Here is a 49,990-nt window from a genome sequence, read left to right on the forward strand (position 1 = left end):
AGATTCATACATCCCATCTGTTTACAAGAGCGACATCGACCTCAGAGCCCTCGACAATTCGACACCCTTAAAAAAGGAAAGAGCTCAGACCAGGCAATGGATTGAGATTAATATCCTCGATCGAATCAGCAGCAAATAAAGATCAGCCGTATGAAACACTTGGCGTTACAAAAATGACCAAAAGAAGATCGACAGTTCTATGTCAATATCAAAAGCTCGGTTTTGACTAGCGACGAAGCAATACCAACAACAAGCCAGAAATTTAATTTCCACAAACATATGTAAATGACCACCCGACCCTACCCAATCAGCAAAGCGACCTGATTCAGCATTGATTCAGCAGCTGAGAAGGGTGTTAATGATTAAGGAAGTCACCATATGAGACGGCCAAAGAGCCATAAATCTGCTAAGGATGAATAATGATCACCAACCGTTCAATGCTCCAGGGTCGATACGAGCACAAAGGCATGGCCTATGTCATCAAGGAAATGACTGGTGGTCCTGGATATCTTGTGCTTGGCTCACCTAAGGGTCACCTCAAACAATTGGGCAGAGAATACCCATCACTAAAAGCTGCCGATGCTGCTGCACGACGTGCCATTGACCAGATGCTTGCAGAAGACCAATAAAAAGCCCTCTCATAAGGAGGGCTTTCGATGCAGGTGGGCTTACATATAGTAGAAATACTTAGACCTGATCTGTGGCTGTCCTGGCGAATGAAGGATTAACAGATTGAACTTCTGATCACACCCAGGCACGGAGAAGCTGAGGGAATCGATCGCGGTAGAGCTTGGACAGACTCAGTGAACCTGAGCCGGCAATCGCGAGGACCAGAAAAATGAACAGATAAAGCGCTGAAGTCTCGTACTCGTAATTGTGAGCTTCTACAACTGCAAAGGGAGCGCCTTGAAGACCCGTATCCTGAAAGTGAAAGGCCATAGCAAACAGCATGGTTGACAATAAACCAATCACTGCAGGGCGGGTCGCGATCCCAAAGATGAGAACAATCGATCCTATGATTTGGGTATAAGCAGCTAGATAGGTCCAGAGGACATGGTCAAAGGGGAGAAAAGAAAAATACTGATCAATAATAAATGAGGTGAATCCGGCAGGATCTTGCAATTTCTCAAAACCATGATGGATGATGAGAACACCAGCTGAAACACGCAGAATCAGTAAGCACAAGTCAGAAGAAAATTGATTCGACGTTTCTTCACTCATGACTTTTGGCAAACAAAAACTAGATGACTCTACACCTGATCAAAGCTTGCCTGTCGTGCATGAAAGCGATAAGGCAAGCACTCTAAATCAGTTGCGCTGGTGAAACCATCCCTAGTCCTCACCAGCCCAACCTGGCTGATTCGAGTTGAATGAAGGAGTCTCCATCAATCAAATCAAACCAATTGCGGATCAGCAATCGGCAAGACAATGCTCGGACAAGCTCATCAATCAGCCTGAAATGAATGAGACCACATCAGGTGTCGCCCGTTGCTGAACCCATGTAGCAAAACGCTTGCAGGGAAGAGACGATCAAAGAACTAGAGAATCCACGCCAAAACCGACTACTGATAGCATCAATCAACACACCGCCACATGCCTGAACGAACGCCAATTCCAGTCGCTGATCAATACAAGCCGCAGCGGCTAGCCAAAGAAGGTGTTCCAACCCTCCATACAACTTCTTCTCAAGGAATTATTCATAACACCCACCACATCAACATTCAACGTGTCAATGGAATTCGACAGTTTGTGGCTGCATCAGCTCTCTTAGATGACTTCCTGCTGGAAAAGGCAAGTCCTGCAGCTTGTCCTAGCTGACTTTTGATACAATAAACAGATTGTGTGAGTAATGACTGTGGAAAGACTCTATGGCGAAGACAAAAAAAAGGCCCTTTCAATCTTCTATGACAATTTCTGCGAGGAAATTGACCAACTTTTTTTTAATAAATTCCAGGAGCTATCAGACTTAAATGTAGGCGAAGGTGAAACAACCAGGATTGTTGGACGTCTTCTGAATGCGAAAACTAATGTGATGGATCAGATCAAAGGTTGATTGCTCAGAACGTTGGAAGTTTGTAGAAGCCAAGAGATCAACGCCTTAATCTAAGAATCAACAAACCGTTCTGATCGTTATGGAGAGTCGAAGCGATACAAACGGCACAGAGAAAAACGCTAAATTGTGTGAGATTCTCATCTGAAAGCATGGAGACTCAAAAGCAAGATCATCCATCATCTATTTGGGCTTGGTTGCTCCAACCACTCGACAAACTGAAAAGGCGAGTTGCAGTGGTTCCCTCCGTCAATGACACCGTGAGTGCAATGAAGGAGATTGGTGTGGACTTAACCAACGATGAAAAGTAAGGCTTGAACACTGAGCACACTGCTCATTCATTGAAATGTGGAGATTGGCATGCCATCGAGACCCCGCGATCGTGTTGGCGAGATCTATGGGAGGTTGACTGTTGTTCGCGCTTCTGAACGCCGTACCAAAAGTGGTAATGCTTATTGGTGGTGCCAGTGCAGCTGTGGCAGGGAAAGGGAAGTACCAGGAGACAAGCTTTCGACCAACACAGCTCGCAAAAAGCCGGTGGTTACAGCTTGTCTGGTCTGTTCCAGGGAACTGCAAGTCGAGGGGGTCTGCACCAAGAACGATCGTGAAGAGCGACAAAGACGAGACAATGCAGAGCGTCAACGCAAAGCGTTAATGGGTCAAGTACCGGACAGTTGGCTACGACTTCCACTGACCGATGCCCATGCTCGAGAACTAGGGCAGGTCCTGTTTTTCCGTGGAACGTATTGCCTGAGGGGTCATCTGGCCCCTTATCGCATCAATGGTGGTTGTCTGGCTTGTTCCGGCCAGAAACACTCTGCCCACGAATCCCTAATGCCATAGGTGCGCGGCTTGTCAGAGGATCAAGACTTGGCCTGATTGAAGACCTGACTCGCTCACTCCCTCTGGCTACCAAACCATCAAGGCATTCAACGACGATGACGAGATTTGTGCTGAGAAACGGTGACGTATTCGATTCACACAGAGATCCCTCTAATTTCGACACCTTTTGCTATGGACAAAATGGAGCTGAACAGACTTGTCATCTGCTCTCGTTCCAATCAGAAATCGCTTTCTTAATGGTGTTGGGTGATGACCTCAACCTCCGTTATGAGCCTATTCAAAGCCAAGGCTGAAGGGGTCATCGACCCTTCATTGATGACAACTCTGTGTCGTCGTAAGACGCGAGTTGTGCATCAAGAAGGAAGACTCGCTAGAAAGCAGCGATGAAAGACATCAGCAAAAGGCGAGCACTTGAAGCTCTGATCGAGAAAGCAGCCGAAAACCTCAACCTCAGCGAAGAGGAATCAAAGGCATTAATCGCCCCAATTTCTGAGCAGTTCAGGCGACTCGAAGCCGATAACTGATTCAGTGAAAGCGCTTTTGCTCGAGCTCACGCAAAGATTCATACGCAGCCCAGAGCCCTTCTGTAACGGTGCAACTGCGGCCCTGATCGCAGACTCTGTACTGACCACCTCCGAGAGCATCAATTGTGGATCCCTTTGATGTCAGGCAGATGCGACTTGAATGAGCCATTGAGATTCTGCTTCGCTCCTATAGGTCTACAACTGCAAAATTCCGCCTTTCAATCAAATGTTAATGATCTAAATTATTTTCTCTAATGAATATCAAGGTTAAGACTCTAAGCGAATTGGCCATTGAGTGCCGTGAATCTAGAGAACGGCCATGGTTGACTTCTAAAAAAACGTCTTACCGGCAATCCAAGCATCAAAGGGCGCAGTAGCAGCCTCAGATAAGGCCAGATAGCAAGTCGTGACGATACCAGTCAACGCGATACCAACCCCAGTCACAATCAGCGAATCGTAAAGTTTCTGGGCGGCCCTTGTCTCAGGACTTGGGAAGACGCGACGACGAGCCATACCTACTCCTGCATATGATTAGTCTGGCCTCTCAACACAGGAAAGAGCAACAACAAGAAGCAAAGATTTGCAAGTCACTACCATGTAACTTTCGCTTCACGTTGTAAAGATCACGTTACGAATAAGGATGTACAACGATCACGAACAAGACCAGCATCATCGTCGCAGGAGAATTAACAAAGACCTCAGAATCGAGTGCCTTGACAATCATGTGGTCTGCTTCTCAATAGTGATGCCCTTTGTGACTCAGTGATGACGGATCGAAGACTGACGATTCTTCTGCAAGAAGCGGAAGAGCATCTGCTCAGACAGAGCTGCCGCAGTCGTTACGAGAGATCAGTTGTGAGACTTCCTGACAGCAGGAGAAACATCTGGCTCAAAGATGACAAACGCGCAGCCTGACCAACATTGTTTCTCAAAGCAGCACGGTTGGAGGGTTACCTCGTCAGTTGAGACCAGAGTGCAGGCGCTAGCACAGCCGCTCGTCGCTGTTGTTCAGAGCCTTGCCTTGAAAGTCTTTATGGCAAAGCAGACTTTCCCAATCGAAGAACCGCCCCAGAACAAGGGCAGTTCCTATGTGGAGTGACTCAAGCCGCACTGCAGACTCCAGTGGACTGTTAACAGTCTTGAAACACTTACGAGCAAACCCTGCATCTAGCGCTTCAGCGACCTAACTTTGGAAACCCCATCACCCGGCCTGCCCAAGCGGCAGGCTTTTTTATTGAAAAGCACCAGCGGTGGTGTGCCGCGTGCAGCAACTGTCTGGGAAGCCGTGGGAACAACATCTTCACGATCAACACAAAAAAAGGCCCAAAGGGCCTTCGGTGGGTGTGAGGAGTTGGAATCTCTGTGAGGAGAGCCAACTTCGTGAGTTCTAGCAGCTCCTGTGTGCCATTCAAGAGACCGGCCTGCTAATTAGTGTCACTGTGCCAGTCCAATGGCTAAATTGCTCTTGTGAGGAGAAAAGCTCACGTGGTGGAAACAAGGACACACTCACGTTGATCTTTTGGAACCCCTGCCTTTGGCGGGGGTTTCTTTTTGGCTCATCACTCCAAGGCTGCATTAGCCAGTTCTTCAGCATTTGACGGATAACCCGATGACAGAAAAGGATTGTTTGGTCGAACAGGTCTACGCAAAATATCGGTCCTACTGCAAGAACATCGGCATCACACCGGCGGAGATGATGCAGCAGGCTTATCTCAGACACCTCAAAAGCCTCACAACAGAACAGCTCAAAGCGAAGCTTTGAGGCAGACCACTTGCGCACATGCGACAGACAAGGCTTTCAGGCCTGGGTAAATATGCTTAAAACCAAGGCCACAGAAGCATTTTGAACATCCTTCCGTGATCAAGCCAACGAAGCGTCAAAGGAGAACTTGCCAGAATCTGCTGGCATGAAGTTTTGTAATGGACTCCCAGATTCGAAAAGTCCTTCAACGTGAAATCCTTGAGCGCTGTAACGAGGAGGAACGTGAAGCCGTTGAAAGATGGTTCAAAAGTTTTCAGGCCATTGGGTTGTCCAAGCGGAACGGCATGTCAGTAGCAAGGGGAACCACCATGTCTTGCCCTCTTTATTGATCCCTCTTGACTGAGGAGCATCTAACCCTCTGAAGTGATAGTCCAGGCAATATTGAATGTCTATAATAATAAAAATTTAACTGAAAAATTGAACTTATCATTCGCTGGGAAGAAAGGTCCAAAAACCTATATCCAACTGATAGTCACCAAATCTGAATTTGATTGATTTTCAAATTAACAGGAACTAAACTCGAATTCCTGGCGCCAAGTCATAAGAAAGTTAAATAAATAATTTATCGACAAACAGCACAAACATAATAAAACCGACATTGAGCAATGCGAGAACTCCACAAAATGCCAGGGTCAACATCACACAAACCCATTCAGAATGTCTCTTGATTGGAACAAGCTACCAATTAGGTGTATCAACATCATTCTTCGTCACGCTCAGCTTGTCGCGCACCAATGGCGAGAGCAGCAACAAAAGGCAGAATAGCAATAGCAGTAAGGACTTCCATCCGTTCACAACCCAAAATTAAGAGTTAACAGACAATGCATTACCGTCGATGCCACCGAAGTGAACAACGAGTAATTCTTCTTTGGTGATAAACCCATTTTCATCAAGCAATTCAGGGTGAGTAGTTTTTAATCCTGTTCTGTCGCCATGCCTGGATTGCTTTTTAAAAGTGAGAGCCATACCACGAAAGGCCGATAAAAGTACAAACGCGCAAGCTGCGGTGTACGCCAGAGGGATCAGTGCAGAAGACATCACTCAGTTCCTCGCTTTTTTGGCCGAAGGCAGGTCAGTGGGCTGAGCCAACACATACACCACACCTGCTGTGATGACGGCTGTAAAAGCGATCAGACCATAAATGGCAGCAGAATAATCGGTCATCGCGGTCCTGTGAACTTGTGTGAACAATCTAGGCGCTTTGTAAAGCTGTTTAACCAGGTGTATTTGCTTATCTTGCCGATCGCTCTAGATCCGTTCAAAACCCTGAGGCCATCAGCCTCCTACAGCAGCACGAATGACCCCAACATCAGCCAGGCCAAGGACTCGGATAAAGACAGCACTAATAATGCTGTAAGCCACGGCACCGAGCACGGCACTGCGCAAGCCTTCCTTCAGACGAAAACCATCAATTAATGACGCCGCCAAGCCAAACAGAATCACAGTGATCAACCAGTCGAACAGCCAGTTGACTGGGGCGATCAATCCGCCAAGGCTGGATACAGCCCAGGGAAGCGCCAACACGAATTTCAAAGGAAGAATCAGAAGCGTGCCCAGCAAACCAATGGTGACGGCAGATGAAAAAGCCGCCTGAAAACCAGCCAGCTCGACACCCAGGGGCATCGCTGCAACGAGCAGCAACACCAAGGCTCGAACAGGCCACTGCAACAACCAGCCGATCAGGCCCATGGGAACAGTGCAATGAGAACTGAAGGCTAAGCCTGGCCAGAGAGTTCAGCAGGGTCAGACCAGCTCACACCACTCAAGGATCAAGGACGGCTGACAGCACATGCTCTACTTATTCAGAAGGCGAGGGCAATCACCGTGAAGCCAGTCAACAAAGAAACCGTGATTAACCACATAGGTAATTAGCTTTCCTCACCCAGCGCACTGGTTGCGCGCAAATAAATCGTGAGCCCCACGACCGCGCCAAGAACGGCGAAAGAAATCATCGAAAAGCTTTTAGCTTGAGCATATCTACTTACCATAGGAGGTTCGTTGAATTGCGGGGTGTCGTGGACGACATCAGGCTTCAAAGACCAGGATCTTGGATTGCGTCATCCAGCTCACCAGACTCAAGAGGCAGCTGATCTGCTTCTCCTAAGTCCATGGAAACGGTTTCCAGCACAACAGGATTGCTGTTCAGCTAAGCACCAGCGTTGGAACATGCCGTAAGCAGCAGCCTCAAGCCCAGGCAAAGCAACAAAGCTGAATTGACGATGCGAGTGGAAAGAATCTTCAAAAAGACAGACATGCATCCAACGCGTTGCCATAGCAGGAACTAAGTGAGCGCAACAAAATTACCCGCAAGAACATCACAACAACAAGCACATTGGGTATGACAAAGATGGCGAGACAAATAACTTACACAAAGAGCTACTCGAAACAATAAACTGATTAACAAACAGAAGCCCTTAATGCAGCAGCATTACAAGTCAGGGGCTTTTAAATATTCCTGGAAAGACGATTGATAAGACGGTCATACCAAAAGAGTTGAAAAGTTTATTCGATCAAAAGAGTTGCGCAAGACGATGACAACATCGCTTCAAACCACACCGTTAAACGTGTCTTGGCCATATCTAAATTGTGGTTAATCCTCCTCGCACAGAAATCAGTTTAAAACAAGTGGAAAATGCAAAGATGCTGGTCCAAGCTTGCCAAGAGCGAGAAAGTTGCATCAATTCATTCACAGCAAAGCAAGAATCAGATCTAAATATTAATGCAACCAAATATTGAGCATAAACAATCGAAGCAGCGCTAAGCATATACCCCTAAGCATTATTGCCTCATCAAAGTTTTGTGTGCCAAACACTACCGCGACAAGAAATTACTCCTATAAGGCTAAGGAAGTCGGAGGATTTTCATGAGTTTCACACTCCCTACCGTCCTGATTGGAGTCAGCCTGTATCTGTTAATGCATGTTTTACTGTCGCCTTTAATGAGGTAGATAAAGACAGAAAGAGTTTCCCTAAATCACCAAAGCGCTGCTGCAAAGGAAATCCAGCAGGAAAAACAATGCTGAGGCTCGGCTAAGGACAACACAATCCCTTGCACAGCCGTGCGCACGCTCTATCCCTGACCTTGAAGCCAGCCAAGCGGTTGCAGACATGATCCCGCAGGCAAAGCTGGAAAAAGCTTATTGCACGGTTTTGCTGACCAATTCAGTCGGCTAATCAAATCTGATGGTGATTTCTACTCAGACAAAGCAGCACTTCTTCAGCTTGTTTGCTTATTTATCCGCGTTTGCTGACTTTAAGGTGACAGGAATTCAAACGCTTGTAACGCAGATGAGAGGGCAGTCTCCAGCGCCACTGTCTTGCCTGAAGTGGGGAATCAACGGGGAGTTGTCGGCACACGACACAGCACTACTGGTGAACAGACTCGCATCATCCGAGAAATCAAGACGAGCTTTCAAGGATCATTTCGAGAGGCGTCAACGAAGCAGCGCTTCTGATCAAACTTAGCCTCGATGATGGGGTTAAAATCGAAGCTGCCCTCAGCATTTCGTTGTCCCCAAATCTGCCACCGTTATTGAATACTCAATGCGATCATCGGAACAACAGAGATCGCCATAAAAACGTTCGAGTTCGTCATAGGCCTCGTCATAAGTGCTGTAGTTCCTGCGCGTGAGGTCGTCTTCAACGCCATCGTCGCGGATGACCTTCACCAACTGAATCCGATCACTTTTCACCACAGCTGATCTGAGTAGGAACACCGATTCTCTCGCGAAGGGGGCTCATCAGACTGAAGGCTGAGCGAAGAGGAAGACAAGCATGAAAGATCCGCGGGTGGGTGCCGTTCCTCTAGGACTGAATGACGAACAGGTCTCCCAGAAACGACCTAGCGATCAGGGTCTGCTAACTCAAACGGTGCTGACGGGAACTGAATGCCGTGCCCGAAATGACCGCCAGACCTACTTCAGCATGACCCGCGAACTGGTCGACGCACAATTCGTTCTGGCCGATCAGGAATTGACACGCAGACTCTGGCAAGAGGTTGGTGATCGGAACCTTGAAATGGGGCGCATCATCAACTTGCTCTACCGCTGCAGCAGCCATGAGGACGACAGCGAAATGGTGGAAGTGGATGATGCTTTTCTACAACTGACATTGAGCTGAACGCCAATGTCAGTTGCCGTCAGAACCAGACCTACCGATACTGCATGCACACTCTTCACAGGGATCCATCAAGGAGCGACGAATGGCAGCGAAGCTCTACAACGTCCGCTTTGAGACCGAAGGGGCTGATCTTTTCGTTGAAATGGAGGCGGAGGAGAGGCTCAACCGGCAGCACTTACTAGAAAGGGTGGTGGCGATCCTGGAAGATCGTCACGGCATGGAAACGGTCGACAACGATCAAGGCGAAATGACCAGAGTGGGCCACAGTGACGGGTCAGCACTGCTGGCTTGGCTCTCAATCTCCGGACAATCTTCGCGACAAGCTCTCGATGACGACGGTCTTGATGAAATCCTCACTTGCTTGGTCTTCATGCTGTTCCCACCTGTTGTGGAAACAAGCGTCAAAGATGTGAACAAACCGGCGTCGGTACTGACCTAAAGCGCAATTGGAAACATCCGTCTGGGCTATCAGGGAATCACTGAAAAATTCAGCCGATCCAAACTCCAAGAAGGATCCCGATGATGAGACCAGAAAACCAGACAAGAGCTCCCATCTGGTATTCACCGAGTCCGAACTTCTTCTTGATCCAGAAATAAGCATCGCGATCTGCGCCCACCAATGCCTGGAAAGGATTCTTCGTCATTGTCTTGAGCTGCAATTGCCTCAATAATCGCCCACCGAGCTTCAGTGCGCCATCCCCGATTGTGAGACCAGCGCGTCAAAGAACTGGCCCATCGGCCGCATACAACAACTTTGTGTTGCAACGCTCAGAGACAATTGGAGAGAACAGCGACTGGATGTTCAAGCCGTTCGGACCACTTCAGGCATCGGCTGATTCGCCCTGCGATAACAAAAAGATAACGCAGCCAACTCAAGAGCGTCCCAAACACTGCATACAAGCACTCCCAAAAGAACTGCCTCACCTATCAGGACTTTATTGTTCCCAATCACGACGAGCAACAACAATCTTGCGCTGATTAATACAAACACGACGATTCAACGAACAAACTAGATAAAGAATTTAATTATTTATCGACACGGGAAACTGCAAAACGATGCGTTAAGTATCATGTGAGTCAAAAGTATCAGCCGATTTCAACACATAGAGTGGCGAAGCAAGATTGAAGGCAAAACATGAAATGGTTGCTTTCCATGCTTGGGATGTCAGGCAAAGACAGGGAGCCTGACCAGCGACTTGCTGTCGATGGATCCTTTCTAAGCGTGACCCCTGATTCTGATCAATTGCTCTGCGAGTGGAAAATCAGAGATGAAAGCATATTAATGATCCAGCGCGACTTTGAATCAGCTCTCTTCATCAGAATCAAAGATATCTCTGGGGATCATTCGATGTCTTCCAAAACAATTCAAGTATCGCTCAAGCAAGTACAAGCCAGTATTGAATTACCATCTCGGAGCGGAAAAATTCTTGTTGATCTTGGCTATTATTGCGGTCTTACTTTCATGACGCTTGAGTATCAAGTTCTAGACTTTGGCCCCAAAATAATCTTGCCCGCTCAAGACGCTGATTGGTTTGCAAAAGAGTCCCCAAACATTCACGAAGAAATGTACAAACTCGCCACAAGAGGGCGACTCTTGGGCGGATCAGAGATGATCCAAAAACTGTGACCCCTGCCCAACTGTGCGCAACATCACAGATGGGGCGTTATCAGGTCAACAGGTGAGCCGGGGAAAGAGCAGAGGGTGATTGCAACGGAATCCTCTCCACCGCACGCTGTTCCATGTCTTACCGATCAGGCCTTCTAGGCGCCGCGATTACGCTGATGGGGGCTGTCTCTCTGAATACTCCAGAAGTGATGCAGATCCACGAAGTCGGCGAGCAGAGTGTCTTGCTGGGAGAGGCCAAAAATCACGTCCATGCCGAGCTTTTGCGGATAAGTGTGGAAGATGCACACGACATCTGCCTCAACAACAACCAACAAACAGGGAGCAAGCAAGGCGAAAGTGGGCGTTCAGCGTTGATTCAGGTAGCGTTCAGACATTGAAGCCTGATTGATATGACTGAAGGAAAACCTTCTTTCTTCTCTTTCGAAGGAGAGATGGGTCGCATTGATTTCTGGGGTAGCGCCATCTTCAGGTCGTTGATTGCAGGCTTAATTTTTTTTGTCGTACTTGCCTCGATTTTCAGGGGGTATTTCAGCAGCTCTTTCCAAGAACTATCAATAGCGACCACCCAATGGATCACGGATCACGCCGTCAGAGTGTGGCTGTTTGGTGAAATTTTAAACATCTTGCTATTTCTTCCAATCACCTGGAGACGATGGAGGGATCTAGGTCCGCGCCTTAAGAAATACTGGCTCTACATCGCAGTGCTGAGCAGCCTTATGCCTGGCTTTGAGGTATTTCCCTTTGTTGGCGTGCAGTCGCTAATCCTCACACTTGGGATCCTGTCTGTTTATCCGAACTTCAAACTGCTCTTCTGGCCCGGCAAACAACATGCAAGCCTACGCCAAAGTGAGAGGCCCTGATCGCAGCTGAATAAGCACTGCTTATCCGGACAATCCATCAATCTAGTTATCTAGCTAGTACTGCATTAACACCGTCGTTGTCATGCAAGAAGTTTTGTTGATCGCGCAACTACTGGCATGGAGTGATTTCGACTTCCAAGACTGGGTGGACAGCAGACCACCTGCTGAACTCTGCCAGGGATTCGAGAATGGTTTGATCCCCGAAACCATGCTTCCCGGCGGCAGGGCACAAACCCCATGTAGCAGCTTCCATGGAGACGACCCCATGGATTACGTCCTTGACTGATGCACAAGGTGCATTTGTCAGACGATGCGGTGCAAGTGATGCAACAACAGGGCCAACCGTCTCGCCATGATCACCTCGCGACCGTTCAGAGGTGGGCGTTCGCGCGTGACAAACCCGACGGCGTATTGCGGAATGCAGCGTCGGGTGAGTCCACGTTGACGCAAATCCACCAAGTTGTTCGGAACATCTGAATGACTTAATGAATCAGCGAGCTGATTTCAATCGATGGACGTGAACCGGTAAAGCAATCACCGGTCGAACACACTCGTCGCCAACAGCATCTAGCCCAACCACGCAAATAACCAATAAGCCAAAAGCAGAAGATTGGGGCCAATGGCCGCAATCAACAGGCAGACAATGATCCGCTGGTAAAAAAACCAACTAGCGAGTATTAGCTCTGTTCATGCATCGGCTTCAAGGCTTATGGGTGATCACCAGTCCAGAGACAGGGTCGGTCACACCAAGCTCTAGTGACAGCTCCTCGATGAAATCGTGCTCTGTAACCCATGCAATGCACCTGAATGAGACCAGCAAATTTCAGTAGTAACGGCCTGGATATTCACCGGGGTGATCAACGCGTATGACGCGTACCCCCGCCGTGCTGCGGCCGGACAACATCAAAAGATCGCTGCCTGCAACGGGATAGCCGAGATCCTGGGCAAGCTGTGCCACCTCATCCGCCGTGGCCGCTGCCTGGACCCGTACCTGCAGAACCGGATCACGGCCCAGATGCTCAAGAAAGTGTTGTACCGGTGATGGGGTCATCACTGCTAGGGAACTGGTGCAATTGAACACGATCCTCGGCGGATGCGTGAAAGCGGGCCATTGTGTTGAGAGATCGCGATTCTCGAGGCAGGCCCCATGCTGAGTTCCCTGCTCAACATCCTTTGGGTGATCGCCTCTACGAATCATCTAGACAGGGACTAAGGTTTAGCGGGGCATAGGTCACACACCTGCCCGTAATTCCAATGCCCAAACCACGCAGAGAAGGTCCTTTCAAGATGAAGGGGCTCTATTACGTCGAGGTCTATGACGGCCCTAGACGGAGGTCACTGAGCCTGAAGACTGACTCCTATGAGCTGGCCTGCCAGCGATACAAGGAGGGGCTGAGGGAGCTACTGAACAAGATCAGAAGAGAGCATCAAGCCACCAGGAAGACTCCGGCATGGCTACCTGAGCAGCTCGATGATCTAAGGCAGGAGTATCAGCAGAACCATGAGCTAGATGCACAGGAGCTAGCGGCTTCCTTCACTGGCAAACGTGGATACAAGGAGACCACGGGAGAGCTAAAGGATGCCAAGACAGAGGAGCTGGCGGAGCTGATTGCTGGCGTCAATGCGATCACCTGGGAGGAATTGAGAGTCAGGGCTGAAGCAGTCCGTAAGCACAAGACAGGCAGCGGCTACTCAATCTCCTGGCACAAGAACATTGACCAGATCTTGCAGCGGGTGCCCTTCACACCAGAGCAAGCAACTGTGCGGAGCATCAGGGCATGGATGGATCAGCAAGCAAGCAAAGGAGTCACCTCCGTCACGCTTAAGAACTGGTGCTCAGCTCTGCAGGGATTGATCGAAAGAGCAATCACCTCTGGCCATGCTCCACAGCTTGCGCCGAACGTCTTCAAGCAGATCGACTTCTCCATCTCTAAGGAGCTCGAACTGAAGAACGTCTACTACTGCCCAACAAAGGAGGACTACAGGAAGCTCTTCAATGAGGTTCTGCCAGAGCTGCCTGAGAACTACAGAGTCGGCATTGAGCTGATGGTGTGGACAGGTTGCAGGGTCAGCGGCACCAAGCACCTGGCAACGTCAACAGAGCCAGGGTGGCTGGATGTACCCGATGAAGACGGCACCAAAGGAGGAGGCAGGGTGCCCGTACCGATGGAGCTATGGATCAGAGGCAGAGACCTGAAGGTGATCAGTGGAAGCCGTCTCAGTGCAGCCCTTAAGAAGGTTCATCCAAAGCTCAGCAACCACGGCCTGAGGTCAGGGTTCAAGCGAGCCACGAGAGCAGCAGGGATCGACAGCGTCCTGGGTGAGGCTCTGATGATGCACAAGCTTCAGGAGCTGGAGGCCACCTATGGAGGCGAAGGCTTCCCTGATGAAGCACTGAAGGCAGGATCTGAGAAGACCTGGGAAGCAATAAGGGGATACATCAACTCATGAACCACTCAACAGCCCCTTTTCCTTTACTTCCACAGAAGAGAGGGTATAGTCAGTGTTCCGTTCAAATAGAAATGGGGAGATATGCCATCACCTAACCCCCGAATCCAGGTCTGCACACCACCAGACCTTCATGCCGCAATCAAAACGTTGGCCAGAGGTCGCAACCAGACCATGAGCAATGTCGTGCAGGATCTCTGCCGCTTAGCCCTCCAGACCGAGGAGATAAGGGCGGAGTATGAGGAGGCATGTCGAGTCAGTGGAGAGGTCCCGATCAAAGAGGACAAGAGGAAGCGAATTGCTAGGCCTCACTACAAGACCTACGTCGATCCAGACCGAACAGAGGACCAGGAGATCGCCACTGATCTAAGGAAGGCTCAACAGGCTCGACCCATATTCACTCCAGAGGATCAGGCCAAGCTTTTCGAGATGGTCAAGGCTGGAGTCATCAGCAAAGAGAAGGCACTGGAGATGATGAGCTATCAGCCACCTGCTCCTGATCAATCCAAAGAGGAGAAACAGATGCAGATGAGAGGAGAAATGCTTGAGGCTTTAGGAGAGCAGGATGCAAGGCTCCAGAAGATGGAGGCAATGATGTCCGAGATGTTCCAGAAGATCGCCACTACGTAACCAATTCCACCAAGCCAACTGATGAGAGACCTAGAACCACGGGAGGTTTACCTGCTCACGCACGGGCCAGACTCACTGGCTAGTTCGTGGCGTCTTCGAGCCCTTAGGCAGGAGCTAAAGCAGAGCGAAGAGGGTCGCCTGATCCTTCAAGAGGAAGCAAGACGATGGGAGTTGGCATCTAAAGGATGGAAGAAATGAACAGGTTCAAATCACTAACCACCAATCAGCAGATCGCTGTTGTCTTAGGTGTCATTGCCACCGTGATGATTGCCCCTATCTCCTGGGAGAGCAACGCGAAGAACTGGTGTGTAGATAACAAAATGAGGGACTACAAAAAGACGACCTCATTAAAAAAGCAAGAAAGATTCCACTATGCGGTTCAATTTTGCAACGGTGCAAGCTGATCCTCAGGGGAAATAGGCGGAGTTAAGCAGGGAAAGTTTGGTAGGGGATCTATAGGGGAACCATCTAGGGGATCTAGGAAGGGGAACCAATAGTGGGCCCAACTAGGGAGAGGATCCACCGTCAGGAACACTCTCAGGGAACTCTCAGGAAAGAGTGTTGACAGAGTGGTGAACCTAGGGCTATCTTCTGAATATCGGAATTCACTCAATTGATTCGATACAAATCAAATCCTTAGAGGATCAGCCCGCCGAGGACCCCGAAGCCCCGAACGAAAGAGTTCACCACCGGAGGTCACAGCCAGCACTCGATGAGATGGGAAGAGACGGAGAGGACGAGCTGCCTTTCGGAGAAACCACCGGCTGAGGTCGGAAGGTCACGAGTAGATGCTCAGATCCGTCATGACCATGACCTCTGAACCAGCCCGCTGGTCAGACCGGGAGCGAGTCCCGGCAGAGGAATTTTCCACCACTACCCAGGAGATGCCTATGAAGAACACCACCACAACCTTCGGCCAAAAGCAGAAGACGCTTTGGCCAATGGCTCACGCAGTTACCCCACCCAACTGCCCAGACAAGTGCCACCCCAATTCCATACCTGTTAATCCCACCAAGGTGATCGGGAAGGAGAAGAGAACAGACGCCAAGCGGTGGAAGACACCGAAGACCACAACCAAGACCACCAACATCAGACGCAAGGCTGACAAGTGGATCGCCAGACACGGCCACAAGGTCCGGTGATCACCTCCCTTTGAATTCAAGTACACTCTCACTCACCCCTTACCTACAATCCAATGAACAACACCCACACCGACACCAACCCGGTTGATCTGCTGATCCTCGGCCTGCTCCTACTTGTTGAAGCCACCTGCTGGATCATCAATGAACTAGCTGGCTTTCACGCCGAGGAAGTCAATGACTCAACCATCGACACGCCCAACGTCCACGCGACCACCACCAGCAACCAGGACTACATCGACTACGTGCTGACCCTGACCGTGAAGCAGCTCCGGTAGCTCACCGGTATCACCAACAGCCGATACAGGAAGGCAGAGCTCATTCATCTAGCCATCTCCTACTGACCCTGAGAACTCTCACACTCACCCCTTATCAATCAACACCATGCCGACCCAGTTGCCGAGAGTCCAATGCCTGATGCAGCCCGAGCTTCACAGCTCTGTGCTCACGCTGGCCAACAGGACCAACAGAACCAAGAGCAACATGGCCGCCCTACTAATTGAGGAGGCCCTCCAGCAGCCCAAATGGCAAGCACTTCTGGAGACCGCTGACCCGACTGAGGTAGTGGCTCCGTATGAAGACACAAGGGCAAATAGCCGTGCGCCCTACTACCGCCAGCCCAGCGCCAAGGCCGAAACGATCACCCCGGAAAACATCAAGGAGCTGCAGAAGCTTCTCGGGATGCTCGAAGCCTTGAAGGCCTGAGCCCTACCTGCTCTGAGGTTGCAGCAGTTCGCTGCCTAAAGCTTCAACGCTTCCAAAGGGCCAGCCAGGGCTGACCACGAGAACACTCACTTTCCCCACTAAAGAACCAAATGGCAGTACGTCAGAAATCAGCCTCTACGAGCAACATCAAGAAACCAAGAATCCAGGTAGTTCTCCGAGAGGAGATCTGCCAACTGCTGGAGGAACACGCCGACGAAAGAGGGCAGTCCGTTTCGAGCTTTGCGGCTCGGATCATCGAGGACTACTTCGACGAGGGCATGAGCCGACAAACCAGTGGCGGATCATCAGCACAAGATGTGGCCAACCTTCTTCGGATGGTCGCCAGCCTGGTCGATTGACCACAGGAACACTAATCCTCACCCCTTTCAATCAATGACAGAACCCCGCTTAATAGCCCGCGCCAGGGAGCTCAGGGCATGTCTCAGGCACTACCCGTCTGACTCCTGCAACACCCCTGAGGTTGAGGCCATCCACAAGGAACTCGATCAGATCGCCGATCAACTCTTATCTGGAGGCAACACCTAATGAACCTCGATTCATACCGCTGCGAATGCTGCAACGAGGAGACCTTTGTTCTCCACTTCGACTCTGAAGAGGCGGCCTACTGGGAACGCCAGGGCTGTGGCTTCGAGCTCGACAGGTCAGAAATCGAGACCCTGATGGAAGCCTGCCAACGCGCCCTGCTCGGCCTCCTGGAAAACACCACGAGAGAGGTAATCGAATGACCCCTGAACAGTTCGAGGCGATCAACGAAATGGTCGCCCGCCGGATGCAGAACACGGGGGAGAACCGGATTCAGGCATGTCGCCACATCAACAGGTATCTCGAACGCCGCCAACCACAACAACAGGAGAACAACCGATGACCAGCACCACTCCCACCCGCTCACTGTTCGAGCTGAATGGCATCACCAGCGGAATGGCTCTGCAGGAATACTGCATGACCAAGCCCCACCAGGAAGTAGCCGAAAGCGTTTACGGAGAGGGCCTTGATTCCCTCTTCCAGAAGGCGATCAGCTCAATGGCCGCCGACATGATCAATGAGGTTCAAATCGGATCTATGAGCCGTGCAGAAATCATGGATGCCTGCCGGTTCAACCTCTACCTAGTCGGACTGACCAAGGTTGATGGCTGCAAAATCGGCATAGCTGATCTGCTGGTCGCTGCTGACAACGCACCACGTCGAGTGAACGAACTCGGCCTTCAGCTCTACATCGACTCAGGCATAGCTGAGGCGGCTGAAGCCTGTGGGGTTGATGACGACAACGTCAGCCACGAGGAGTACTCCAGGCGGATGCAGGAGTGGGCCAAGAACAACATCGAGAACCAATGAATGAACCGCTCCCCTTCAAGGATCCACCCCAACTAATGGAACAGACACTGAACCTGGCTCCAACCACCACCACCACCTCGTTCGATCAGAACGTGGCCGACTACAAACAAGGTCGAACACAGATGCGTCAGGCTGTGCTCCGTGAATACGAAGCCACCAAGAAAGACCCGAAGCGAAAGATGACTGATTACGCCAAGGCGGTGGGTGATCCCATCGAAACGGTTCGATCAGTCCTTAAAGAGGCTCTGGCAGCCTGTGTCGAAAAAAGTGGTGTGGCCACACCAGTTTTTAGTGAGGAGCTTTCAGAAGCTTTCCCCACTCAGACCGCTATTCGTGAGTTCTCCCGCCTGCCTGCTGAAGATCGACAAGCGATCACTGCTGCCTCCAACATCAGCACCAAGGCTCAGCAACTTCTAGCCGCTGCGCGTGAGCGGAAAGCAGCAGCAGATCAGAAGTGGCAGCTATCAGACCCAGCGAAAGAATCTGACGCTGAGAAGATCGCAGAACGACGAGCTAAGGGCAGGGAAAGCCTGATCCAGAAGGGCTTCAAGGAGATCACTTACAACCTCTCCCTCATCCTGCAATCGATGCCGGAAGCGGAATCACAGGAGCAGGTGAAAGCCGAGCTCAGACGGTTAGCCAATCAGCTAGCCGATGTAGGCATCTACCCAGATAAACCACATGACGAATGACGAACAGCTCTACATGCGGATCAATGATCTGCAGAAAGAACGTGACGAGCTGCTCACTGCCCTTGAGCAAGTAGCTCTCACAAACAGGTCCGATCAGGAACACAGCGAGCAATGCCTGAATGGCCGAATAGCCAGAGCAGGCAACTCACTGATCCTCAACTTGGATGAGCTGAATAGCTCCACGGGAATCTTCTTTAGCAACTTCGAGGAGTTCCCCGACTCAACCAGAAAGGCAGTGCTGCGACTACTGAAGCAACACCACGACCTTCTGGTTTCTCAATTCCAACTTCACAACCTTTCTCTCTGAATCACCATGACTTACTTCCCTACTGCCCAACTGACCACCAAGGACATCGACGCTCAGAACCTGTTCCGAGCTGCTGAAGAGTGCAACCGCCGACTCGTTCTGGGTTCTGGCGAAGATGTGACAGACCTGCTCCGCCTCCACGCAAGTGGACTGACAGCAACAACAGAAACGCTTACCGGTATCTCCAACTCTGGACTGCAGTTCACCTTCAAGCGAATCGGAAGACTGATGGCAGAAGGTGATCTCAAAGAGAACGAGATCGGGCAACTGAAAGGACGCCGCCCTGTGAACCGCGAATGGAACTGGATCCGCATGGGTGAGGTGAAAGCCTTCGGCCTGAAGAGAGCCGTATGGACGCCTGGCTACGAGTCAGACGATGAGATCATCTATCGCCCTGAGGCCCTGTTCAACGCTGAGTGGGAGTTCAATGCTCGCAACCTGTACGGACTGACCGATAGCTGCAGGGATGAAGACTTCGACTTCCACCTGGGACAACTACGGGGAACCTTCCTGGGTTACCGACTGGCCCAGTACCTGAAAGCACAAGAGCAGAACTTCTCTGCCCGCTATCAGCGTCAGTGGATCAGGGAATGGATGGACTGCCCAGAACTGGCTGAAGCCCGTCTGTGCTCAGAACTGGAGAGAGCAGGCGTTTTCGCTTGACCTTCAGAACACCAACACTCACCCCTTATGAGAAACACATGCAACACGATGCCTACATGCAACAGCAAGCCGAGGACGCCAAGTCCCGGCAAGAGGCCCTAAATGTCCTGCGACAGCTCCAATTCATGGAGCAGCGCCGCAAGGCGAGGCAAGCGGCCATCAGAGCTCAGTACATCGATTCCCACGAAATCACAGGATGACTGACGACTCAAACCTCACCGTCGAGGAGTACGGGATCTGGCTGCTTCGATACATCGACAGCCTCCCAGACGGCGATCACAGATACGAAATGCAGGAGGCCCTCGAAGGCTTCCGCGAAGAGATCCTCTATCTCGAATGCTGCCATGACGTTGACAGCACCCCAGCAAACAAAGCACGTAATTAAGTTCCTATGTTTCTCTCTATCGATTCTTTCTTCAGCGACGAGTCCGCCATCATCAATGTCGATTCTTCTGGAATCGATGTGAGTTTTTTCACGGACGAAGCGGATCAGTCCTTTCTGGTCACGAATGGTCATGAGCTTCTGCGGATTGACTCCAAGGCGGAATACGCCAAGGAGCAGATCTGCAAGGCCATCGATCAAAAAGCAGAGGATGCCAAAGGCAAGATCATCTATGAGATTCAGGAACGGTTCAAGAATGACCCCAAGCTGAAAGGTGGTCTGCTCCGGTACTTCCATTCTTTGGGGTACTGGGATAACGCATCTATGACAAAGATGGGTCTAGAGAAGCCTGAAAACTCAACATCAATGACCGCTGCTTTCAAGTGGGCCAATGCCTACAGAGCAGCTCTGGAGATGCACGAGAAGCTTGCGGGAAGCCTTTCACCTTCAGAGATTCAATCTAGGGCTGCTGCTCTTTCCAAGACAGCATTAGCCCGGATCTACACATCTTGCTCTGAAAAAGATCGGAATAACCTCTACCAAGAAATTGCCGAGGGCCGTCAGATCTCAGCAGCAGATGCCAACGAGATCAGCAAATCACCAGAGATCAAACTGTCAAAAGCAGAAGAGCTTCTGGCTGCTGCACGCATCAGGAAGCAACAGGCTGAAGAACGCTGGGAGGAGGTCAAGGCAGATCCTGAGATCACCCCTAAATCCTCTGAGTACACCCAGGCAGTTGACAACAGCTTGCACGCAGCAGAGTCAGTAGAAAACTGGGAGCAGAAGATTTCTGAACTCCAGGCTCAAGTTGAAGCCAAAGAAGCAGAGCTGAATAAATACAAGTACGACCAGGATCTACAGCGTCAAACCAGGATCAAGCTCCTAACTGATGCTCTGACCATCGGAGTTCCGCAGGCAACTGCTGATCTCAATAAGTACATGAAAGATGCGGAGTACTACGACCCAGACACCCGTCGCCACTTTGATGACCAGATCAAGGTGCTGGCTGATATGTGCGGCGACTATCTCTCTCGCATTTGACCAACAGAACACCAACACTCACCACTAACTAACCATGACTACTTACAAGCGACGCAAGAACGGCCAATACAAGCCTGACTGGGATCGAGGCAATGGCTGGATGCAGACCAAAAGCGAATGGCAGGACATCGACAAGGCGGTTGATAAGACCGTTTCACTCGACGAACTGCAGGAGCTGTGGTGCCCAGCATCCACCTCCACCATCACGGTCAATCACCCAGACATTCCCGGCCTGAGCTTTGACCTGGAAGTGGGGCTGAAGGAATACCACCCAGAAACCAAGCGGAAGAGGAAGCCAACCAGCTTTGGCATCACATACCGATTCAACGGTTTCGTCTACTACCTGCCTTTCATCCCACTACCGGGAACCGAGAAAGACAAGACGCACCACAACGCTTGGCACAGCAAATTCTCCTGGTCCCAAGCAGTCCGAACACTCACCAAAGAAATCATCACCAGCTATGTCGAAGAAAGCCAAGCAATGTCTCTGTGGGGTTTGGCATCGGAGCAGCTCGGAGAAGTGCCCGAGGTGCCAAAAACTGGGGAAGAAGAAGCATCCGCTGCATAGCACCTGGAGCGTCCACTACTCCCGCCTCTGGCCTGACTTCCTTGAGTTTCTAAGGGAAGTAGGAGAACCACCAACCCCGGGCCATTGGCTAACGGGAGCCATCGAAGGAACACGACCCGCACCAGGGAACGTCCGATGGATCCCAGGAACACGACTGGAAAAGATCCAGCTCACCGATCTACCTGACCTAGACCCAATGATTTTTGATGATGAACTCAAGCAGCTAGCCATCCAGGCCTTTGCCGAACGTCAACAGAACCCCGCCTCTGAACTCATCCACCTCAACAACATCGAGAAGGAGCACAAGGCTCTGATCGAGGAGGCAGAAGACCTCAGAAGTTTGCAGTTTGACCTTGAGAAAAGAAGCCAGGAGTACCAGGCTGCACTTAAAAAAGAGACAGAAGCACGTCAGGCCTACAAAGGCCGTGGCTCACAGGTTCGAGTCGGTAACGCCTTCCGTCACAAGCTCGTTCCGATCCTGTCTCAACAGCTCAAGGCCCTCCACCAGTCAGCACTGCAGCAACGAAGTGGCAGACATCACTCAGTGATGAAGCCCCTGATGGAAGCCATAGGGAATGACTACGACGTGGTGAGTCATATCACCATGAGCTGTGTCCTCGATGGCATCGGCAGAGGCGTGACTATGTCAACGCCACTGACAACCGTCTGCCAGAACATCGGCAGCAGGGTCGACCACGAGGCCTTTCTACGCCTTGTGAAAGAGAAGGACCCGAACGGCTGGGAGCGTGTTGATCGCTGGGTTCTGAATAGCCAGGACACCAAGCGCGGATACAGCTACAAGATCCGAGCAGCTACCGGACTAACGGAGATCACCAACTCCTACAACTTCATCGATAGCGACACTGCAGCCGGTTTCGGGAAGTGGTGTTTCGATGCCTTGATGATGATCACAGGCTGGTTCGACACCGTTTTGTGGACGACAGGGAGTGGCAAGCAGACCAGAACTCAGTATTTCGTCGGTCTCACTCAGGAGGGTTTGAAGTACAGGGATCTGATCCAGGCTGCTGCTGATGACGCCTGTTATGAAGCGTGGCCAATGCTGGTTCCACCAGAGGAGTGGGACCTGGAGGAAGGCAAGCGTGGCGGTTATCTCAGCCATCACCCTGGCCAAGTCTCCAAGCTGATCCATAACGACATGGGCACGATCCCAAGTCAGCAGGCTATGGATGCACTGCACAAGGCTCAGTCAAAGCCGTTCAAGATCAACGGGTTTGTCTATGAGATTCAGAAACAACTGCTCGCCAGAACCGAGGAGATCGGCTCCTTTCGTACCTACGAAAAGGACACCTGGGAAGACGTCAACCGCCCCTACATCAACCCTGAGATCTTCGATTACAAGTGGGACGACAACCGCAACGAGAGGCCCGAGCACAAGGAGGCTCGAATCACCCTCGCCAAGTTCTATGCAGCACAACAGGTAGCCGAGAAGACCCGCAAAAGTCCTATCAGGGTTCTGCGTGTTGCTGCTCGGTTCCGTCACGCTGACCGGTTCTATCTCCCCTGCTACTTCGACACGAGGACTCGGCTCTACTACGTCAGCGACACCGTCTCACCTAATGGCTCCGACTATCAGAAAGCTTTATTGCTCTCTGCTGATGGTGCTGAGGTGACTCCGGAGAATCGGACTCAGGTTTGGAACAACCTCTGCATCACCCTGGCTAACTGCTGGGCGAACAAAGAGGACGGAGTCAAGACCGACAAGCTGAGTCTCCCTAGCCGTGTGAAGTTCGCTGAGGACTTCCTCAAGGAGCTGGAGGTGGTTGCACGAGATCCCCTCTCAACTGCTGCACGTTCCATCTGGACATCAGCATCGGAACCCTTCCAGTTCCTTGCCTGTGTACGGGAGATCTTCGAGCTCTTCTACTGGAAGACAAAGACGCGAACCCACCTATTCAACGGAAGAGACGCAACGAACTCCGGGATGCAGATCCTCGGCTCGCTCTGCCTAGATAAGAAGGCGATGTGGTTCACCAATGTCTATGACACACCAGACCCACAGGACCTTTATGGCGAGGTTGCACGGGAGGCTCAGGCTCTACTGAACTCCGCTGTATGGGTTCAGCAGAAGATCAAGCACTACACCAAGCAGACCAAGAAGAAGATGAAGAAGCGGGAGGAAGAAGGTAGGACCGTGCGTCCTATCGACTACACCTCATTCGTTCTAGGCATCGATCCATCTTCTGTTGATAGGTCAATTTTGAAACGTGCGGTGATGTGTACTTCGTACGGGGCGAGCTGGCAATCCAAGAACGAGTACATCAGTGAGGAGATCGAGGAGGCATTCAAAGCTGATCCGTTCAACCCAACCCTCATTGATAAGCGTCTGGTCACGGATGCTGCCATCGAGGGCCAATCATCAGCCTTCCCTAAGTGTGATGAGCTGAATGATTGGTTCCGTGCTGTTGGTAAAGCAGCAATGGAAAAGGGCCTGGAGTACGTCTCCTGGACAACACCTAGTGGTTCATTCATCCGCCAGGAGTACAGGGAACCCAACATCACCAAGGTCAAGACTCACGCCATGTCTGGACAGACCTATCGGATGTTGAAAGAGAACCGCTCAGAAGGGCGGATCACTCTCTCAGTGCAGAAGGGCTGGGGCGATGTGAAGCAGAACAAAGCAGCAACAGCTTTGGGAGCCAACTTCACACACAGTCTTGACTCAGATGTCCTCCAGGGTGCAATCACTCAAACCCGTGGAGATTTCTTCACGGTTCACGATTGTGGGTATTACTTGGCCACTGACTGTGATTACAACTGTCAGGCCCTCAGGGATAGCTTTGAGCGTGTAGTGACTGCTGCACCGATGCAGAGCCTCATTGACACCAATGAGCTGACTCTGGAGATACCTAGCAAAGGCGATGGCGATCTCTCGGAGATCCCACATGCAAGGCATATGTTTAGCTGAACATGTGACAATCTGCTGTCTGGTTTAACGATCAGACAAGCAGATCCCTTGCTATCACTGGGCGTACCTGGTGCCCCTATAGATAACCCCGAACAGTTTTGTTTGGGCTCAAAACTACAACTCATCCACAAGTCTGAGCCACGTCAGTGGTGCGCATATGGTTGGAATGCCATACCGCGCTGGTCAATGGGATGTGAGGATATGGACCGAGAAAACCTCCGATGTATATTCGGCCGGCCCTGATATAAAAGCCACGCAGTAAGTTCTTTTTTGACACCCCCCTCTCTTACGCGCAAGGAACCTCACACAACACCAGCACAGCAGGATGACAAAAACACAACAGATGGATGCCTCCTAAAAGAGGGGGCGTCTCAACCTGTAAAACAAAGACAGAGATAGAAGACACCAACGGTGGCTTCGATCCCTCCGTCATCATCCCTACTGATATGAAGTTATGACAGTGAACACCACCTTCTTACCTAAAACAAGTCGACTGGTGTTTGCTGATCGACTTCAAGCAAGAGCAGATAAAGGACGTGTCTACGGACTTGCTCCTAAATCTCCTGCTCCCCCTACTCCTTAAATATCTAGGTGCCAGGTATTGAAGGCTGATTCGTGGGATTATTGGCGAGATTGAAGCAATAAAAGCCCTTGCAATTGCAGGACTTCAGGTTTCTGATGTGAGTCAATAGATCAACGCCAAAATCAACAACACAATTCCTTCGAAACTCTTAAACTCATGTTTTCACATGTTCCTGTCCCTCCAGCCACTCCTTCTATCTCCTCTTCACTGAGCTGGTTGAACTTATCAGCGGTGAATTCATGACCATGTTCTTTAGCAATGCCTACAACATCTTCAGGTGACTTAGCTGCTTTTAGCTTGTCTTGAAGGCTGGTGTCGCCTTTGACCTTCTCTAGGAATGCCTTGAGTTGTTCTAGGGACATGGGTATCAGGTCTGTTGAGTATTTATAGCAACAGTCTGCCGCAGTGTCTTGGGACTAGCTCCTACTCCTGCTCCTTGATATTTGGTGCCAGCTACCGTCTCCGAAAGGAGAGAAGTGGGATGTAAATCCTAATTGGTAATGAGGAGCCCGGAGGCCTTTGTAAGCCCCCTGGAATAGCGATCCTCCGCTATGGAGATAGAGCGAGGGCTCTATTAACAGAACAGATCAAGGAGAAAGCTCGGCCTCCACGGAGATACCTGAGCTATTCGGTTGAGCTAAGCGTGGAGTTTTAACGGTGCTCCATTAGTGGTGTAATTCCACTATCAATCATTGTCCTCAGTATGACATTAAACTGCTGTCAAATCCGTGGAAGTGGTGCTCCACGGTGTGGATACCGGACGCAAGTCCGGTTAGTCTTTAATGGCTAATGCGGTGATGACAGAGGAGAGTTTTCTTAATAGGTTTCTCTCCTCTCTCTTTACGGTGTGTGTGGATGATCTGGAGAGATGTTCTGACGACATCTCTTCGATTTCTTTTTAGAACAGTTTCTTTTCTAACGGTATTTGTGTACTTAGCTTCTTATTCGTAAGACGCAACGGATCGGGTTATAGCGCGAGCTGAAGATCGAATCTTCCCCGTTTTCATTCCTAAAAACCTAGGAGGCCAGTCGCCTTAAAGACTGAGACCCCAGCTACACCCGCTGGAGGGTGATTTATTTCACTAACTATTACTAATATGTCCGATTCATTCGGAGGAGCTCCAGGCCCAGCAGGGGCTGATGGTGGAGCAGATGCAGGTTTCAGTGGCGAGTCAAGTCCACTGGGGTCACCCGAGGCCCAAGCCTCACGCCAAGCACAAGCTGCTCAGAATCTTGCCCGTCGCGCTGCCATGCGTGAAACCGGGAATTTCACATCAGACGAATCGGTTGCTCGTGGGACCACGGATTCTGAAGTCAGCCAAGCCGAGAGCCTCTTGCTCTCCAAACAGGCAGAGCTAGGGCGAACCAATGACCCTCGCCGCCAAGCTCAACTAATCGCAGAGACCCAGCACCTTGCCGAGGTTTTGACCCAGGCAGAGGCCAAGGGGTTAAATCCTGACTACAGCGATCAAGTTGATCTGCAAAGAGAAGACCCCGGCCAGGCCATCCGCAGTGAGCTAGGTGATGAGCGTTGTGATGCCATCCTCCAGAACGCAGCCGATGTGTTTAGCGATGGCGTGAGTGGCGTACTGAACAAGGCCCTGAGCGAAGGTTCTGACGAATATGTAGCTCAGTCATTCCAATTCATGAAGAATGTCGCTGAGAACCCAAGCTGGGTCAGCAGTTCAGAAGACGTTCAAGTATTAGATCCCGGCATCATTGGCGATCTTGAGGAGAGCTTCGGTTCTGAAATAAGTTCAAAAATACAACACATAAATGCTCAACTTGCCAACGGAACAATGCGGCAAGACCAAGCAGTTCTGCTTGCTATGGGAGATCCTGCCCTAGCTCAAGCATTACTTAGCGCTGCTCGTAGCGGTCAAATTACACTTAACCTGGGTTGATAACTATGTCTAATAACGTCGAAGTTGGTGGCATCTCTTTTTCTCAGGAGATGATTGAGGCCATGAAGAATGGTGCTGATCCAATCTCTGGAGTATTAGGAGCAGATGGAAAGCCTCGGGAATCAAGCCTCAACAGTGATGGCTCCTATGTAACAACACCTAAGGCTCACATTCCGATCTCTGGCTACGGCCATCAGATCCGACCATCGCAAGGTCGCGAGGAAGGTGCTGCACTCGTGTCGCGTCCAAACATGGATGCAAATAACGTCAAATATGATGCTGAGTGTGCTCGTCTAGAAGCCGAACGTGTCGAAGCTGAGAGGGTCCGTATCGAGACCCAGAAGCGTCTTCACGGGCTTGCATTGGTTGCTGAGCTAGATGCACTGACTGCCCGTGTTGCGTTCCTTGAGAGGGCACATAGGAAGATCACAAAGAAGATTAACAGTGAGGCTAAAGATGGACGCTGAAATCAAGAACATTGACTGGGCTAAGAAGAGTCGTGAGTCATGTGAAGAGCGTGATGCTCTACTTGAGGCCAATAAGGCAGATGCGAAGGAGAGAGGCTTTAGACCTGGCTCCTTTAATCAGACTTATACAGTTGAACCGAGTAAAGAAAGAGCTCATGAGAATCCCCCTGAGGAACTCAGAGCCCCTCCTTTAGCTCGTGGTGGCCTCCAGCCCTATCCTCAGAACATTAATGTTAGTAATTTAGGCGACTTTGATACCCCTACTAACAACAAACCTGAGGTGAAAACCATCAAAAACAAGGAAGGTTGGGAGTATTCGGGGTGGAGTAAGCCTCCAAAGAACTTCACACCTGACCCTCAAGGCATTAAAGAGCTAACAGAACGACAGATCAAGATGCTTAATCGCAGGAAAAAGTAAACTTATGGCTACTAAATCAACAAAAACCAAGGCTAAACTTACTAAACCTAAGGCTAAAACTAAGAAGAAAGCTTCTAAAGCTGCTCTCGCTAAGGCAAAAGCAGCAGAGAAACGGCGTTTAGAGCTTCGAAAGAAGACTTTGAAGGCCCAAGCTGAGGCTAAATCTGCTCAGAAACGATGACTCCTGAGGAGTTTCGTGTTCAATTTCAAAGGCAATTCATCAAAGACGTCTCTGAGGCCCTGCAGCAGGCGAGAGATCAGGGAGATACCAGACGTGCTGAAGTGCTTTACAGCATGCTCAGGGACTGCCTGCGAGACCTCTCAGGGCCTAATTGATCTTTTCTAGTGGACAAACCTTCGGAGTAAAATGATAAAAATCTCTGAAGGGTATCCCCTTAGGGGCGGCGGCCAGCTACCCCCTTGGGGGGTGGCAAATCCTGATGAATGCTCCTCGGCCTATCCAGCCACCAGCCCTGGCTGTGGAGATTCCGGGGTCCGATTTCAATTCAACAGAGTGAGTTTTGATTCATTGAAGGCTGCTTCACACCATCAAGGTGTCGCTCACCTACGATTCATGCAGTGATAGTCAGTACTGAACTGCAGAGTCATTAGTCCACTGATCTAATGCACGCCTGATCGGTGGGGATCAGTAGGGATATCTACTCATATCATCAGCAATAGTACAGGTGTATCTAAGTACATCCAACCATGCTGGCTATAGATAGTACGCTTGTACTCCTCAGCGTCTTCTATGTCTCTTCTCCACCTGTCACTGTTTTCCCCTGTGACAATCAGTGGGCTGGCACATCCAAGCAATCGAAGAGGAATGGATCCTCGACTGCTTACTGGTATGCAGAGGCCAAGACAAATTCGCGAACGACCTAATCGCTATTGAGCCAGAAGTTCATGATCAACAGGTTCTGGTCTGTCAGGGACCCCAGGAACAACCCTGCATGCATACGGTAGGGCCGCTTCCGCCTGAAATTGCTTCCAGTTCCTCTGCATTGAGTTCGCTCACATCTGATTTTCTGAGTTTTAGATTCAGCTGATTGATGTGGTCACTGGACACTTCATGGCCATGTTCCTTTGCAAGGTCAACCACAGCTTGTGCAGTCTTGGCGCCTTTCAGCTTGTCCTGAAGAGTCTTGTCGCCTGTAACTTTTCCAATAAATGCCTTGAGTGATTCTGGGGACATTGTAGTTAGGGGGGTCTCAGTCGATATTGACCATCGCATATTGAATTGTCATGCTTTGAGTGGATTTAGCTACTGCAAGAAGCACCCAGCTCATCGGCAATGTTTTCCCTGCCTTACCCAAATCTTTTTTCTGCCGTCCTGCGGAGCTGGTGGGACCTGAGCTGGTGGGCTGCTTGTACGGGACACACGTTCAACATGCAGCAGTGCCTCATTAACCATGAAGAGTGGCTGTGACCTGAGGGCAACATGGTTCACATCTGCACAACTACGCCCTGCTCCGATCAGTGGCACATCGTCCAGTTCTGAAACCAAGTCCCACAAAACCACGGGAGAATGCCCGTAATTCCCTTGCGTTCTGAGAGGGGGTCACCTACGATTCAGGTAAGCCTATGACTGCTCTCCTTAATATCCTTTGGGTAGTGCTCGGCGGATTGATGATGGCCCTGGGCTGGTGGCTGGCCGGATTGATCTGTGCAATCACGGTGGTGGGACTGCCCTGGGCTCGTTCCTGTTTCGTGATCGGGAGATTTTCGCTTTGGCCCTTTGGGCAGGAAGCCGTGAACCGCAGGGACTTACGCGGCCGCGATGATCTGGGCACCGGATCGATCGGGTTGATCGGCAACGTGCTCTGGTTTCTGGTGGCGGGATGGTGGCTGGCAGTCGGTCATTTAACTTCCGCCCTGGCCTGCTTCGTGACCATCGTGGGTATCCCCTTCGGGATTCAGCACATGAAACTGGCCCTAATCGCCCTGGCGCCCGTGGGAATGACCGTTGTACCGGTCCACAAGATTTAATCGCTCCCGATGAACAGTCATTAGAAGGGCAGGTAGAGGAAATCACGGCCGCAACGGTCCAGAGCCTCCCGCACCGACTTAAGCACTTGTGGCTCTCCGTCAAAGCTGCGCCCATCCGGCACAACAAGCTCACCGCCAGCATCGAGATGAATGTTGCCGCTGAACCAAGATGCGCCTGAAGGCAGATACGCCCGACAGCTCAAGGCACCATCGCCCCCCTGCTTGCGCTCAATCAACCAGCCATTGACCCGATCAAGCTCGGTGTAGCTATCGAGACCGGCCCAGCAGGGATGCGTGAACAACACCAGCAAAGTCACGCTTCTGCTCAGCGCTCCTTGCAAAGCTGATGCGGCACTGCAGTGGCTCAAGATCGTTCTTCCTCAGTGAGGTACTCCTCCACGATGGGGGAGCAATCACCGCGTTCTAGGGCTGCGATTTCACGCTCAATGTTGTCGATGAACAGCTGATTACCGTTGCGCCTTGCCACCTCCAAAACGGTACGCAGGCGCTCCAGCTGCATCTGGTTCTCATCGTCCATTCACTGCACATCGCAATCACCGCAGCCAATCATGGATGCGGCACCATCCGCAAGCCTCCACAAGCAGCACGACCAAACGGTCGGCGTCACCGCAACAGTGACAGGTCAAGATCCGTTAAAAGGAGTTGACACGAACAGCAAACATGGCTCACGGATACGGAGTAATCGGCAGTGGATACGTCGGCACCGCTGTGGCCATGCGCATGAAGAGGGCAGGCTTGCCCATCACCGCAACCACCCGCTCAGTCGAGAACGTGCGCGAATTACGAGGACTGATGGATGACGTACGACAGCTCGACATCACTGACCCAGATTTAGATCTTTCTTTTCTTGCCGACCTGCAGAGCCTGCTGATCAGCGTGGCCCCCACCAGGCAAAACGATGGCTATAGCGATGTGTTCGCCCGCGGCATGCGCAACCTGGTTGGCGCATTGCGGCGCCGACCAAGCACACAGCCACTGCACATCACGTATATCAGCAGCGTCAGCGTGTATGGAGACCGGCAGGGAGAGGAGGTTTGGGAATACTCAGCCCTGGATTCGGACTCCCAGGTCAACAGCATGCTGGCGACAGCCGAAGAGCTGATGCTCGATATTGACCGCCCAGATACCTCCATCTGCGTACTCAGGCTGGGCGGAATCTATGGACCCGGTCGCGACATGGTGGGCATGATCCGCGAGGCTGCCGGCCAGCAGGTGCCGAAGAATGGCAATGCCATCAATGCCTGGAGCGGCCTTGTCGACATCGCCAGAGGCGTGCAGTTCGCATCCGATCAAAAGCTGATAGGCATCTACAACTTGGTTGATGACATGCAGCTCAGCCGACGGGAACTCTCCACCCTGATCTGCGATCAGGATGGACTGCCTCCGGTGCTTTGGAGTTACTCCAGTGGGGAGAACGAACGCAGCATGAATGCTCGTGTGTCAAACCAGAAAATCAAGGACGCCGGCTTCAAGCTGATGTCACCGTCGATGCTTGAGCCAGCCGTCGTGTGAATGTGTCTCCACGCGCAGACGACTATCAATCCTGCAATTCTTCAAAAATGTTTCCCTGATAAAGGGGTTGCCTTTCAAGGATCCCCTTGATCGGGCAATCATGCGTCAGTGGCTGACGTTGAGGAGCCTGATTGTCGCTAACCAATCATGCGTTGACGCACCAATGCATCCCACAACTCAGTGGGGATCAACCGTTGCAGCACGAGTGCTTCAGAGTCCTTGCCGCAGCGGTAGCGGGGTTTGGGTCTCGCTGTCTCCAGAGCCGAGGCGATGGTGCGAGCCACCAGCTCTGGAGAGGAGCCGCGACGAAAGCCATCCGCCCAGCTAGCTGCGACACGACGCATCATTGGCCCCCACACCGGATCGGTCGATTGCTGCCGCAATGAGACCTCACTCACCGCTTCGAAGCCGGTACGGATCAACCCCGGCTCTACCAACACCACCTGCACGCCAAAACCCTGTAGCTCCAGACGCAAAGCATCACTGATGCCCTCGAGCGCATGCTTACTAGCGCCGTACCAGCCGGCTCCTGGAGTCACAAAACGGCCGGCGATGGATGAAAGATTCACGATGCGGCCACGACGTCGTTCCCGCATAGGTGGCAACAGCATCTGGGTGAGTCCGATCAATCCAAAAACATTCACTTCAAACATCGCCCGGGCGCACTCGATGGACATGGTCTCCACCGGACCCGTGTCCGCATAGCCGGCGTTATTGACCAGGGCATCCAGTGCTCCAACTTCACAGCTGACTGCATCGGCGAGCTGATGACAGGAGTCTTGGTCAGCGAGATCAAGCGATAGCAGCTCAGCACCTCGACTGCGTAAAGGTTCCATCGCCTCAAGCCGGCGGGCGGCAGCGAAAACCCGCCAGCCACGATCGAGCAATCGGTGAGCCGTGGCCAAGCCGATGCCACTGGAGGCTCCAGTGATTAGAACGCTGCGCCTGGCGTGAGATTGAAACGCTGTCATTTCACTTGTGGCAAGCCGCACGGAAACGATTGGAAGGATTGGTGCTGCCGTGCTTGGTCCGTCGACCGCTCACTCGCTTCCGCCAGGCACGAAAAGAGCCGGATTTGAGCTCGGAACGCATCAGTGAGATCACTGCTGCTTCAGACAGACCGAACTGGAATTCAATGGCTTCGAACGTGGTGCGATCTTCCCAGGCCATTTCGATCACGCGATCGATGTCCCGAGAGGTGAGTTGGTCAGGAACGCCGCAGTCCATTCAACAAACGAATCAGTGGTCGGGATGCTCAAACAGAGCCACCGCAAGGTCGGACTCACTGAGTTGGCGAACATCGGAGCTCGACTCAAACTCAGAACTCGGCGGCGCAGACGGAAGAGCAAAGGATTTCTCCAGCTCGGTTCTGGCGGCGCCGAAGGGGTAGGTCATGGATACGGCAGTAAAACGAAGGCGACAAAGCAAGGGCAGCGAAGCCAAAGCCCTTTACATTGCGCAACATTAACCGCAGACGCGGCCGAGCGGCCGACGCCGAGCGGTAAGACCACGCAAACGAAACTGATTCTCATCAGCATATTTACACTCCTGACTGTGATTCTCAAATGCATATTTACGGCTCTTGAATGTGATTCTCAAAAGCATATTTTGATCCCTTAATGTTCGGTTTTTACCCTTATCTTTCGCTCTTTTGTGATGTAGAACTGTCTCATCCCTCCAAGAGGTTCGACATGACAAATTCAGTTACCGCTCAAGCCACCATTGCCGTTCCCGTCGGTCCTGCAGGCCGTGCCATGGCCGAACCCATGTCCGGCGACATGCTGGATCTCATGCAAGCTCATCTCAACCTTGAGCGTCAGTCCGCAGCCGCCTATTTCGCTGCTGCCATCTGGTTTGCTGAACGCGAACTCGTCGGCTTTGCCGAGCATCTACGCGATGAAGCCAAGCAGGAAGAGCAGCATGCCGCCAAGTTCGCCGATTACCTGATCTCTAGAGGTCAGAGGCCTGTTCTCGACACCGTTGAACCACCTCGTCAGCAATGGCCTGATGTCGAACAGGTGATGGCCAATGTCTTCCGCTTGGAAGCTGATGTAACCGCCTCAGTACTCCAGCTCTATAGCACCGCTGAGCAGGATCTCGACAGGCGCACCTCCGTCTTCCTTGATCCCATCGTTGATGATCAGCGCCTCTCTGAGCACGAAGCCGCTTACCTGCTCGGACGCGTCAAGTTCGCAGCAAACAACCCAGCCGCCGTCATGATCATCGACGCCGAGCTCAGGGAAGGTGACGCCAAGCCCGCCAAGCTCGAAGGCTGATCCAACAACCGCAAATCAAAAGCCCCGCTGATGGCGGGGCTTTTTTGATCAGCTATCAGCTGCAGACAACTGCTGATGTACCCATCAAGATCGCACCAGCTTGAACAGCGCCCAGAGCGCTGCGGCAGCGAGCAGCCAATACATCCATGACCACTGCAGCCAGACAGCGGCAATGAAGGCCAAGGCGAACAACGCCAGAAATCTCCCGAAGGTCACATTTAACTGACAAGAGGTTCCATCTAAACCAACCCTGACTTGATTCAACAACCCTCAGCGCAACATCACTCTCAACAGCGGCTTCCCAACAGCGCCGTCTCAACAGTGCTCTCTCAACAGCCATATTCTCTAGGGTTCTCGACAACCACCACTGGTTGATGAACGTTGACAAAGACCTGCAAAAACAGGCGCGCAAAAACTTACGCGGTACGGACCCTGCAATCGCCAAATACCTACAAGCGCTTGAGCACGAGGTCTGTCACCTCGAGAAGCTCAATGCGCAGCTGAATCAGGAAATACAGAACCTTCAACAGCAGAACTCAAACTGATCGGGTTGCTGCAGAGCCTGTGATCAAGCGATTTTGAGAATCGCACTGATCAAATTCGGGCGCTGCCTGAGTTCAGCTGTAAATTCTCGAGCAAAATCTCTAGCTTCCATTGCATCGGAGGCATAAAAGCAACTCTCGAGAGTTGCTCCACTGAGATCGCGATAGCGAACTAGATAACGGTTCGCGGTTTGAACGAGTGGCATCGATTAGCTCCTGGCTTATGCAAATCCAAAACGTCGAGCGGCACTGGCCTCAAACTCGCGCCTGATCTGCACAATCGCTTCTCGAGCAAAGGCCTTCTCGTTTTCCTGAGCCGTAATGATCTGTTTGGTGAGCTGGCGCAGTTGCTCGATGTCCTCACAGGAATCGATTTCACGAAACGCAGCTTCGAGGCTGAACTTCTGCTCAACCGACAAGCGATGGTTGGTCATGGTGCAGATGCGGCAAAAGCCTCACCGAAGTGAGACGTTGGACTTTCCTTCCCAACCATCGCCACTCCTTCACACGATCGTGACGGTGATACCCGTCCTGGTCCGAACACGCGGTCAGGTCCAGGGCTTGATAAGCCAACCGTAGTGGAGGCCGGCGAACGGCAGAAACCGAGTTAATTGAGGATGTCCTGGCTGGTGAGACGGGATCAGATTCGAAGGCTTTTTCATCTGACGCATCCGCATCACAACTGTCCAACAGATCGATCGGGGATTCGTAGCCGTTGTCACCGACGAGTGCATTTGCTCTGGCCAGCATGACGATATCTACACCGTGGAGTTGGACCCATGAAAGCCAACAGCAGCCGTTGCCAGGACCTGAACAAGCAGCTGGCCATGTATCGCGCCTTCCGCGACATGGATGGCATCGCAGCCGTGACCCGCGAGCTGCAGATGGACGCCTGCGCCTGCCCGGTCAAGAACTGAGCCTGATCACTAGATCCACCATGTTCAGGCACTCCGGAACCGCCTAAAACAGCCGAGACTGCCTGGAGCATGTCGAAGCCGTTGTTCGATCAGCAACTGCTATTCCCTGGGGCTGACGCCATCCAGCCGGCTGTTCCAGTGCCTTTCGTCGGAGAGGCTCCCCGCGGGGTCGATTACATCAGCAAGGCGGTTGATCTACCCCAACCCGATTCGATGGCACTGTCCATTGGGTTTGATCTGGAAACGTTCAATCGCCGCACTGATCTCTGGCGGCATAAGGCCAGCCTCAGCCCATCTCTCGGTGGCGAGATCCGTCTGGCTCAGCTGACGACGGCTGAAAGCAACAGCACGCTGGTGATCGATGTGGCGGTGATCGGCCAACCCGCCATTGACTGGCTCCGCAGGATCGCGCGCAACCCTGCGCGCAGGTTGGTGGGCCACAACCTCCTGTTTGAAGCCACCTTTCTGATCGCCGCTGGCATCAGACCACTCTGCCAGTGGTGGGACACGATGCTGGCCAGCCAGATCATCGGCGACTTGCCAAGCAACAGCCTGGCCGCCGCCTCTGCGCACTACCTGAAGCGGGAGCTCGACAAGAGTGAACAGAGCAGCGATTGGGGGCATGCCCTCAGCGCCAGCCAGCTGCGCTACGCGGCTCTGGATGCCGAGATCGTGCTGCCTCTGGGTCGTGTGCTGCATCAGCAGCTTGTGGCCACGCAACAGGTCGTCGTGCACCGGCTTGATTGCTCGATGATCAGCGCCTGCGCCGATGGTCAAGTGCGAGGGCTGGCGGTGGATGTTGAAGCAGCACTCCAATCCAAGACACAAGGTCTCCGCGAACGGGAACGATTGGCTATTGATGTGCACAAGACACTTGGGATCGAAAATTACAGAAGCCCGGACAAGCTGCAGGATGCCCTGAGTCTTCACCTGGGCGAGCCAGTTGAAAACACCAAAGACAGAACTCTGAAGACTTTTCTTCCCGATCCTGTGATCGAGCGACTGCTTCAGCTGAAAGCATTGGATCAGGAACTGAAAGAGGTGAATTGGCTGCTCGAGGAAGCCAGGCTCACCGATGGCCGTGTCCGTCCCCACTACCGAATTATTGGTGCTAGCACCGGCCGAATGAGCACTAGTGCCCTGATCCGCGAAACCAGCAGTCACGTTCCCTCCGACACCGAGCGATTCAAGACAGGCCTAAGGCAAGGCGAACCCAAGGCCGTAAAGCTCGGGCAATGTGGGTTCAATTTCCAGGGCATCACCGGCGATCGAAAAAAAGCACTTGGCACGGGCAACCCCGACAGCGTGCTGATGGACCTCGACTGGTCATCGATTGAGATCCGGCTTCAAGCGAGTCCAGAGCTGTACAACGACGATGGTCAGCGCAAGATCCTGCTGGAGGGGATCGACCCGCATGCCTACATCGCCAGTCAGGCCTGCGGACGCGAAATCACCAAAGCAGATCCAGAGCGCTCAACGATCGGGAAACGAGCCAATTTCGCCCTGGCCTACGGCTGCGGGCTGTCCGGTGTTCGCAAACTGCTCTCCCGCGCTCGCGGTAAGCAGGTCACGGAGACGGAAGCCCACAAGGTTTACGACGCCTGGCATCGCCTGCACCCGCAGATGAGTCGGGAGATGGAGAAGTTCTCCCAAAAAAGCATCACCGAAGTACGCAGCATTGCCGGTCGACGGATGACACTCCGAGGCAACAGGGTCGGCACGGACGGCATCAGACCAATGCAACCGCTGGGACGAACCAATGGAATCAATTTCCCTGTTCAGGGATCTGGTCGTGACCTACTCGCCGCAGCCCTCGGTGACCTTTGGCCTGCGCTGGATGGCTTCGCAGGTGTTCACATCGTTGGACTGATTCACGATGAAATTCTTCTCGAGGTTCCACGTGATCAAGTGGAGGAGGTCAAGGCGGTCGCCTTAGCCTCGATGACCTCCAAAAAGCTTCAGAAGCAGTACCTGGGTGACATTCCCCTAGAGGCGGATTGCAACATTGCAGAGAGCTGGGGAGAGGCTCACTGAGAAGGTCGCGTGCATCAACGCAGCCAATTCCTTACAAGCCTCAGATAGGTTACTGCGAGTTCATCTGCTACGGCCGCAACAGATGAGATCCACGAAAGCTTCAGAGCGAGACGAATTCCGACTTGTTATTTAGGGGCAGCAGGGTATAAATATGGGTGACGGATTCTTCTAACTAAAATGCTCACTGGTGCTGATCTGCTGGCCAAGGTCAAAGAATTGGGGGATGTCTCCAAAACTGATCTGGCAACTGCCTGTGGGTACGTCTCTAAGAAGAAAGACGGCTCTGATCGGGTGAACTTCACCGCTTTCTACGAAGCACTTCTGAATGCCAAGGGCATCGAACTCGGTGGTGGTTCTGCCGGCATGGGCAAAGGTGGTCGCAAACTGAGCTACACGGCCAAAGTGCAAGGCAACGGCAACCTGCTGGTTGGTAAGGCCTATACCGCCATGCTGGATCTTGCACCTGGCGATGAATTCGAGATCAAGCTGGGCAAGAAGGCAATTCGCCTAATTCCTGTCGGAGGTGAGGAAGAAGGGGAAGAGTGATCAGGCCGATAGAGCCCATCACTATTAATCAACTTGAGGCAGGGTTGCTGGTCAGCCCTGCTTTTTTGTTGAAACCAACCGAAGCGACACCATGGCCCATCGCTTAAAGTGCTGCATCCAGGCAAATCATCGGTGAGTCCAGAGAAACTCCAATGGCAAGACTTATCTCTTAAGGAGCTGGAGATTGTTCTGAAGTCGGAGGAGGTCACAGGTGAACCGGAAGATTATCAATACGTCAGAGGAGACGGAACATTGCATCTGTTCAACGATGAGTCTTCCATCGAAGTCCCTCTCGAAAGTGAGCAAACAGTCGAAACGGCAAAGATTGAGTCAAAGGCCCAAACCGTTGAAACAACTGGAGCGAGCTAGGATTGTTTAAACGGTTGTGTAGCACTTGCTGAGCCTGATTCCTCCGTACTATTTGGTGGCACTGGGTTTGGGGCTGGCAGCGATTGTTGTTGTTCTCTTTTATTCCTTTACTCGCACGACCAATTACGAAGTGCAGGAGAAGCTAAAAAAAGCTCAGCTCCGTAAAAAGCAGCAGACCAAAGAGCTTTAAAACTTGATCTCTAATTCGATCAGCCCATGCTGAAGGTTGAGTTGCGAGCCGCCAAAATCCCAGGATTGCCAGGCCTGGTTGCAGATCACTATTGGCTGCTCGTGATCCGTGGTAACGAAGCCAGCGGTCAGCAGACTTGCGATCGCTGGGAAGTGTGGCAATTCGCGCGCCAGAATCATTCCTGCTGGGGGCATTTACACAAAAACCTTTTGGCTCCCCGCCAAGGTGTTGGCAATGGTCCATCACAGTTAATCAAGCAATGGATTGGTGATGATGCTTTGAGCCTGGTTGAGACGATTGAATCCTCCCCAAACCACTACCCCTTCACCGAGACCTACAGGTACTGGCCAGGCCCTAACAGCAACACGTTTGCGCAATGGATCGTCCGAGCAAAGACAAAACTCGGCATTCGAGCCATCGGCAAAAGCTTTCCTGTTCCAGACGTCGCCTGATGAACAAACCTGATGACGATGCCACACAGATCCGAAGAGCTGTTGTGCTCTTCAACGTTCAACAACGCAACGCGTTGAAGCTTTGCTCAGTCAAGTCTTTCAGCGCATGAAATCTGCTTGCAGCACCAAGATGGTCGCTTCAGGCTGATGGGATGAACTCAACCTTCACGATTCGCCCTGTTAAACCCGTTGATCTTCCACTGATCAACGACTGGGCGCGCAATGAAGGATTTGCTCCAGGTACGGGCGATATCGGAATTTATCGCCAAACAGACCGTCAGGGCATTTGGACGGGCTGCTTGGATGAAGAACCAATCGGATGCATCGCAGGCATTCGCTACAACCATGCCTACGGTTTTATCGGCCTCTACATCGTGCGACCAGATCAGAGAGGTCGAGGCTATGGGGTGAAACTCTGGCGAGAAGCGCTGGAGCATCTCGATAACGTGAGCTGCGTTGGGCTCGAAGCAGCAGAAAACAGGATTGATGATTACTCAAACTGGGGGTTTCAACCCGCTTCAACAACAACACGTTGGCAGCTTGAGGTTGACTCCCTTCCAGACCAGCTCAGATCACCAAAACAACCGGAAGGGCTGAGATTGATTCATGGGGATGACATCCCTGAACTCAAGATTCAGATCTATGACGCTGATCGTGAACTCAATCCCAGACCGCACTTTCTGTCTGATTGGCTTCATCATCCGGCAGGTGATGTGACGGCGCTGCTGGACAAGAAGCAGAACTGCCACGGTTTTGCCCGAATCCGGCCATGCCTGCTCAAGAACGAAGCAGGCTGGCGCATCGGCCCCTTACTGGCAGATTCCCCAGAACTCGCTGAGCTGTTGATCATGGATCTCCTCAAGGCAAGGCATGGATTAGTGATCATTGATTCACCAGGCGGAAATGCACTGGCCTCGCCGCTGCTTCAGAAACTTGGTTTCACACCTGCAGGACGCACGCTGAGGATGTACCGCGGAGTGATGCCGTCCCGACAATTAGATGAGGTGTACGGGCTTGCCTGCCTTGAACTTGGCTAGTGAATGCAAAAGCCATTGCGGCCATTATTCATTCGCCGAATGAAGTCGGCGACACATTGACGTTGCCAGCTGAAATGGCAATTTTGAAGTCCAATGAGTCAGAGGTGGCTGATTGGTCGTTCGGGCGCTGGTGGGACAGCGCCAGAATGTAATTGCACCCTCAAATGATGCAGTGACTTGGATGCATTTCACCTGGGCTGGTGATTCAGGTGATGCAAGGCTTTTTAAGCAGCTGTTGCCAGGTTGTAAGTCCAATCTGATGGTCGATTGGTCGCCTAGGTGGGACCGGTGCTGAACGATTCAGCGCCGGACTAGACGGAATCCTGAAAGCCTGTATTGGCTATAGAAGGCTGGGGTTCAAGCACTGGAACGAGTACAGGATCAGCATGGAAATAAGGCTGCTAGCGCTAGCCCTGATCACAGTGGCCATCAGACTGTTCGGAAATGCCAGCGTCGTGATCCTGGCTGGGATTGATCCCCGTCCGGTCGCCGTACACAAGCGGCTGTTGGCCTGGCTGGTGTCACTTGGAGCTGCCTTGCTGGCGATGCTTCTGGCTCCTGCAGTGAGCAGCCTGTGAACGCCAAGCTGCGAACAGCCATTGGAGCGTTGGTGGTTCTGATCCTCGTGCAGACCTACTGCTCATTCCTGACGCCTTGGATCCTGCTGTTTTTTGTGCTCTGGATCATGGGCGGTTCAAAACTGATCTGATCAAAGCTCTGCAAACCGTGGGCTCAACGTTTGCTAGACCACACCGGATTGATTCGATGGCTGCCTGCAGACGAGAAACCAAGCCGCTGAATTCTGTTGATCGCAACTTTGCGAGAGTTGTACTGCACCAGCAAAGGAGCATTGCGGATGTTCGGGCTCGATCAATACCTGTTCGTCGAGTGGATCTCTGCCTGGTTAGTGCTGAACTGGGGCGCACATCTTGCTTTGACCCAGGGCTCGGCAGAGGAAACCAGTCATGGAACGGTCAGACGTCAGTTCCCAAAGCTGAGCCAACAGTTCACTTACATCCTGCATTCGCTGGCGATTGCCTGGTTGATCCAGTGGACGTGGCAACTACTCCCACCGATTGGATGAGCACAGACGCCAGAGCAGTGCCAGCTGATTCACACCGGGTGGATCCGATGGGTGTCTGGCAAGCGTGACACCTGACCGGTGAGCATGCAGTCAATGATCCGGTGGACATAGGCAGCTCGGCGCATGTTCACCATGGTTTGCCATTTAGCTTCGCCCATGGACTCCCTGGCGACTGCAATCGAGGCGAGTCCGGCGAGATTATGAGCGCGGTCCATGCCCAATGCCCTGATAACCAGGATCTAAACGGGACGCCGTGGAATGGCAATCACAAGATCAGCAAACCCCGGCAAATCAGTTGGATGCGCTTCGCTTTACCAATACAAAGTCAGCGCACCGGTGGACGACAACGCCGCCATCCGACCTTTTGCATGTTCTGCCATACCTCGATGGCGTTCTGCTGAATCATCCTCCTCTGGCTCTGCGGTTCCGGAGGATGGGGTCTCACCCAGCGATAGGTGCTGAGAATCACCCATTGACCATGGGCGGTTGAGAGGCCATGGCTGAATCTCACCAGCAGCTGCTCATCTCCATTCACGAGCCAGCCATCCCTGCCAGCCTTTAGCGGTAGTTCATGGGAGGGGTGGTCCTGGTTGGGCATCCGCGGAGTTTCGTCGTGATCCGTGTCAATGCAGGCCAGAGTTCACAGAACCTCACTCCAACTTGCGCTCTGCGGCGATGAGACAGCGGTAGCTAGCCAACCAACTGAGTCAGCAGAGCAGCGGAAGCCAATCCTCCAAAGAACAGAAATGTGGGCAACAAAGCGGGCCAAACCGTTGGCTGAGTCGGGTTAGACATCCAACCTTCAAGCATTTTGTCCTGCGAAACTAAAAGGTGCCGCCTTGGCTGCACGTGATCAGCTGTTGGTACGCAGGTCGTATTTGCTTGGTTGCGGGGTATCTGAGCGATTCACGACCCAACGGCTTTGAAGATTGCAGTGGAGATCTCCGCACCCGGAGCAGACGGTTGTCCCCCTGGAAGATCGATAGGCATTGCTCGAGATTGCAATGGCGTCGGGTGACGCGACAACCAACGGCATGGATCCCCGCCGTTGATCAAGAGCCTCCCCTGAGAAAGGAGGCTTTCCCTGTCTGGTGATCTGAAAACCAAGGTCATCAAACTGAGGAGATGGCACTGCTTTCAACCACCTGCCGAAAAGACCTCGAAGCCATCGCCATTCCCCGCCATGCCAGCTGGAATCCGGTGGGTCTGATGGCCGTGCGCAGCTATGTGCGCGAACAACTCACTGCACTTGGAGCAGTGGAGGAACACCCGTTCAGACACGGCAGCCATGAAGGCGTGAATCTGATCCTGAAACTTCCCGGCCTTCATCCCAGGAGCCTGGCCTTACTGGTGGGAGCTCATTACGACGGACCTCTCCAATCGGTGGGAGCCGATGACAATGCCAGTGGGGTGGCAGCCCTGCTTGAGCTGGGCCGACTCTGGAGCACTTCACCACCGCGGCGACCTGTGTGGCTGGTGGCCTTCGATCTGGAGGAATGGGGCCTAATCGGTAGCTCTGTGCTGGCCGCACAACTCAAGGCTGAACAGCAACGGCTCAAGCTGATGGTGAGTCTGGAAATGCTCGCCTACACCAGCGACCAGCAGAGCTACACCAACCCCGCCATGGGCAGGCTCTACGGCAACCGCGGCGACTTCATTGCACTGGTGGCCAACGCGCGTGCCGGCTTGATGCTCAGCCAGCTCACCCGTGCCATGGGGCAACACGTGGCAACCAAAGCGCTGCCGGTGCTACGCGCTGGACTCGATGTGCCGGCTGTGCGCCGTAGCGACCACAGCCCCTTCTGGGATCTCGGATACAACGCCCTGATGGTGACGGACACCTCCTTCCTACGAAACCCGCATTACCACCAGATGAGCGACACGATCGACACTCTCGATCTGCCCTTCCTGGCTGCAGTGATTGATGGACTCGAGGTGGCATTGGCACAGCTTTGAGGTCTCATCAAGACTGTGATTCAAAGGGCTCACTGCAGCTGTCCAACCTCAACTTTCAGGCGGATCACTTGCCGTTATGGGCGATCGCGACGCGCTTCAATAAACAAGGCCCGATCAGCCATGACCTGAGGGAGAAAAGAGCATGAAGCAGCACCCTATGGGGCCCGAGCCGCTCATCGATCAACTAACTGATGGATCGATCAACCCGTAGGCAATGGCTTTCACCACAAGCTGGGTACGGCCTTGAGCACCAAGCTTGCCAGTGGCATTGACGACATGCGTTTTCACTGTCTCGATTGAGATCAGCAGCTGATCAGCAACGGCTTGATTGCTGAGACCCAGAGCAATCAAGGAGACCACCTCGATCTCGCGATCTGAGAGCGGCTCCACCAAAGGTGGAAGTTGTGGCCGAGGCGTTTCCGAGCCCAAACGACGGATCTCCTCGGGGTAATAAACCTGACCCCCAGCAAGAGTTTGCAGCGCCTGAATGAAGTCGCCCCGGCCTGTTCCGAAGCTGGATTTGAACATCACGCCATCGGCATAGGCATCCATGGCCTCGCGCACGACTGCTTGCGTTTCACGAACGAGCACAATCAGGCTTTGACAGCTTGGCGACTCGGCATGGACCCTTTTGATCAGATCAATGCCATAACCGGTTTCCAGATCTGAACTGCAGATCAATAAATCAGGCTTGGTGCGCCGCACCAGCTCGAAGCCTTCATCCTCAGTGGTTGCAGCACCCAAGACCACAGGCCTTATCGGTTCAGTGAGACAAAGACACATCAAGGCCAAGCGATCGCCCATACAGACCACGATCCGCCGGCTCTGCAACAACTGAGCGGCTTGCTCAACAGCTCCTTTCAGAATTCGGGAGTCAAGGAGCAGCTCCATAACGAGTTCAACAGTGGTCTTGTTTTAGCTGGGTTCAACGGGTGCAACTGCCGAGCCCTCATGGCAAACGACACCGCGCATGCAATCGGAATATTGCTCACGTCCTAAACGCCAAGCTTCTTTCGCATTAGCCACCTGCACAGTTTTGGTCTGAAACTCTCCATCACGCAAAATGATCAAGTCGTAGGCGGGTGGCATGAAAGCTTCTGCGCACGCAACACCATTCAGCCCTATTCCAAGAGATCCAGCATCCCTCGGATGAGGGAGCAATCTCTGTTGAATTGAAACTCACTGACCGCTAATTCCCTTCAGTCAAAAAAGTTCCCGATAACTTGCCTGTTCCCAGTTCTGTTGCCATCAATGGTGCGTGGGAAACGCTCTTGGTGGGGCGCCCACGTCATGAGAGCGGAGGCGGCTTCTGTCGCCCCCTCTTCACACGAACAGCTTCAGCGTTTCGGCCTCAGGAGGCTTTGCTCTGTTCTGACTCATCTGCTTCTGAGCGAAGAAAACGTTTGCGCTGTGCCGACTCGTAGCCAGACAGTTCAACCTGTTTCTTCTCGATTGATTTGGGTTTGGGCTTGTCTAAACCCATCAGCAGGGGATGAATTCCTCTTCGGCTCATTTGACTTGTCCGGTTATTTGGATTCCGCGTCTTGGTCGGCATGACCCATCCACGTATTGAAATCATGTCGTGTTCAGATCAGCACTGCGGTGTGATTGGCGACAAATGAAATGGAACGTCGATTGTCATCCAGTGATGGATCGCGAGCCACTCAACCGAATGAAGCTGAGACCTTGGCACAGGCAACATGCTCTTTAGCCCTGCTGGCGTGAAACGTGACCTTGATCAGGCGCTCAAAACCCAGTCTTGGTTGGAGATCACAGCCAGACTGGAGCCAACCGAACCGCAGCCATGCTTCCACTGCTGGCAACAAGCCTGATCGCCATGACCGTGCCGGCAGCAGATGGACCCTGCCCGCAAAGCGTGATCGATCAGCTCAATGGCCTCTATCGCTGGCAGGTGCAACAGATGGATCAGCGCATGGATCAGGTGAAGTCTCTTTCCACTCAGCGCCAGCGCTTCTCACCCTCACTGTTCGAACTACTGATGGAGGCCAGGCAGCTCAGACCTTCGCGTGATGGCCGTTATCTGGATTTCGATGTGTTCAGCAATACCCAGGTCTCAACCTTCGGAGCCACTGTCATTGGCTGCAGTGCGGAGATCGGAAACAGCATCAAGGCTGCGGTAGATGTGCAAGCTGGCCTCAGAGGCAGATCAGGCGAACCCCCGCGCAAGTTGCTCTACGAACTGAACAAGGACAGCACAGGCAGCTGGCGGATCAGCGACATCACCTACCTCAATGAGCAGGTCTTTCAACTCAAGCCGTTTCTGCAGAAGCTGATCAAGTCAATGCCCTGATCCACAACCCCCACCAACGATCGGCAGCGGCCAAGCTGGAACACGAAGTCAACGACTCCGCTTGCGTAGCCCTGCCCCCCTGCTCTGGCGAGATGCCACGGCACGGCTCAATGCAATCGGCATCCCCGGGACGGTGGCGCTGCTCTGGGTAGCCCATCAGCAATACGGCCGTCTGCCTTGGGCCAGCACACTGCACCCGGCGATCCAGCTCGCCAAGGATGGCTTCATGCCAAGCCCGCGGCTGCTGCGTTCGATCAGCCTCGCCCAACGCATCGGAGCGGGTCACAGCAAAACGTTTCAAGCGCTCTACTTACCTGGCGGCAAGCCGCCCCCGGCAGATCAGATCTTCCGCAACCCGGCCCTTGCACGCACGCTGGAAGCACTGGCGCGAAACGGCGGACCTGATTTTTATCAAGGTGCTTTGGCCCGCCAGATCCTGCGAGAGATGGCCGCACTGCAGGCCAGAGAGCCTGAATTCCGCGGCTGGAGCGCAACCGATTTGGCCTCCTATGCCGTACTGCACCGCCAGCCGCTCTGCAGCGAGCAACTCGCGCATCGGGTCTGCACAATGCCGCCACCGAGCAGTGGCGGAGTGGGCCTGCTGCAGACCCTGGCATTGCTGAATCAGTCAACAGATCTCACGCTCTCCAGGGCTGCTGATCCAAACACCTGGCTGCAGCTCGCCAAGGCCCAGGCGTGGGCTGATGCCGACCGCCTTTACTGGGTGCATGACCCGATCAATGCAGCCGTCCCCGCCGCGGCCTTGCTGAATCCCAGTTACATCCGGGGCCGCTCCCAATCGATGCAGGCCATACCTACCGCTCAACCCACACCGGGACTGCCAGCAGGCATCGATCACTATCCCTACGGTCGCCCGGCCCAAGGCCACGAACAGGGCACCACACAGGTGACGATCGTGGATGGATTCGGCAACATCGCCAGCTACACCTCCTCGGTGGAGACGGTCTTCGGGAGTCGGCACCTGGTAGCCGGCATGGTGATGAATAATCAGCTCACCGACTTCGCCTTTGAACCCACGGTTGGGGACCAGCCGATCGCGAATCGACGCCTGCCCGGTCGCCGGCCGATGTCGTCGATGGCGCCATCCCTAGTATTCCGAGACGGCAAACCGGTGCTTGCACTCGGTAGCCCTGGCGGTCGCAGCATTCCCCATCTGCTTAGCCGAGTGCTGCTCGCCTCATTGATCTGGAACGAACCACCACAGCGGGCCGTGGGCCTGCCCCATCTCTCCAGCCGCGGCCAAAGACTCGTGCTGGAGCAAGATCCACCGATTCCCTGGCCGCTGTCGCTGGACCAGCTGCAAATCACTCATCAACCTGTACGCCTATAGCCCATCGGCAGCGGCACCGCTCTGGTGCAGAAGATCAACGGCCGCTGGCATGGAGCGGCCGACCCGCGCCGTGAAGGCACAGCCATGGCAATCTCTGATCCGAGTTCACACCATTCCAGGGTTCAAACGCAGGATCTGAAGCCAGAGCCTTAACGACCAATCACCAGCTCCCTCGCTAAAAAGAATTGGACTGCTGACCTAGCTCAATGAGCCCGCTTGCATGGCCTAGTGATTACTTATCAGCCAATGGCAACGGATTAAATATTCCATCTTTGCTGGATGATTTCAAGGCAAGCAGCGGGTTATTAGATGTCAATGCTGATGAAAATTCTATTTTTCGTTCGACGCTAGAGGCCTTGATCTGGTCTTATCCACTCAATCAAACTTTCCGTTTATATAACCTCAACACCCGCACTCAGGCGCCAGCAAACTCACTCTTTAAGCCTAGTTTTGCCGCCAGCTGGCTGAATGAGAGTTCATCACCAGCACCCAATGCTTCGGTGCTCTACATGCCCGCATGGATTGACCTCAGAAAAGTTGATGAAGCCGATCACGGGGAACAGGTGCTGCAGCTCCCTAAGAACCCAGATGATGCCTATTACATCCTTGCAGTTCTGGATGCTTACATCAACACCGTTGGATCGTTAGGGCCCAGAACGATCCCAAAGGGTGGATCTGAGTTTCCTCAACAGATTCTTTTGGTTGGGCCTGACAGCACTTATTACGGGAAGAGCATTCAAGAAGTCACAATCCAGGGAACCAAGTTGCCGGTGCTCCAGGTGGATACATCCTTGGCTTGGATCACGGCACGCATCGATACCAACACCCTGGACGCCGATGCAATGACAGCCACGCGGGCTTTCATCAACGGCACCAAAGATGACTTGGGTAGCGGTTTTCAGCTCACGTCTCTGAAGGACTTCAAGGAAACCGGAGTCGTCCCTTATTCCAAACCAATCAGTCAATCATCGCCGAATCAAGCAGCAAGCAGGACATGGGGAGAAATCCCCACGCATGCTGTGAAATTCTTCAAGCAAGTTTCTGAAGCACTGGCACTCAATCCTGTCCCTGCTGAACTTGAGACCAATGTCACACCTCCCCCTTATCAAATCTGGATCGGGAACCAGAACTCGCTACAGAATTCCGACACGCCTTACCAGCCTCCCTCTGCTCTCACACCTAAAGATCGGGCTGACCTCAATGCGCGCTTTGCCACGATCGGACTCAATCTGGAAACAGGTTTTTCCCTTCCCGTCAACTGGACAGCGCAGGAAAAAGTTGTCTTCCAGGAGGCCTATCGCTACGGCCTCGATCTGCTGAGTGAAGCCACCACCGCATTGGTGGAAGGCAACATGGATATCAACAATGGTTGGAATATCTCCAACGAAAATATCGGGGTTTACCCCAACACTTGGAGTTCATGGCTTGTTCGCGCTGGTGTTGCTGTTCAAGGAGGTGCAGCCAACATCCCCAATGACGCCGTCTATCCCACCACTGAAATCGATAACGAAGGTCATCCACTCACTAGTACCTATGACTACCAAATTGTCCTGCCGGCAATAGCAGACCAAGCTCCTCCCGAAACCGAAACGTATGCACCGGCCCAAGGCTTCTGGGCCTTCACGATTTACCAGCCAAACCCAGGGAATGCTTACCAGCCTTTCTTGATTGAGAACGCCATCCAGAACACGGCTTATTCACCCATCAATGCCACAGCCACGCTCACCGCGGATGGCCGGCTTCGAACAGCAAAACCCGGAAACTGGAACCGGGGAACCGCTGTTGGTACAGCCCTGTTAACAGGATCTGCGAATGGTGTGAACGGCCTTGATGCCGACACGATTTACTACGTGAATAAAGCTCAGGAGGTCGGCAACGAACTCTTGCTCTCGCTGGCATCTGACTATCAACCGTCTTACGCCAGCAACGGAATCCCGATTGGTGGCGCTGGATCCCCCACCCCTGGCTCGGAGCTCTCGCTCAATGGTGCGCCGGGCAGCCGCCTGTCGTTCGGATGGATTAATCCCGTCGCGCAACTCGGATCCAGTCAGTTGGCAGGTGAAACCAATGCCAGCACGACCCTCGCCATCGAAAGCGATGGATCCATCGCTCTCAGCCTCTCAAGCTTCAAGCCTCAATCCAATGTGCGGAACTGGCTTCCCATCCCGTCGGTCACCGGTTCAGGGTCCTCCAACCCAGCCAATGCCAATGAATTCCAGGTGATGGTCCGCTACTACCTGCCGAAAACGGATACACCATCGGTCCTCGCGCCCAATAACCGACGGCGTGGGTCTCCCGACCTTTATGTGCCTCCAATGATTCAGCGTCTTGGGCTCAACCGCCTCGATACCTGGGATCTCTTGAGCGAACATGGCGAGGCGCTGGTGAAAGCCAAAGAACCGACATTCGGTTCCACCCATCCATTCGATATCCCGTCAGCGTTCAACGGCGATGTCGTTGGAGCCCTAATCGACCTCAGCATCCTGCCTCAGGCCCTCAACGGACAGACCGCAACGGTGAATTACAGCTACTCCCGAGACTGCGCCTACGACAACCGGCTCTTCTTCTATGTCATCGACGACCTCACAGGCAGCATCGACGGTGTTGCGCCGGATGACAGCAGCTACCTGGTGAAAGCCTGGGAGAATCGGGTGCACCCCGAGACCCCGATTGCAACGAGCATCGGTTCGACCCAGAAAGGGGCCATCGAGCTGACGACAGGTCAGCTCTACGCCCCGATCGTGCACAACGGCGAAGGATTGATCTTCACAGCCTTCGACAACGCCAATCCAGGTGGCTACCGACATTTCGATCTACTCAGCGGTAGCAGCTTCGCCTTTGAGGATCAGCTCATTGGCGGCCGTACGCATGACCGCAATGACGGCCTGTTCACGATTCACTCGATTGACCTTTGAGCCAAGGCTCCACCTCCTGACCCTCTTGATGGAGAGAAATCTGACTGTGACCTAACTCGCTAGCCAGGGCCAGTCGATGCCCAGGGTCTCCAGCGGATCCATCACCAGCTTGTTGAGGGCACGACCCAACAGCACCTGCGGTTCATCGGCCCGGATCGGAACCACCGGATGCTGGCGGCTGCGCGGTACGCCGTCACCACGCACAATGCCGCGCCGCAGCAATGAGTTACCCGCTTCCAGACCGCACACGTAAGCGCGTTCCTGGCACAGACCTTTGGCACCGTGTTCTTTATCACCCATCCGCACCCAGTCGCCGGCACAAACCACTGGCGCCAATGAGGTTTCGAGGGGCGGTCGCTTGCTGAAGCTGCCTGGTGAAAACAAAGACACCGAACGCGGATACCGACGCACCTCCTGATCCACGACCCGGGCCTCGGCGAAAGCAGGCTGCGCCATCGGCAGCAGATCCTGCTTCAGA

General features: G+C 52.7%; 74 protein-coding genes (2 of these 74 only partly in view). 51 read left to right on the forward strand and 23 right to left on the reverse strand.

What is annotated here, in order from left to right; all coding sequences use genetic code 11:
* On the forward strand, positions 1 to 139 hold the 3' end of the coding sequence (locus tag SynBIOSU31_RS08555) for a hypothetical protein (protein WP_186489182.1). The gene continues 248 nt to the left of window position 1, outside the view; the window shows 139 of its 387 coding nt (coding positions 249–387); its start codon lies off the left edge, out of view; the stop codon is at positions 137 to 139.
* Positions 140 to 419: 280 nt separating this feature from the next.
* Positions 420 to 629 carry a hypothetical protein gene (locus tag SynBIOSU31_RS08560; RefSeq protein WP_186489183.1) on the forward strand — a complete coding sequence of 70 codons (210 nt, stop codon included), beginning with the start codon at positions 420 to 422 and terminating at the stop codon, positions 627 to 629.
* 115 nt (positions 630 to 744) lie between these two features.
* On the opposite strand, the gene SynBIOSU31_RS08565 is transcribed toward SynBIOSU31_RS08560, so the two are convergent.
* Positions 745 to 1,221: a DoxX family protein gene (locus tag SynBIOSU31_RS08565; RefSeq protein WP_186489184.1), complete on the reverse strand. Its 477-nt coding sequence runs from the start codon at positions 1,219 to 1,221 to the stop codon at positions 745 to 747.
* A 1,189-nt stretch (positions 1,222 to 2,410) separates the two neighbouring features.
* Here SynBIOSU31_RS08565 and SynBIOSU31_RS08570 point away from each other — a divergent pair.
* Positions 2,411 to 2,893: an early protein (E6) gene (locus tag SynBIOSU31_RS08570; protein ID WP_186489186.1), complete on the forward strand. Its 483-nt coding sequence runs from the start codon at positions 2,411 to 2,413 to the stop codon at positions 2,891 to 2,893.
* A gap of 383 nt (positions 2,894 to 3,276) precedes the next feature.
* Positions 3,277 to 3,417 carry a hypothetical protein gene (locus SynBIOSU31_RS08575; RefSeq protein WP_186489188.1) on the forward strand — a complete coding sequence of 47 codons (141 nt, stop codon included), beginning with the start codon at positions 3,277 to 3,279 and terminating at the stop codon, positions 3,415 to 3,417.
* A gap of 1 nt (position 3,418) precedes the next feature.
* On the opposite strand, the gene SynBIOSU31_RS08580 is transcribed toward SynBIOSU31_RS08575, so the two are convergent.
* A complete protein-coding gene (locus tag SynBIOSU31_RS08580) occupies positions 3,419 to 3,586 on the reverse strand; it encodes a hypothetical protein (RefSeq protein ID WP_186489189.1) in 168 nt (55 codons plus the stop codon).
* Positions 3,587 to 5,026: 1,440 nt separating this feature from the next.
* On the opposite strand from SynBIOSU31_RS08580, the gene SynBIOSU31_RS08585 reads away from it, so the two are divergent.
* The gene (locus SynBIOSU31_RS08585; protein ID WP_186489191.1) at positions 5,027 to 5,179 is read left to right on the forward strand and encodes a hypothetical protein; all 153 of its coding nucleotides are present in this window, start codon (positions 5,027 to 5,029) and stop codon (positions 5,177 to 5,179) included.
* Positions 5,180 to 5,983: 804 nt separating this feature from the next.
* Here SynBIOSU31_RS08585 and SynBIOSU31_RS08590 read toward each other — a convergent pair.
* The 4 genes from SynBIOSU31_RS08590 to SynBIOSU31_RS08600 all read right to left on the reverse strand — a co-directional run bounded on the left by SynBIOSU31_RS08590 (position 5,984) and on the right by SynBIOSU31_RS08600 (position 8,846).
* Positions 5,984 to 6,217, reverse strand: a complete 234-nt coding sequence (locus SynBIOSU31_RS08590) for a DUF2973 domain-containing protein (RefSeq protein WP_186489193.1) — start codon at positions 6,215 to 6,217, stop codon at positions 5,984 to 5,986.
* Between the two features lie 3 nt (positions 6,218 to 6,220).
* A complete protein-coding gene (locus SynBIOSU31_RS14780) occupies positions 6,221 to 6,343 on the reverse strand; it encodes a hypothetical protein (RefSeq protein ID WP_255477169.1) in 123 nt (40 codons plus the stop codon).
* A gap of 111 nt (positions 6,344 to 6,454) precedes the next feature.
* The gene (locus SynBIOSU31_RS08595; protein ID WP_186489195.1) at positions 6,455 to 6,868 is read right to left on the reverse strand and encodes a phage holin family protein; all 414 of its coding nucleotides are present in this window, start codon (positions 6,866 to 6,868) and stop codon (positions 6,455 to 6,457) included.
* Between the two features lie 1,807 nt (positions 6,869 to 8,675).
* Positions 8,676 to 8,846 carry a hypothetical protein gene (locus SynBIOSU31_RS08600; RefSeq protein WP_370593614.1) on the reverse strand — a complete coding sequence of 57 codons (171 nt, stop codon included), beginning with the start codon at positions 8,844 to 8,846 and terminating at the stop codon, positions 8,676 to 8,678.
* A 106-nt stretch (positions 8,847 to 8,952) separates the two neighbouring features.
* Here SynBIOSU31_RS08600 and SynBIOSU31_RS08605 point away from each other — a divergent pair, with 106 nt between their 5' ends.
* Together SynBIOSU31_RS08605 and SynBIOSU31_RS08610 are read left to right on the forward strand one after the other, a co-directional pair.
* The gene (locus SynBIOSU31_RS08605) at positions 8,953 to 9,297 is read left to right on the forward strand and encodes a hypothetical protein (protein ID WP_255477170.1); all 345 of its coding nucleotides are present in this window, start codon (positions 8,953 to 8,955) and stop codon (positions 9,295 to 9,297) included.
* Between the two features lie 82 nt (positions 9,298 to 9,379).
* Positions 9,380 to 9,736 carry a hypothetical protein gene (locus SynBIOSU31_RS08610; protein ID WP_186489196.1) on the forward strand — a complete coding sequence of 119 codons (357 nt, stop codon included), beginning with the start codon at positions 9,380 to 9,382 and terminating at the stop codon, positions 9,734 to 9,736.
* 49 nt (positions 9,737 to 9,785) lie between these two features.
* Here SynBIOSU31_RS08610 and SynBIOSU31_RS08615 read toward each other — a convergent pair whose 3' ends face one another.
* Entirely contained in the window at positions 9,786 to 9,941 is a 156-nt protein-coding gene (locus SynBIOSU31_RS08615; protein ID WP_186489198.1) for a hypothetical protein, read from the reverse strand.
* A gap of 491 nt (positions 9,942 to 10,432) precedes the next feature.
* On the opposite strand from SynBIOSU31_RS08615, the gene SynBIOSU31_RS08620 reads away from it, so the two are divergent.
* From SynBIOSU31_RS08620 to SynBIOSU31_RS08635, 4 genes are all read left to right on the forward strand, one after another.
* The gene (locus SynBIOSU31_RS08620; RefSeq protein ID WP_186489200.1) at positions 10,433 to 10,924 is read left to right on the forward strand and encodes a hypothetical protein; all 492 of its coding nucleotides are present in this window, start codon (positions 10,433 to 10,435) and stop codon (positions 10,922 to 10,924) included.
* Between the two features lie 113 nt (positions 10,925 to 11,037).
* On the forward strand, positions 11,038 to 11,301 hold the full coding sequence (locus SynBIOSU31_RS08625) for a hypothetical protein (protein ID WP_186489202.1): 264 nt from the start codon (positions 11,038 to 11,040) through the stop codon (positions 11,299 to 11,301).
* Positions 11,302 to 11,313: 12 nt separating this feature from the next.
* Positions 11,314 to 11,784 carry a hypothetical protein gene (locus SynBIOSU31_RS08630; protein WP_186489208.1) on the forward strand — a complete coding sequence of 157 codons (471 nt, stop codon included), beginning with the start codon at positions 11,314 to 11,316 and terminating at the stop codon, positions 11,782 to 11,784.
* Positions 11,785 to 11,866: 82 nt separating this feature from the next.
* Positions 11,867 to 12,070 carry a hypothetical protein gene (locus tag SynBIOSU31_RS08635; RefSeq protein ID WP_186489209.1) on the forward strand — a complete coding sequence of 68 codons (204 nt, stop codon included), beginning with the start codon at positions 11,867 to 11,869 and terminating at the stop codon, positions 12,068 to 12,070.
* A 17-nt stretch (positions 12,071 to 12,087) separates the two neighbouring features.
* Here SynBIOSU31_RS08635 and SynBIOSU31_RS08640 read toward each other — a convergent pair whose 3' ends face one another.
* Positions 12,088 to 12,240: a hypothetical protein gene (locus tag SynBIOSU31_RS08640; RefSeq protein WP_186489210.1), complete on the reverse strand. Its 153-nt coding sequence runs from the start codon at positions 12,238 to 12,240 to the stop codon at positions 12,088 to 12,090.
* 367 nt (positions 12,241 to 12,607) lie between these two features.
* A complete protein-coding gene (locus tag SynBIOSU31_RS08645) occupies positions 12,608 to 12,835 on the reverse strand; it encodes a Nif11-like leader peptide family natural product precursor (RefSeq protein WP_186489211.1) in 228 nt (75 codons plus the stop codon).
* Between the two features lie 203 nt (positions 12,836 to 13,038).
* Between SynBIOSU31_RS08645 and SynBIOSU31_RS08650 the strand changes: the two genes are divergently transcribed.
* The 19 genes from SynBIOSU31_RS08650 (at position 13,039) to SynBIOSU31_RS08740 (ending at position 24,638) form a co-directional block, all read left to right on the forward strand.
* Positions 13,039 to 14,235: a site-specific integrase gene (locus tag SynBIOSU31_RS08650; RefSeq protein WP_186489212.1), complete on the forward strand. Its 1,197-nt coding sequence runs from the start codon at positions 13,039 to 13,041 to the stop codon at positions 14,233 to 14,235.
* A 171-nt stretch (positions 14,236 to 14,406) separates the two neighbouring features.
* Positions 14,407 to 14,862: a hypothetical protein gene (locus SynBIOSU31_RS08655; protein WP_186489214.1), complete on the forward strand. Its 456-nt coding sequence runs from the start codon at positions 14,407 to 14,409 to the stop codon at positions 14,860 to 14,862.
* 185 nt (positions 14,863 to 15,047) lie between these two features.
* Complete coding sequence (locus SynBIOSU31_RS08660; protein WP_186489215.1) at positions 15,048 to 15,266, forward strand: hypothetical protein; 219 nt, start codon at positions 15,048 to 15,050, stop codon at positions 15,264 to 15,266.
* Between the two features lie 405 nt (positions 15,267 to 15,671).
* Positions 15,672 to 16,004: a hypothetical protein gene (locus SynBIOSU31_RS08665; protein ID WP_186489217.1), complete on the forward strand. Its 333-nt coding sequence runs from the start codon at positions 15,672 to 15,674 to the stop codon at positions 16,002 to 16,004.
* A gap of 53 nt (positions 16,005 to 16,057) precedes the next feature.
* Positions 16,058 to 16,279, forward strand: coding sequence for a hypothetical protein (locus tag SynBIOSU31_RS08670; protein ID WP_186489219.1), 222 nt, complete (start codon positions 16,058 to 16,060; stop codon positions 16,277 to 16,279).
* A 106-nt stretch (positions 16,280 to 16,385) separates the two neighbouring features.
* Positions 16,386 to 16,706, forward strand: coding sequence for a hypothetical protein (locus SynBIOSU31_RS08675; protein ID WP_186489221.1), 321 nt, complete (start codon positions 16,386 to 16,388; stop codon positions 16,704 to 16,706).
* Between the two features lie 110 nt (positions 16,707 to 16,816).
* Positions 16,817 to 17,065, forward strand: coding sequence for a ribbon-helix-helix domain-containing protein (locus tag SynBIOSU31_RS08680; RefSeq protein WP_186489223.1), 249 nt, complete (start codon positions 16,817 to 16,819; stop codon positions 17,063 to 17,065).
* Between the two features lie 34 nt (positions 17,066 to 17,099).
* A complete protein-coding gene (locus SynBIOSU31_RS08685; protein WP_186489225.1) occupies positions 17,100 to 17,252 on the forward strand; it encodes a hypothetical protein in 153 nt (50 codons plus the stop codon).
* Entirely contained in the window at positions 17,252 to 17,452 is a 201-nt protein-coding gene (locus SynBIOSU31_RS08690) for a hypothetical protein (RefSeq protein WP_186489227.1), read from the forward strand. Before SynBIOSU31_RS08685 ends, SynBIOSU31_RS08690 begins: the two co-directional genes overlap by 1 nt.
* Positions 17,449 to 17,592 carry a hypothetical protein gene (locus tag SynBIOSU31_RS08695; RefSeq protein ID WP_186489229.1) on the forward strand — a complete coding sequence of 48 codons (144 nt, stop codon included), beginning with the start codon at positions 17,449 to 17,451 and terminating at the stop codon, positions 17,590 to 17,592. The genes SynBIOSU31_RS08690 and SynBIOSU31_RS08695 overlap by 4 nt, the downstream gene beginning before the upstream one ends.
* A complete protein-coding gene (locus SynBIOSU31_RS08700; RefSeq protein WP_186489231.1) occupies positions 17,589 to 18,059 on the forward strand; it encodes a hypothetical protein in 471 nt (156 codons plus the stop codon). Before SynBIOSU31_RS08695 ends, SynBIOSU31_RS08700 begins: the two co-directional genes overlap by 4 nt.
* A complete protein-coding gene (locus tag SynBIOSU31_RS08705; protein ID WP_186489232.1) occupies positions 18,056 to 18,751 on the forward strand; it encodes a hypothetical protein in 696 nt (231 codons plus the stop codon). Before SynBIOSU31_RS08700 ends, SynBIOSU31_RS08705 begins: the two co-directional genes overlap by 4 nt.
* A complete protein-coding gene (locus tag SynBIOSU31_RS08710) occupies positions 18,741 to 19,058 on the forward strand; it encodes a hypothetical protein (protein WP_186489233.1) in 318 nt (105 codons plus the stop codon). Before SynBIOSU31_RS08705 ends, SynBIOSU31_RS08710 begins: the two co-directional genes overlap by 11 nt.
* A 6-nt stretch (positions 19,059 to 19,064) precedes the next feature.
* The gene (locus tag SynBIOSU31_RS08715) at positions 19,065 to 19,721 is read left to right on the forward strand and encodes a hypothetical protein (protein ID WP_186489234.1); all 657 of its coding nucleotides are present in this window, start codon (positions 19,065 to 19,067) and stop codon (positions 19,719 to 19,721) included.
* On the forward strand, positions 19,718 to 19,921 hold the full coding sequence (locus SynBIOSU31_RS08720; protein WP_186489235.1) for a hypothetical protein: 204 nt from the start codon (positions 19,718 to 19,720) through the stop codon (positions 19,919 to 19,921). Before SynBIOSU31_RS08715 ends, SynBIOSU31_RS08720 begins: the two co-directional genes overlap by 4 nt.
* Complete coding sequence (locus SynBIOSU31_RS08725; RefSeq protein ID WP_186489236.1) at positions 19,918 to 20,106, forward strand: hypothetical protein; 189 nt, start codon at positions 19,918 to 19,920, stop codon at positions 20,104 to 20,106. Before SynBIOSU31_RS08720 ends, SynBIOSU31_RS08725 begins: the two co-directional genes overlap by 4 nt.
* Before the next feature lie 78 nt (positions 20,107 to 20,184).
* Positions 20,185 to 21,144 carry a hypothetical protein gene (locus tag SynBIOSU31_RS08730; protein WP_186489237.1) on the forward strand — a complete coding sequence of 320 codons (960 nt, stop codon included), beginning with the start codon at positions 20,185 to 20,187 and terminating at the stop codon, positions 21,142 to 21,144.
* Positions 21,145 to 21,178: 34 nt separating this feature from the next.
* A complete protein-coding gene (locus SynBIOSU31_RS08735) occupies positions 21,179 to 21,712 on the forward strand; it encodes a hypothetical protein (RefSeq protein ID WP_186489239.1) in 534 nt (177 codons plus the stop codon).
* A 196-nt stretch (positions 21,713 to 21,908) separates the two neighbouring features.
* The gene (locus SynBIOSU31_RS08740; protein WP_186489240.1) at positions 21,909 to 24,638 is read left to right on the forward strand and encodes a DNA-directed RNA polymerase; all 2,730 of its coding nucleotides are present in this window, start codon (positions 21,909 to 21,911) and stop codon (positions 24,636 to 24,638) included.
* Positions 24,639 to 25,343: 705 nt separating this feature from the next.
* On the opposite strand, the gene SynBIOSU31_RS08745 is transcribed toward SynBIOSU31_RS08740, so the two are convergent.
* Complete coding sequence (locus SynBIOSU31_RS08745) at positions 25,344 to 25,583, reverse strand: Nif11-like leader peptide family natural product precursor (RefSeq protein ID WP_186489243.1); 240 nt, start codon at positions 25,581 to 25,583, stop codon at positions 25,344 to 25,346.
* 972 nt (positions 25,584 to 26,555) lie between these two features.
* Here SynBIOSU31_RS08745 and SynBIOSU31_RS08750 point away from each other — a divergent pair.
* The 4 genes from SynBIOSU31_RS08750 to SynBIOSU31_RS08765 are packed head-to-tail and all read left to right on the forward strand — an operon-like array spanning position 26,556 to position 28,191.
* A complete protein-coding gene (locus tag SynBIOSU31_RS08750) occupies positions 26,556 to 27,125 on the forward strand; it encodes a hypothetical protein (RefSeq protein ID WP_186489245.1) in 570 nt (189 codons plus the stop codon).
* A 5-nt stretch (positions 27,126 to 27,130) separates the two neighbouring features.
* Positions 27,131 to 27,592, forward strand: a complete 462-nt coding sequence (locus SynBIOSU31_RS08755; RefSeq protein ID WP_186489246.1) for a hypothetical protein — start codon at positions 27,131 to 27,133, stop codon at positions 27,590 to 27,592.
* On the forward strand, positions 27,582 to 28,010 hold the full coding sequence (locus SynBIOSU31_RS08760) for a hypothetical protein (RefSeq protein ID WP_186489248.1): 429 nt from the start codon (positions 27,582 to 27,584) through the stop codon (positions 28,008 to 28,010). The genes SynBIOSU31_RS08755 and SynBIOSU31_RS08760 overlap by 11 nt, the downstream gene beginning before the upstream one ends.
* 4 nt (positions 28,011 to 28,014) lie before the next feature.
* Positions 28,015 to 28,191, forward strand: a complete 177-nt coding sequence (locus tag SynBIOSU31_RS08765; RefSeq protein ID WP_186489250.1) for a hypothetical protein — start codon at positions 28,015 to 28,017, stop codon at positions 28,189 to 28,191.
* A gap of 747 nt (positions 28,192 to 28,938) precedes the next feature.
* Here SynBIOSU31_RS08765 and SynBIOSU31_RS08770 read toward each other — a convergent pair.
* Positions 28,939 to 29,244 (reverse strand): Nif11-like leader peptide family natural product precursor, encoded by a 306-nt coding sequence (locus tag SynBIOSU31_RS08770; RefSeq protein ID WP_370593615.1) that lies wholly within the window; start codon positions 29,242 to 29,244, stop codon positions 28,939 to 28,941.
* Between the two features lie 350 nt (positions 29,245 to 29,594).
* On the opposite strand from SynBIOSU31_RS08770, the gene SynBIOSU31_RS08775 reads away from it, so the two are divergent.
* Complete coding sequence (locus SynBIOSU31_RS08775; protein ID WP_186489251.1) at positions 29,595 to 29,999, forward strand: YccF domain-containing protein; 405 nt, start codon at positions 29,595 to 29,597, stop codon at positions 29,997 to 29,999.
* Positions 30,000 to 30,019: 20 nt separating this feature from the next.
* Here SynBIOSU31_RS08775 and SynBIOSU31_RS08780 read toward each other — a convergent pair whose 3' ends face one another.
* Both SynBIOSU31_RS08780 and SynBIOSU31_RS08785 read right to left on the reverse strand, forming a co-directional pair.
* Entirely contained in the window at positions 30,020 to 30,367 is a 348-nt protein-coding gene (locus SynBIOSU31_RS08780) for a hypothetical protein (RefSeq protein ID WP_186489253.1), read from the reverse strand.
* Positions 30,364 to 30,537: a hypothetical protein gene (locus SynBIOSU31_RS08785; RefSeq protein WP_186489254.1), complete on the reverse strand. Its 174-nt coding sequence runs from the start codon at positions 30,535 to 30,537 to the stop codon at positions 30,364 to 30,366. Before SynBIOSU31_RS08785 ends, SynBIOSU31_RS08780 begins: the two co-directional genes overlap by 4 nt.
* Before the next feature lie 143 nt (positions 30,538 to 30,680).
* Between SynBIOSU31_RS08785 and SynBIOSU31_RS08790 the strand changes: the two genes are divergently transcribed.
* The gene (locus SynBIOSU31_RS08790; RefSeq protein ID WP_186489255.1) at positions 30,681 to 31,532 is read left to right on the forward strand and encodes an NAD-dependent epimerase/dehydratase family protein; all 852 of its coding nucleotides are present in this window, start codon (positions 30,681 to 30,683) and stop codon (positions 31,530 to 31,532) included.
* 137 nt (positions 31,533 to 31,669) lie between these two features.
* On the opposite strand, the gene SynBIOSU31_RS08795 is transcribed toward SynBIOSU31_RS08790, so the two are convergent.
* The 3 genes from SynBIOSU31_RS08795 to SynBIOSU31_RS08805 are packed head-to-tail and all read right to left on the reverse strand — an operon-like array spanning position 31,670 to position 32,927.
* Complete coding sequence (locus SynBIOSU31_RS08795) at positions 31,670 to 32,503, reverse strand: SDR family NAD(P)-dependent oxidoreductase (protein WP_186489256.1); 834 nt, start codon at positions 32,501 to 32,503, stop codon at positions 31,670 to 31,672.
* Position 32,504: 1 nt separating this feature from the next.
* Positions 32,505 to 32,759: a TIGR03643 family protein gene (locus tag SynBIOSU31_RS08800; protein ID WP_186489257.1), complete on the reverse strand. Its 255-nt coding sequence runs from the start codon at positions 32,757 to 32,759 to the stop codon at positions 32,505 to 32,507.
* Between the two features lie 12 nt (positions 32,760 to 32,771).
* Positions 32,772 to 32,927: a hypothetical protein gene (locus tag SynBIOSU31_RS08805; RefSeq protein WP_186489258.1), complete on the reverse strand. Its 156-nt coding sequence runs from the start codon at positions 32,925 to 32,927 to the stop codon at positions 32,772 to 32,774.
* A 296-nt stretch (positions 32,928 to 33,223) separates the two neighbouring features.
* Between SynBIOSU31_RS08805 and SynBIOSU31_RS08810 the strand changes: the two genes are divergently transcribed.
* Positions 33,224 to 33,808, forward strand: a complete 585-nt coding sequence (locus SynBIOSU31_RS08810; protein WP_186489259.1) for a ferritin — start codon at positions 33,224 to 33,226, stop codon at positions 33,806 to 33,808.
* An 84-nt stretch (positions 33,809 to 33,892) separates the two neighbouring features.
* Here SynBIOSU31_RS08810 and SynBIOSU31_RS14785 read toward each other — a convergent pair whose 3' ends face one another.
* Entirely contained in the window at positions 33,893 to 34,024 is a 132-nt protein-coding gene (locus tag SynBIOSU31_RS14785; RefSeq protein WP_255477171.1) for a hypothetical protein, read from the reverse strand.
* Positions 34,025 to 34,182: 158 nt separating this feature from the next.
* On the opposite strand from SynBIOSU31_RS14785, the gene SynBIOSU31_RS08815 reads away from it, so the two are divergent.
* Positions 34,183 to 34,353 carry a hypothetical protein gene (locus SynBIOSU31_RS08815; protein ID WP_186489261.1) on the forward strand — a complete coding sequence of 57 codons (171 nt, stop codon included), beginning with the start codon at positions 34,183 to 34,185 and terminating at the stop codon, positions 34,351 to 34,353.
* Positions 34,354 to 34,376: 23 nt separating this feature from the next.
* On the opposite strand, the gene SynBIOSU31_RS08820 is transcribed toward SynBIOSU31_RS08815, so the two are convergent.
* Positions 34,377 to 34,556: a hypothetical protein gene (locus tag SynBIOSU31_RS08820; RefSeq protein ID WP_186489263.1), complete on the reverse strand. Its 180-nt coding sequence runs from the start codon at positions 34,554 to 34,556 to the stop codon at positions 34,377 to 34,379.
* Positions 34,557 to 34,571: 15 nt separating this feature from the next.
* Entirely contained in the window at positions 34,572 to 34,784 is a 213-nt protein-coding gene (locus SynBIOSU31_RS08825; RefSeq protein WP_186489265.1) for a hypothetical protein, read from the reverse strand.
* A 345-nt stretch (positions 34,785 to 35,129) separates the two neighbouring features.
* Between SynBIOSU31_RS08825 and SynBIOSU31_RS08830 the strand changes: the two genes are divergently transcribed.
* From SynBIOSU31_RS08830 to SynBIOSU31_RS08865, 9 genes are all read left to right on the forward strand, one after another.
* Entirely contained in the window at positions 35,130 to 35,267 is a 138-nt protein-coding gene (locus tag SynBIOSU31_RS08830) for a hypothetical protein (protein WP_186489267.1), read from the forward strand.
* A 69-nt stretch (positions 35,268 to 35,336) separates the two neighbouring features.
* Entirely contained in the window at positions 35,337 to 37,301 is a 1,965-nt protein-coding gene (locus SynBIOSU31_RS08835) for a DNA polymerase (RefSeq protein ID WP_186489269.1), read from the forward strand.
* Between the two features lie 177 nt (positions 37,302 to 37,478).
* Positions 37,479 to 37,847 carry an AbrB family transcriptional regulator gene (locus SynBIOSU31_RS08840; protein WP_067093102.1) on the forward strand — a complete coding sequence of 123 codons (369 nt, stop codon included), beginning with the start codon at positions 37,479 to 37,481 and terminating at the stop codon, positions 37,845 to 37,847.
* Between the two features lie 394 nt (positions 37,848 to 38,241).
* Entirely contained in the window at positions 38,242 to 38,406 is a 165-nt protein-coding gene (locus SynBIOSU31_RS08845; RefSeq protein ID WP_186489271.1) for a hypothetical protein, read from the forward strand.
* A 26-nt stretch (positions 38,407 to 38,432) separates the two neighbouring features.
* Positions 38,433 to 38,858: a DUF3750 domain-containing protein gene (locus SynBIOSU31_RS08850; RefSeq protein WP_186489273.1), complete on the forward strand. Its 426-nt coding sequence runs from the start codon at positions 38,433 to 38,435 to the stop codon at positions 38,856 to 38,858.
* 152 nt (positions 38,859 to 39,010) lie between these two features.
* Positions 39,011 to 39,895 carry a GNAT family N-acetyltransferase gene (locus SynBIOSU31_RS08855; RefSeq protein WP_186489275.1) on the forward strand — a complete coding sequence of 295 codons (885 nt, stop codon included), beginning with the start codon at positions 39,011 to 39,013 and terminating at the stop codon, positions 39,893 to 39,895.
* Positions 39,896 to 40,281: 386 nt separating this feature from the next.
* On the forward strand, positions 40,282 to 40,473 hold the full coding sequence (locus SynBIOSU31_RS08860; RefSeq protein ID WP_186489281.1) for a hypothetical protein: 192 nt from the start codon (positions 40,282 to 40,284) through the stop codon (positions 40,471 to 40,473).
* Positions 40,470 to 40,604, forward strand: coding sequence for a hypothetical protein (locus SynBIOSU31_RS14790; RefSeq protein WP_255477172.1), 135 nt, complete (start codon positions 40,470 to 40,472; stop codon positions 40,602 to 40,604). Before SynBIOSU31_RS08860 ends, SynBIOSU31_RS14790 begins: the two co-directional genes overlap by 4 nt.
* Before the next feature lie 96 nt (positions 40,605 to 40,700).
* Positions 40,701 to 40,979, forward strand: a complete 279-nt coding sequence (locus SynBIOSU31_RS08865; protein ID WP_186489283.1) for a hypothetical protein — start codon at positions 40,701 to 40,703, stop codon at positions 40,977 to 40,979.
* A 29-nt stretch (positions 40,980 to 41,008) separates the two neighbouring features.
* On the opposite strand, the gene SynBIOSU31_RS08870 is transcribed toward SynBIOSU31_RS08865, so the two are convergent.
* A complete protein-coding gene (locus SynBIOSU31_RS08870) occupies positions 41,009 to 41,194 on the reverse strand; it encodes a hypothetical protein (protein WP_186489285.1) in 186 nt (61 codons plus the stop codon).
* Positions 41,195 to 41,304: 110 nt separating this feature from the next.
* Complete coding sequence (locus SynBIOSU31_RS08875; RefSeq protein ID WP_186489287.1) at positions 41,305 to 41,577, reverse strand: DUF1651 domain-containing protein; 273 nt, start codon at positions 41,575 to 41,577, stop codon at positions 41,305 to 41,307.
* A 527-nt stretch (positions 41,578 to 42,104) separates the two neighbouring features.
* Between SynBIOSU31_RS08875 and SynBIOSU31_RS08880 the strand changes: the two genes are divergently transcribed.
* Positions 42,105 to 42,935, forward strand: coding sequence for a M28 family peptidase (locus SynBIOSU31_RS08880; protein ID WP_186489288.1), 831 nt, complete (start codon positions 42,105 to 42,107; stop codon positions 42,933 to 42,935).
* A gap of 180 nt (positions 42,936 to 43,115) precedes the next feature.
* Here the strand turns inward: SynBIOSU31_RS08880 and SynBIOSU31_RS08885 are convergent, their stop codons facing one another.
* Entirely contained in the window at positions 43,116 to 43,826 is a 711-nt protein-coding gene (locus tag SynBIOSU31_RS08885) for a response regulator transcription factor (protein ID WP_186489290.1), read from the reverse strand.
* A 913-nt stretch (positions 43,827 to 44,739) separates the two neighbouring features.
* Between SynBIOSU31_RS08885 and SynBIOSU31_RS08890 the strand changes: the two genes are divergently transcribed.
* The 3 genes from SynBIOSU31_RS08890 (at position 44,740) to SynBIOSU31_RS08900 (ending at position 49,512) form a co-directional block, all read left to right on the forward strand.
* Positions 44,740 to 45,246: a DUF3828 domain-containing protein gene (locus SynBIOSU31_RS08890; protein WP_255477173.1), complete on the forward strand. Its 507-nt coding sequence runs from the start codon at positions 44,740 to 44,742 to the stop codon at positions 45,244 to 45,246.
* A gap of 61 nt (positions 45,247 to 45,307) precedes the next feature.
* On the forward strand, positions 45,308 to 46,597 hold the full coding sequence (locus tag SynBIOSU31_RS08895) for a gamma-glutamyltransferase (RefSeq protein ID WP_255477174.1): 1,290 nt from the start codon (positions 45,308 to 45,310) through the stop codon (positions 46,595 to 46,597).
* A gap of 206 nt (positions 46,598 to 46,803) precedes the next feature.
* Positions 46,804 to 49,512 carry a DUF1254 domain-containing protein gene (locus SynBIOSU31_RS08900; RefSeq protein WP_255477175.1) on the forward strand — a complete coding sequence of 903 codons (2,709 nt, stop codon included), beginning with the start codon at positions 46,804 to 46,806 and terminating at the stop codon, positions 49,510 to 49,512.
* 51 nt (positions 49,513 to 49,563) lie between these two features.
* Here SynBIOSU31_RS08900 and SynBIOSU31_RS08905 read toward each other — a convergent pair whose 3' ends face one another.
* Positions 49,564 to 49,990, reverse strand: the end of a protein-coding gene (locus SynBIOSU31_RS08905) for a hydroxysqualene dehydroxylase (RefSeq protein ID WP_186489292.1). 1,208 nt of this gene lie beyond the right edge of the window; the window shows 427 of its 1,635 coding nt (coding positions 1,209–1,635); the start codon falls outside the window, past its right edge — the gene reads right to left on this strand; its stop codon occupies positions 49,564 to 49,566.

The organism is Synechococcus sp. BIOS-U3-1 (assembly GCF_014279975.1).
Classification (GTDB): domain Bacteria; phylum Cyanobacteriota; class Cyanobacteriia; order PCC-6307; family Cyanobiaceae; genus Synechococcus_C.

What these genes read in the sequence shown, in the direction of transcription:
- SynBIOSU31_RS08715 (WP_186489234.1), top strand. Translation starts at nt 19,065, where the DNA reads ATGACTTACTTCCCTACTGCCCAACTGACCACCAAGGACATCGACGCT.
- SynBIOSU31_RS08580 (WP_186489189.1), bottom strand. Translation starts at nt 3,586, where the DNA reads ATGGCTCATTCAAGTCGCATCTGCCTGACATCAAAGGGATCCACAATT.
- SynBIOSU31_RS08675 (WP_186489221.1), top strand. Translation starts at nt 16,386, where the DNA reads ATGCCGACCCAGTTGCCGAGAGTCCAATGCCTGATGCAGCCCGAGCTT.
- SynBIOSU31_RS08690 (WP_186489227.1), top strand. Translation starts at nt 17,252, where the DNA reads ATGAACCTCGATTCATACCGCTGCGAATGCTGCAACGAGGAGACCTTT.
- SynBIOSU31_RS08620 (WP_186489200.1), top strand. Translation starts at nt 10,433, where the DNA reads ATGAAATGGTTGCTTTCCATGCTTGGGATGTCAGGCAAAGACAGGGAG.
- SynBIOSU31_RS08755 (WP_186489246.1), top strand. Translation starts at nt 27,131, where the DNA reads ATGTCTAATAACGTCGAAGTTGGTGGCATCTCTTTTTCTCAGGAGATG.
- SynBIOSU31_RS08885 (WP_186489290.1), bottom strand. Translation starts at nt 43,826, where the DNA reads ATGGAGCTGCTCCTTGACTCCCGAATTCTGAAAGGAGCTGTTGAGCAA.
- SynBIOSU31_RS08825 (WP_186489265.1), bottom strand. Translation starts at nt 34,784, where the DNA reads ATGACCAACCATCGCTTGTCGGTTGAGCAGAAGTTCAGCCTCGAAGCT.
- SynBIOSU31_RS08760 (WP_186489248.1), top strand. Translation starts at nt 27,582, where the DNA reads ATGGACGCTGAAATCAAGAACATTGACTGGGCTAAGAAGAGTCGTGAG.
- SynBIOSU31_RS08765 (WP_186489250.1), top strand. Translation starts at nt 28,015, where the DNA reads ATGGCTACTAAATCAACAAAAACCAAGGCTAAACTTACTAAACCTAAG.
- SynBIOSU31_RS08705 (WP_186489232.1), top strand. Translation starts at nt 18,056, where the DNA reads ATGAATGAACCGCTCCCCTTCAAGGATCCACCCCAACTAATGGAACAG.
- SynBIOSU31_RS08770 (WP_370593615.1), bottom strand. Translation starts at nt 29,244, where the DNA reads ATGCGATGGTCAATATCGACTGAGACCCCCCTAACTACAATGTCCCCA.
- SynBIOSU31_RS08630 (WP_186489208.1), top strand. Translation starts at nt 11,314, where the DNA reads ATGACTGAAGGAAAACCTTCTTTCTTCTCTTTCGAAGGAGAGATGGGT.
- SynBIOSU31_RS08655 (WP_186489214.1), top strand. Translation starts at nt 14,407, where the DNA reads ATGAGCAATGTCGTGCAGGATCTCTGCCGCTTAGCCCTCCAGACCGAG.
- SynBIOSU31_RS08725 (WP_186489236.1), top strand. Translation starts at nt 19,918, where the DNA reads ATGACTGACGACTCAAACCTCACCGTCGAGGAGTACGGGATCTGGCTG.
- SynBIOSU31_RS08870 (WP_186489285.1), bottom strand. Translation starts at nt 41,194, where the DNA reads ATGGACCGCGCTCATAATCTCGCCGGACTCGCCTCGATTGCAGTCGCC.
- SynBIOSU31_RS08745 (WP_186489243.1), bottom strand. Translation starts at nt 25,583, where the DNA reads ATGTCCCTAGAACAACTCAAGGCATTCCTAGAGAAGGTCAAAGGCGAC.
- SynBIOSU31_RS08700 (WP_186489231.1), top strand. Translation starts at nt 17,589, where the DNA reads ATGACCAGCACCACTCCCACCCGCTCACTGTTCGAGCTGAATGGCATC.
- SynBIOSU31_RS08785 (WP_186489254.1), bottom strand. Translation starts at nt 30,537, where the DNA reads ATGGACGATGAGAACCAGATGCAGCTGGAGCGCCTGCGTACCGTTTTG.
- SynBIOSU31_RS08570 (WP_186489186.1), top strand. Translation starts at nt 2,411, where the DNA reads ATGCCATCGAGACCCCGCGATCGTGTTGGCGAGATCTATGGGAGGTTG.
- SynBIOSU31_RS08890 (WP_255477173.1), top strand. Translation starts at nt 44,740, where the DNA reads ATGCTTCCACTGCTGGCAACAAGCCTGATCGCCATGACCGTGCCGGCA.
- SynBIOSU31_RS08815 (WP_186489261.1), top strand. Translation starts at nt 34,183, where the DNA reads ATGAACGTTGACAAAGACCTGCAAAAACAGGCGCGCAAAAACTTACGC.
- SynBIOSU31_RS08635 (WP_186489209.1), top strand. Translation starts at nt 11,867, where the DNA reads ATGCAAGAAGTTTTGTTGATCGCGCAACTACTGGCATGGAGTGATTTC.
- SynBIOSU31_RS08605 (WP_255477170.1), top strand. Translation starts at nt 8,953, where the DNA reads ATGAAAGATCCGCGGGTGGGTGCCGTTCCTCTAGGACTGAATGACGAA.
- SynBIOSU31_RS08735 (WP_186489239.1), top strand. Translation starts at nt 21,179, where the DNA reads ATGACTACTTACAAGCGACGCAAGAACGGCCAATACAAGCCTGACTGG.
- SynBIOSU31_RS08810 (WP_186489259.1), top strand. Translation starts at nt 33,224, where the DNA reads ATGACAAATTCAGTTACCGCTCAAGCCACCATTGCCGTTCCCGTCGGT.
- SynBIOSU31_RS08685 (WP_186489225.1), top strand. Translation starts at nt 17,100, where the DNA reads ATGACAGAACCCCGCTTAATAGCCCGCGCCAGGGAGCTCAGGGCATGT.
- SynBIOSU31_RS08775 (WP_186489251.1), top strand. Translation starts at nt 29,595, where the DNA reads ATGACTGCTCTCCTTAATATCCTTTGGGTAGTGCTCGGCGGATTGATG.
- SynBIOSU31_RS08615 (WP_186489198.1), bottom strand. Translation starts at nt 9,941, where the DNA reads ATGACGAAGAATCCTTTCCAGGCATTGGTGGGCGCAGATCGCGATGCT.
- SynBIOSU31_RS08650 (WP_186489212.1), top strand. Translation starts at nt 13,039, where the DNA reads ATGCCCAAACCACGCAGAGAAGGTCCTTTCAAGATGAAGGGGCTCTAT.
- SynBIOSU31_RS08855 (WP_186489275.1), top strand. Translation starts at nt 39,011, where the DNA reads ATGAACTCAACCTTCACGATTCGCCCTGTTAAACCCGTTGATCTTCCA.
- SynBIOSU31_RS08670 (WP_186489219.1), top strand. Translation starts at nt 16,058, where the DNA reads ATGAACAACACCCACACCGACACCAACCCGGTTGATCTGCTGATCCTC.
- SynBIOSU31_RS08795 (WP_186489256.1), bottom strand. Translation starts at nt 32,503, where the DNA reads ATGACAGCGTTTCAATCTCACGCCAGGCGCAGCGTTCTAATCACTGGA.
- SynBIOSU31_RS08585 (WP_186489191.1), top strand. Translation starts at nt 5,027, where the DNA reads ATGACAGAAAAGGATTGTTTGGTCGAACAGGTCTACGCAAAATATCGG.
- SynBIOSU31_RS14780 (WP_255477169.1), bottom strand. Translation starts at nt 6,343, where the DNA reads ATGACCGATTATTCTGCTGCCATTTATGGTCTGATCGCTTTTACAGCC.
- SynBIOSU31_RS08900 (WP_255477175.1), top strand. Translation starts at nt 46,804, where the DNA reads ATGAGCCCGCTTGCATGGCCTAGTGATTACTTATCAGCCAATGGCAAC.
- SynBIOSU31_RS08800 (WP_186489257.1), bottom strand. Translation starts at nt 32,759, where the DNA reads ATGGACTGCGGCGTTCCTGACCAACTCACCTCTCGGGACATCGATCGC.
- SynBIOSU31_RS08565 (WP_186489184.1), bottom strand. Translation starts at nt 1,221, where the DNA reads ATGAGTGAAGAAACGTCGAATCAATTTTCTTCTGACTTGTGCTTACTG.
- SynBIOSU31_RS08805 (WP_186489258.1), bottom strand. Translation starts at nt 32,927, where the DNA reads ATGACCTACCCCTTCGGCGCCGCCAGAACCGAGCTGGAGAAATCCTTT.
- SynBIOSU31_RS08740 (WP_186489240.1), top strand. Translation starts at nt 21,909, where the DNA reads ATGATTTTTGATGATGAACTCAAGCAGCTAGCCATCCAGGCCTTTGCC.
- SynBIOSU31_RS08680 (WP_186489223.1), top strand. Translation starts at nt 16,817, where the DNA reads ATGGCAGTACGTCAGAAATCAGCCTCTACGAGCAACATCAAGAAACCA.
- SynBIOSU31_RS08830 (WP_186489267.1), top strand. Translation starts at nt 35,130, where the DNA reads ATGAAAGCCAACAGCAGCCGTTGCCAGGACCTGAACAAGCAGCTGGCC.
- SynBIOSU31_RS08560 (WP_186489183.1), top strand. Translation starts at nt 420, where the DNA reads ATGATCACCAACCGTTCAATGCTCCAGGGTCGATACGAGCACAAAGGC.
- SynBIOSU31_RS08860 (WP_186489281.1), top strand. Translation starts at nt 40,282, where the DNA reads ATGGAAATAAGGCTGCTAGCGCTAGCCCTGATCACAGTGGCCATCAGA.
- SynBIOSU31_RS08880 (WP_186489288.1), top strand. Translation starts at nt 42,105, where the DNA reads ATGGCACTGCTTTCAACCACCTGCCGAAAAGACCTCGAAGCCATCGCC.
- SynBIOSU31_RS08850 (WP_186489273.1), top strand. Translation starts at nt 38,433, where the DNA reads ATGCTGAAGGTTGAGTTGCGAGCCGCCAAAATCCCAGGATTGCCAGGC.
- SynBIOSU31_RS08710 (WP_186489233.1), top strand. Translation starts at nt 18,741, where the DNA reads ATGACGAATGACGAACAGCTCTACATGCGGATCAATGATCTGCAGAAA.
- SynBIOSU31_RS08875 (WP_186489287.1), bottom strand. Translation starts at nt 41,577, where the DNA reads ATGCCCAACCAGGACCACCCCTCCCATGAACTACCGCTAAAGGCTGGC.
- SynBIOSU31_RS08660 (WP_186489215.1), top strand. Translation starts at nt 15,048, where the DNA reads ATGGAAGAAATGAACAGGTTCAAATCACTAACCACCAATCAGCAGATC.
- SynBIOSU31_RS08695 (WP_186489229.1), top strand. Translation starts at nt 17,449, where the DNA reads ATGACCCCTGAACAGTTCGAGGCGATCAACGAAATGGTCGCCCGCCGG.
- SynBIOSU31_RS08820 (WP_186489263.1), bottom strand. Translation starts at nt 34,556, where the DNA reads ATGCCACTCGTTCAAACCGCGAACCGTTATCTAGTTCGCTATCGCGAT.
- SynBIOSU31_RS08835 (WP_186489269.1), top strand. Translation starts at nt 35,337, where the DNA reads ATGTCGAAGCCGTTGTTCGATCAGCAACTGCTATTCCCTGGGGCTGAC.
- SynBIOSU31_RS08790 (WP_186489255.1), top strand. Translation starts at nt 30,681, where the DNA reads ATGGCTCACGGATACGGAGTAATCGGCAGTGGATACGTCGGCACCGCT.
- SynBIOSU31_RS08625 (WP_186489202.1), top strand. Translation starts at nt 11,038, where the DNA reads ATGTCTTACCGATCAGGCCTTCTAGGCGCCGCGATTACGCTGATGGGG.
- SynBIOSU31_RS08840 (WP_067093102.1), top strand. Translation starts at nt 37,479, where the DNA reads ATGCTCACTGGTGCTGATCTGCTGGCCAAGGTCAAAGAATTGGGGGAT.
- SynBIOSU31_RS08610 (WP_186489196.1), top strand. Translation starts at nt 9,380, where the DNA reads ATGGCAGCGAAGCTCTACAACGTCCGCTTTGAGACCGAAGGGGCTGAT.
- SynBIOSU31_RS08665 (WP_186489217.1), top strand. Translation starts at nt 15,672, where the DNA reads ATGACCTCTGAACCAGCCCGCTGGTCAGACCGGGAGCGAGTCCCGGCA.
- SynBIOSU31_RS08590 (WP_186489193.1), bottom strand. Translation starts at nt 6,217, where the DNA reads ATGTCTTCTGCACTGATCCCTCTGGCGTACACCGCAGCTTGCGCGTTT.
- SynBIOSU31_RS08645 (WP_186489211.1), bottom strand. Translation starts at nt 12,835, where the DNA reads ATGACCCCATCACCGGTACAACACTTTCTTGAGCATCTGGGCCGTGAT.
- SynBIOSU31_RS08575 (WP_186489188.1), top strand. Translation starts at nt 3,277, where the DNA reads ATGAAAGACATCAGCAAAAGGCGAGCACTTGAAGCTCTGATCGAGAAA.
- SynBIOSU31_RS08595 (WP_186489195.1), bottom strand. Translation starts at nt 6,868, where the DNA reads ATGGGCCTGATCGGCTGGTTGTTGCAGTGGCCTGTTCGAGCCTTGGTG.